Origin of the sequence: Alteromonas lipotrueae, from assembly GCF_019249255.1 — a bacterium.
In the GTDB taxonomy this organism is placed as follows: Bacteria; Pseudomonadota; Gammaproteobacteria; order Enterobacterales; family Alteromonadaceae; genus Alteromonas; species Alteromonas lipotrueae.
In genome coordinates this window covers 1-57,671 of record NZ_JAESDJ010000020.1, presented here as the reverse complement: position 1 = coordinate 57,671, position 57,671 = coordinate 1, and the positions used below count along the sequence as shown (strand labels likewise).

General features: G+C 42.1%; 52 protein-coding genes and 1 pseudogene (1 of these 53 running past the window's edge). 34 read left to right on the top strand and 19 right to left on the bottom strand.

Annotated elements, in window-relative coordinates; genetic code table 11:
* The 3 genes from KYS23_RS18925 to KYS23_RS18915 all read left to right on the top strand — a co-directional run.
* On the top strand, positions 1 to 606 hold the 3' end of the coding sequence (locus tag KYS23_RS18925) for a PKD domain-containing protein (protein WP_218419781.1). It extends 2,697 nt beyond the left edge of the window; only the last 606 of its 3,303 coding nucleotides appear in the window; the start codon falls outside the window, past its left edge; the stop codon is at positions 604 to 606.
* 176 nt (positions 607 to 782) lie between these two features.
* Positions 783 to 1,076 (top strand): hypothetical protein, encoded by a 294-nt coding sequence (locus tag KYS23_RS18920; RefSeq protein ID WP_159532323.1) that lies wholly within the window; start codon positions 783 to 785, stop codon positions 1,074 to 1,076.
* An 8-nt stretch (positions 1,077 to 1,084) separates the two neighbouring features.
* Positions 1,085 to 1,384: a hypothetical protein gene (locus KYS23_RS18915; RefSeq protein WP_159532320.1), complete on the top strand. Its 300-nt coding sequence runs from the start codon at positions 1,085 to 1,087 to the stop codon at positions 1,382 to 1,384.
* Positions 1,385 to 1,452: 68 nt separating this feature from the next.
* Here KYS23_RS18915 and KYS23_RS18910 read toward each other — a convergent pair whose 3' ends face one another.
* Positions 1,453 to 3,114, bottom strand: a complete 1,662-nt coding sequence (locus KYS23_RS18910) for an NAD(P)/FAD-dependent oxidoreductase (RefSeq protein WP_218395960.1) — start codon at positions 3,112 to 3,114, stop codon at positions 1,453 to 1,455.
* Positions 3,115 to 3,329: 215 nt separating this feature from the next.
* Between KYS23_RS18910 and fdxA the strand changes: the two genes are divergently transcribed.
* The 7 genes from fdxA (at position 3,330) to KYS23_RS18875 (ending at position 9,289) form a co-directional block, all read left to right on the top strand.
* Entirely contained in the window at positions 3,330 to 3,656 is a 327-nt protein-coding gene (gene fdxA / locus KYS23_RS18905; protein ID WP_013783175.1) for a ferredoxin FdxA, read from the top strand.
* 66 nt (positions 3,657 to 3,722) lie between these two features.
* On the top strand, positions 3,723 to 4,526 hold the full coding sequence (locus tag KYS23_RS18900; protein ID WP_218396066.1) for a TrmH family RNA methyltransferase: 804 nt from the start codon (positions 3,723 to 3,725) through the stop codon (positions 4,524 to 4,526).
* Positions 4,527 to 4,700: 174 nt separating this feature from the next.
* Positions 4,701 to 5,705 carry a ribosome biogenesis GTPase YlqF gene (gene ylqF, locus KYS23_RS18895; protein WP_159532316.1) on the top strand — a complete coding sequence of 335 codons (1,005 nt, stop codon included), beginning with the start codon at positions 4,701 to 4,703 and terminating at the stop codon, positions 5,703 to 5,705.
* 107 nt (positions 5,706 to 5,812) lie between these two features.
* Complete coding sequence (locus KYS23_RS18890) at positions 5,813 to 7,045, top strand: hypothetical protein (protein WP_159532314.1); 1,233 nt, start codon at positions 5,813 to 5,815, stop codon at positions 7,043 to 7,045.
* The gene (locus KYS23_RS18885; RefSeq protein WP_218395962.1) at positions 7,045 to 7,848 is read left to right on the top strand and encodes a transglutaminase-like domain-containing protein; all 804 of its coding nucleotides are present in this window, start codon (positions 7,045 to 7,047) and stop codon (positions 7,846 to 7,848) included. The genes KYS23_RS18890 and KYS23_RS18885 overlap by 1 nt, the downstream gene beginning before the upstream one ends.
* A gap of 183 nt (positions 7,849 to 8,031) precedes the next feature.
* A complete protein-coding gene (locus KYS23_RS18880; RefSeq protein ID WP_232370657.1) occupies positions 8,032 to 8,568 on the top strand; it encodes a DUF2780 domain-containing protein in 537 nt (178 codons plus the stop codon).
* A gap of 232 nt (positions 8,569 to 8,800) precedes the next feature.
* Positions 8,801 to 9,289, top strand: a complete 489-nt coding sequence (locus KYS23_RS18875; protein ID WP_159532310.1) for a WbuC family cupin fold metalloprotein — start codon at positions 8,801 to 8,803, stop codon at positions 9,287 to 9,289.
* 149 nt (positions 9,290 to 9,438) lie between these two features.
* On the opposite strand, the gene KYS23_RS18870 is transcribed toward KYS23_RS18875, so the two are convergent.
* Together KYS23_RS18870 and KYS23_RS18865 are read right to left on the bottom strand one after the other, a co-directional pair.
* A complete protein-coding gene (locus KYS23_RS18870; protein WP_232370656.1) occupies positions 9,439 to 9,894 on the bottom strand; it encodes a hypothetical protein in 456 nt (151 codons plus the stop codon).
* A gap of 138 nt (positions 9,895 to 10,032) precedes the next feature.
* A complete protein-coding gene (locus KYS23_RS18865; RefSeq protein ID WP_246604501.1) occupies positions 10,033 to 10,986 on the bottom strand; it encodes a LysR family transcriptional regulator in 954 nt (317 codons plus the stop codon).
* Positions 10,987 to 11,030: 44 nt separating this feature from the next.
* On the opposite strand from KYS23_RS18865, the gene KYS23_RS18860 reads away from it, so the two are divergent.
* The 4 genes from KYS23_RS18860 to KYS23_RS18845 all read left to right on the top strand — a co-directional run bounded on the left by KYS23_RS18860 (position 11,031) and on the right by KYS23_RS18845 (position 14,518).
* Positions 11,031 to 11,885, top strand: coding sequence for an SDR family oxidoreductase (locus KYS23_RS18860; protein ID WP_159532308.1), 855 nt, complete (start codon positions 11,031 to 11,033; stop codon positions 11,883 to 11,885).
* A gap of 417 nt (positions 11,886 to 12,302) precedes the next feature.
* The gene (locus KYS23_RS18855; RefSeq protein WP_159532306.1) at positions 12,303 to 12,539 is read left to right on the top strand and encodes a helix-turn-helix domain-containing protein; all 237 of its coding nucleotides are present in this window, start codon (positions 12,303 to 12,305) and stop codon (positions 12,537 to 12,539) included.
* Positions 12,540 to 12,597: 58 nt separating this feature from the next.
* Complete coding sequence (upp, locus tag KYS23_RS18850) at positions 12,598 to 13,227, top strand: uracil phosphoribosyltransferase (RefSeq protein ID WP_159532304.1); 630 nt, start codon at positions 12,598 to 12,600, stop codon at positions 13,225 to 13,227.
* 259 nt (positions 13,228 to 13,486) lie between these two features.
* A complete protein-coding gene (locus tag KYS23_RS18845; protein ID WP_159532302.1) occupies positions 13,487 to 14,518 on the top strand; it encodes a LacI family DNA-binding transcriptional regulator in 1,032 nt (343 codons plus the stop codon).
* A gap of 22 nt (positions 14,519 to 14,540) precedes the next feature.
* Here the strand turns inward: KYS23_RS18845 and KYS23_RS18840 are convergent, their stop codons facing one another.
* The 5 genes from KYS23_RS18840 to KYS23_RS18820 all read right to left on the bottom strand — a co-directional run bounded on the left by KYS23_RS18840 (position 14,541) and on the right by KYS23_RS18820 (position 21,107).
* Positions 14,541 to 15,035, bottom strand: coding sequence for a GAF domain-containing protein (locus tag KYS23_RS18840; RefSeq protein ID WP_218395964.1), 495 nt, complete (start codon positions 15,033 to 15,035; stop codon positions 14,541 to 14,543).
* A 77-nt stretch (positions 15,036 to 15,112) separates the two neighbouring features.
* The gene (locus tag KYS23_RS18835; RefSeq protein WP_159532293.1) at positions 15,113 to 15,703 is read right to left on the bottom strand and encodes a thymidine kinase; all 591 of its coding nucleotides are present in this window, start codon (positions 15,701 to 15,703) and stop codon (positions 15,113 to 15,115) included.
* 5 nt (positions 15,704 to 15,708) lie between these two features.
* Positions 15,709 to 17,748: a putative bifunctional diguanylate cyclase/phosphodiesterase gene (locus tag KYS23_RS18830; RefSeq protein WP_309475313.1), complete on the bottom strand. Its 2,040-nt coding sequence runs from the start codon at positions 17,746 to 17,748 to the stop codon at positions 15,709 to 15,711.
* Between the two features lie 208 nt (positions 17,749 to 17,956).
* Complete coding sequence (locus KYS23_RS18825) at positions 17,957 to 18,655, bottom strand: hypothetical protein (RefSeq protein ID WP_218419779.1); 699 nt, start codon at positions 18,653 to 18,655, stop codon at positions 17,957 to 17,959.
* A 202-nt stretch (positions 18,656 to 18,857) separates the two neighbouring features.
* Positions 18,858 to 21,107 (bottom strand): acyl-CoA dehydrogenase, encoded by a 2,250-nt coding sequence (locus KYS23_RS18820; RefSeq protein ID WP_159532289.1) that lies wholly within the window; start codon positions 21,105 to 21,107, stop codon positions 18,858 to 18,860.
* Positions 21,108 to 21,369: 262 nt separating this feature from the next.
* Between KYS23_RS18820 and KYS23_RS18815 the strand changes: the two genes are divergently transcribed.
* The 7 genes from KYS23_RS18815 (at position 21,370) to KYS23_RS18785 (ending at position 28,497) form a co-directional block, all read left to right on the top strand.
* Positions 21,370 to 23,679 carry an efflux RND transporter permease subunit gene (locus KYS23_RS18815; RefSeq protein WP_218419778.1) on the top strand — a complete coding sequence of 770 codons (2,310 nt, stop codon included), beginning with the start codon at positions 21,370 to 21,372 and terminating at the stop codon, positions 23,677 to 23,679.
* The gene (locus tag KYS23_RS18810; protein WP_201299273.1) at positions 23,666 to 24,454 is read left to right on the top strand and encodes an outer membrane lipoprotein-sorting protein; all 789 of its coding nucleotides are present in this window, start codon (positions 23,666 to 23,668) and stop codon (positions 24,452 to 24,454) included. The genes KYS23_RS18815 and KYS23_RS18810 overlap by 14 nt, the downstream gene beginning before the upstream one ends.
* Positions 24,455 to 24,457: 3 nt before the next feature.
* Entirely contained in the window at positions 24,458 to 25,645 is a 1,188-nt protein-coding gene (locus KYS23_RS18805) for a hypothetical protein (RefSeq protein ID WP_159532283.1), read from the top strand.
* A 99-nt stretch (positions 25,646 to 25,744) separates the two neighbouring features.
* Complete coding sequence (locus tag KYS23_RS18800; RefSeq protein ID WP_159532281.1) at positions 25,745 to 26,272, top strand: outer membrane protein; 528 nt, start codon at positions 25,745 to 25,747, stop codon at positions 26,270 to 26,272.
* 107 nt (positions 26,273 to 26,379) lie between these two features.
* A complete protein-coding gene (locus KYS23_RS18795) occupies positions 26,380 to 26,646 on the top strand; it encodes a DUF3081 family protein (protein WP_159532279.1) in 267 nt (88 codons plus the stop codon).
* Between the two features lie 186 nt (positions 26,647 to 26,832).
* A complete protein-coding gene (gene lpxL, locus KYS23_RS18790) occupies positions 26,833 to 27,759 on the top strand; it encodes an LpxL/LpxP family Kdo(2)-lipid IV(A) lauroyl/palmitoleoyl acyltransferase (RefSeq protein ID WP_159532277.1) in 927 nt (308 codons plus the stop codon).
* Between the two features lie 123 nt (positions 27,760 to 27,882).
* Entirely contained in the window at positions 27,883 to 28,497 is a 615-nt protein-coding gene (locus tag KYS23_RS18785; RefSeq protein ID WP_159532275.1) for a TcpQ domain-containing protein, read from the top strand.
* 23 nt (positions 28,498 to 28,520) lie between these two features.
* Here KYS23_RS18785 and glnE read toward each other — a convergent pair whose 3' ends face one another.
* Complete coding sequence (glnE, locus tag KYS23_RS18780) at positions 28,521 to 31,472, bottom strand: bifunctional [glutamate--ammonia ligase]-adenylyl-L-tyrosine phosphorylase/[glutamate--ammonia-ligase] adenylyltransferase (RefSeq protein WP_218419786.1); 2,952 nt, start codon at positions 31,470 to 31,472, stop codon at positions 28,521 to 28,523.
* Between the two features lie 116 nt (positions 31,473 to 31,588).
* Here glnE and KYS23_RS18775 point away from each other — a divergent pair, with 116 nt between their 5' ends.
* Positions 31,589 to 32,494, top strand: a complete 906-nt coding sequence (locus KYS23_RS18775; RefSeq protein ID WP_159532273.1) for a DUF350 domain-containing protein — start codon at positions 31,589 to 31,591, stop codon at positions 32,492 to 32,494.
* Between the two features lie 105 nt (positions 32,495 to 32,599).
* On the opposite strand, the gene KYS23_RS18770 is transcribed toward KYS23_RS18775, so the two are convergent.
* Complete coding sequence (locus tag KYS23_RS18770) at positions 32,600 to 32,950, bottom strand: GIY-YIG nuclease family protein (RefSeq protein WP_309475314.1); 351 nt, start codon at positions 32,948 to 32,950, stop codon at positions 32,600 to 32,602.
* Between the two features lie 37 nt (positions 32,951 to 32,987).
* Here KYS23_RS18770 and hldE point away from each other — a divergent pair, with 37 nt between their 5' ends.
* Together hldE and KYS23_RS18760 are read left to right on the top strand one after the other, a co-directional pair.
* A complete protein-coding gene (gene hldE / locus KYS23_RS18765) occupies positions 32,988 to 34,418 on the top strand; it encodes a bifunctional D-glycero-beta-D-manno-heptose-7-phosphate kinase/D-glycero-beta-D-manno-heptose 1-phosphate adenylyltransferase HldE (RefSeq protein WP_159532269.1) in 1,431 nt (476 codons plus the stop codon).
* Positions 34,419 to 34,535: 117 nt separating this feature from the next.
* On the top strand, positions 34,536 to 35,609 hold the full coding sequence (locus KYS23_RS18760) for an XrtA/PEP-CTERM system-associated ATPase (RefSeq protein ID WP_218419777.1): 1,074 nt from the start codon (positions 34,536 to 34,538) through the stop codon (positions 35,607 to 35,609).
* Positions 35,610 to 35,651: 42 nt separating this feature from the next.
* Here KYS23_RS18760 and KYS23_RS18755 read toward each other — a convergent pair whose 3' ends face one another.
* The 4 genes and pseudogenes from KYS23_RS18755 to KYS23_RS18740 all read right to left on the bottom strand — a co-directional run bounded on the left by KYS23_RS18755 (position 35,652) and on the right by KYS23_RS18740 (position 40,413).
* Entirely contained in the window at positions 35,652 to 37,256 is a 1,605-nt protein-coding gene (locus KYS23_RS18755) for a TIGR03016 family PEP-CTERM system-associated outer membrane protein (protein WP_246604499.1), read from the bottom strand.
* 43 nt (positions 37,257 to 37,299) lie between these two features.
* On the bottom strand, positions 37,300 to 38,187 hold the full coding sequence (locus KYS23_RS18750) for an XrtA-associated tyrosine autokinase (RefSeq protein ID WP_218419774.1): 888 nt from the start codon (positions 38,185 to 38,187) through the stop codon (positions 37,300 to 37,302).
* A pseudogene (locus tag KYS23_RS18745) lies at positions 38,187 to 39,754 on the bottom strand (XrtA system polysaccharide chain length determinant). Before KYS23_RS18745 ends, KYS23_RS18750 begins: the two are co-directional and overlap by 1 nt.
* 26 nt (positions 39,755 to 39,780) lie before the next feature.
* Positions 39,781 to 40,413 carry an XrtA/PEP-CTERM system exopolysaccharide export protein gene (locus KYS23_RS18740; RefSeq protein WP_185864123.1) on the bottom strand — a complete coding sequence of 211 codons (633 nt, stop codon included), beginning with the start codon at positions 40,411 to 40,413 and terminating at the stop codon, positions 39,781 to 39,783.
* Between the two features lie 149 nt (positions 40,414 to 40,562).
* Between KYS23_RS18740 and KYS23_RS18735 the strand changes: the two genes are divergently transcribed.
* From KYS23_RS18735 to KYS23_RS18690, 10 genes are all read left to right on the top strand, one after another.
* On the top strand, positions 40,563 to 41,975 hold the full coding sequence (locus tag KYS23_RS18735; protein ID WP_126871657.1) for a TIGR03013 family XrtA/PEP-CTERM system glycosyltransferase: 1,413 nt from the start codon (positions 40,563 to 40,565) through the stop codon (positions 41,973 to 41,975).
* 30 nt (positions 41,976 to 42,005) lie between these two features.
* Entirely contained in the window at positions 42,006 to 43,424 is a 1,419-nt protein-coding gene (gene xrt / locus KYS23_RS18730; protein ID WP_126871658.1) for an exosortase, read from the top strand.
* Between the two features lie 9 nt (positions 43,425 to 43,433).
* Positions 43,434 to 44,513, top strand: a complete 1,080-nt coding sequence (locus KYS23_RS20950) for a GNAT family N-acetyltransferase (protein ID WP_218419772.1) — start codon at positions 43,434 to 43,436, stop codon at positions 44,511 to 44,513.
* The gene (locus tag KYS23_RS18720) at positions 44,507 to 45,835 is read left to right on the top strand and encodes an O-antigen ligase family protein (RefSeq protein WP_218419770.1); all 1,329 of its coding nucleotides are present in this window, start codon (positions 44,507 to 44,509) and stop codon (positions 45,833 to 45,835) included. Before KYS23_RS20950 ends, KYS23_RS18720 begins: the two co-directional genes overlap by 7 nt.
* A gap of 20 nt (positions 45,836 to 45,855) precedes the next feature.
* Complete coding sequence (locus KYS23_RS18715) at positions 45,856 to 46,791, top strand: glycosyltransferase family 2 protein (RefSeq protein ID WP_218419769.1); 936 nt, start codon at positions 45,856 to 45,858, stop codon at positions 46,789 to 46,791.
* Positions 46,788 to 47,729 (top strand): sulfotransferase family protein, encoded by a 942-nt coding sequence (locus KYS23_RS18710; protein WP_218419767.1) that lies wholly within the window; start codon positions 46,788 to 46,790, stop codon positions 47,727 to 47,729. The genes KYS23_RS18715 and KYS23_RS18710 overlap by 4 nt, the downstream gene beginning before the upstream one ends.
* Complete coding sequence (locus KYS23_RS18705; protein WP_232370652.1) at positions 47,726 to 48,664, top strand: glycosyltransferase family 2 protein; 939 nt, start codon at positions 47,726 to 47,728, stop codon at positions 48,662 to 48,664. Before KYS23_RS18710 ends, KYS23_RS18705 begins: the two co-directional genes overlap by 4 nt.
* 86 nt (positions 48,665 to 48,750) lie before the next feature.
* Positions 48,751 to 49,737 (top strand): endonuclease/exonuclease/phosphatase family protein, encoded by a 987-nt coding sequence (locus tag KYS23_RS18700; RefSeq protein WP_218419765.1) that lies wholly within the window; start codon positions 48,751 to 48,753, stop codon positions 49,735 to 49,737.
* On the top strand, positions 49,730 to 50,788 hold the full coding sequence (locus KYS23_RS18695; RefSeq protein ID WP_218419763.1) for a hypothetical protein: 1,059 nt from the start codon (positions 49,730 to 49,732) through the stop codon (positions 50,786 to 50,788). The genes KYS23_RS18700 and KYS23_RS18695 overlap by 8 nt, the downstream gene beginning before the upstream one ends.
* Positions 50,789 to 50,880: 92 nt before the next feature.
* Positions 50,881 to 52,014, top strand: coding sequence for an acyltransferase family protein (locus KYS23_RS18690; protein ID WP_218419762.1), 1,134 nt, complete (start codon positions 50,881 to 50,883; stop codon positions 52,012 to 52,014).
* A 58-nt stretch (positions 52,015 to 52,072) separates the two neighbouring features.
* Here the strand turns inward: KYS23_RS18690 and KYS23_RS18685 are convergent, their stop codons facing one another.
* From KYS23_RS18685 to KYS23_RS18665, 5 genes are all read right to left on the bottom strand, one after another.
* Complete coding sequence (locus KYS23_RS18685) at positions 52,073 to 52,948, bottom strand: sulfotransferase (protein WP_218419759.1); 876 nt, start codon at positions 52,946 to 52,948, stop codon at positions 52,073 to 52,075.
* Between the two features lie 157 nt (positions 52,949 to 53,105).
* Positions 53,106 to 54,602 carry an oligosaccharide flippase family protein gene (locus KYS23_RS18680; protein WP_218419757.1) on the bottom strand — a complete coding sequence of 499 codons (1,497 nt, stop codon included), beginning with the start codon at positions 54,600 to 54,602 and terminating at the stop codon, positions 53,106 to 53,108.
* A gap of 41 nt (positions 54,603 to 54,643) precedes the next feature.
* Positions 54,644 to 55,693 (bottom strand): GT-D fold domain-containing protein, encoded by a 1,050-nt coding sequence (locus KYS23_RS18675; protein ID WP_218419755.1) that lies wholly within the window; start codon positions 55,691 to 55,693, stop codon positions 54,644 to 54,646.
* On the bottom strand, positions 55,600 to 56,733 hold the full coding sequence (locus KYS23_RS18670) for a glycosyltransferase (protein ID WP_218419754.1): 1,134 nt from the start codon (positions 56,731 to 56,733) through the stop codon (positions 55,600 to 55,602). Before KYS23_RS18670 ends, KYS23_RS18675 begins: the two co-directional genes overlap by 94 nt.
* The coding region (locus KYS23_RS18665) for a glycosyltransferase family 4 protein (protein ID WP_218419753.1) at positions 56,730 to 57,671 on the bottom strand (942 nt) is incomplete at its 5' end. The genes KYS23_RS18670 and KYS23_RS18665, both read right to left, overlap by 4 nt.

Here is a 57,671-nt window from a genome sequence, read left to right as displayed (position 1 = left end):
GATACTTATGTTCGTACCTTCGAAGGATTGCCGCAGGGCAGTGAAAGTGGGAGCTATCTAGTTGCCGCAGACAACAGTATTCTATTACAAGCAAGTGATGTTGCAGCGCCCAACGGGCTTCAAGCATTTCTGTTGTCTTCTGATGGCGTCACGATAGGCGCGCATTTAGGCGCGCCAGTACCGTTTTTCGGAACTCAGCAAGCGGCTGATGATTATGAAACGGTGTTAAGAGAAGGCACATCTGTTGCGTCGTTTGATTCGTTGAAAGATAAGAGCTTAGTATTGGTAGATAGTTCGCAAAGCGGTGAATGGAACACCACTTATCTACAGTTTGACGGCAGCAATGTGGTTATTTACACCGATAGCACTTACTCAGAAGTAAACGACAGCTTCGGCTATGTATTAAACGATGATGGGAGCATAGATATTGATGGTAGAGTGTATCTTGCTTTGAGTACTACTGAATTCTCGGTCTTCGTTTCTGACGAAGGAGAGGGCGATTATATCGACTTTAATTACCTCTTTGATGATACGACCGTAGCAGCTCAGTTCGTTGAAAATGCCAACAATTTGCGAGCGACCGCAGAACAGTTGGGTGACAATTGATTGCTTAATCAAAGCAGATAATTGAAAGGGCCTAATGGCCCTTTTTGGTATTAATGGTTAAAACTGCTCGATAACTAAGCCGAAGATCAGTATTTTACTTTCTCTCCTGTTAGTAAGCTTTCCTTGCTAGACAACACTAGCGAATTAATTGAATACTTAAAAAGGAAAGCAAAGATATGAAACAACTTACTGAATTAGAGTTAAATCAAGTGGCTGGTGGCTATGAATGGGAGCAAATCGGCGTTGGAATTGCTATGGTAGGGCTTGGAATTGCAATAGTATCTACCGCTGGATTAGCAACCGTTCCTATTGCCTTAGCGGGTGCAGCAACGATTGGTGAAATTGGATTAGGAGCAGCAGGTATAGGCTTAGCTGGTATGGGGGGGCTTGCCATTGGAGGAGGCGCCAGCGGTAGCTCGAGCAGCTCAAGCAGTACTAAAATGCTAGAATCTGAAACCGAAGACGAATAGAGCCAACTATGTATAAAGTCATTGTAAGTGGGAACAATATTGATACGGTATCTGCACTCAAAGTGCTGCGCACACTGGTTGATTTACCGCTATCGAAAGTGATTCAAATGGCTAAAGCCATTAGTTCATTAGAGCGTTTTACCTTGGTAAGTGGTGTAGATGAAGTATATGCCCAGCAGTTAGCGCTTGAACTTAACAATGTTCAGGTGGATGCCAAAATCGAGCCTTGCGATACTGGCGAGCGGGTAGTAAGAATTCCGCTGGCTCAGTATCGAAAGAAATGGCGTTTATTTGGCTTGCTTAAATGACTCCCTAACGGTCAGCAATAAAAACTGACCGTATTTGGCTCCCTATTAACAACGCTGGGGACTGGGTGCTAGTTAGTAGAATCGGAGGGCACCAATGCCAGTGCTACCGCTTCTGCCACGCGAATTCCATCAATACCTGCAGACCAAATACCACCAGCATAGCCGGCTCCTTCACCAGCAGGGTATAAGCCTTCAATATTGATGCTTTCGTATTGTTTATCACGTTTAATACATACAGGTGATGAAGTACGTGTTTCAACGCCTGTGAGCATACCGTCAGCTTTAGCAAAGCCTTTGATTTGACGATTGAATGCGGGAATGGCTTCGCGGATAGATTCGATAACAAAGTCGGGAACAACCTTACTTAAATCAGTCAGGGTAATACCTGGGGTATAAGAGGGCTTAACGTCGCCTAATTCTTTACTTGGCTTGCCTTCTAGAAAGTCGCCAATAAGCTGAGCCGGAGCATGATAATTCTCACCGCCCACTTTAAATGCCAACTCTTCCAATTTGCGCTGAAGATCTATGCCTGCCAAGGGGTGTTCTGGATAATCTTTTTCAGGCGTAATACCTACCACAATAGCGCTGTTGGCATTTCGTTCATGACGAGAGTATTGGCTCATACCATTGGTGACTACACGGCCAGGCTCTGATGCAGCTGCCACAACAGTACCTCCAGGGCACATACAAAAGCTGTATACGGTACGGCCATTTCTACAGTGGTGAACGAGCTTGTAATCGGCTGCGCCCAAAATAGGATTGCCAGCGTTCTCACCAAATCGACAGCTGTCGATCATGCTTTGCTCGTGTTCAATTCTAAAGCCAATGGAAAAAGGCTTGGCCTCTATGTATACACCTTGGTCATAAAGCGACTGAAAAGTGTCTCGAGCGCTATGGCCTATTGCCATAATGACTTTGGTGCAGGGTAGGTAGCTGCCATCGGATAAGAATAGCCCTTTAATTTTATGGCTTTTTGATTCTGTGCTTGCTGCATCGGCCGGTTTTGAATTCGCGCTGTCTAAATCTAAGCTTTCAACACGTGTGCTGAAACGAATTTCACCACCTAGTGAAATGATTTGCTCACGCATTTTCTCTACCATGCTCACCAGTTTGAATGTACCGATATGAGGCTTACTCACATACATTATTTCTTCAGGTGCGCCAGCAGCAACAAATTCGTTCAATACCTTACGGCCATAGTGCTTGCGATCTTTCACCTGACTATATAGCTTGCCGTCAGAAAATGTACCCGCACCGCCTTCACCAAATTGTACATTCGACTCTGGGTTCAATGGTTGTTTACGCCAAAAACCAAAGGTGTCTTTGGTGCGCTCACGAACGGCTTTGCCTCGCTCAAGCACAATAGGTTTGAAACCCATTTGGGCTAAAATAAGCGCAGCGAATAATCCACAAGGCCCAAGGCCAACTACCACTGGGCGGTCGGTTACTTCTTCAGGAGCGGTAGCCACAAACTTGTAGCACATATCAGGGGTTACCCGCACGCTCGAATCTTTGGCAAATTTTTCGAGCAGCGACGCTTCGTTTTCTACCTTTACATCAAGGGTGTAAATAAGTTGGATGTCTCTATTATTGCGCGCATCGTAACCGCGTTTAAATACCGTGGTTTCAAGAAGCATCGATTTTGTGATTTGAAGCTTATGCAAAATTGCGTTTTCTATCGCAACTTCATCGTGATCTAGCGGTAATTTAATATCGGTTAAACGCAACATAATAATAGGTACTCTTGGCTTTGCCGGACGGCCTCTCCGTCAGGGCGCGCGTATGGTAAATCAGCAACAAGACTAATACTAGCCGCAATAACGGGTAAGCAGTGGGTTAATTAGCTTATTTACCCTAGAATAATAGAGTAAAAAGAAATTTGAGTTTTACACAGGCTAATTTAAACTTGGCACCCTGAAATAATAACCCAAGCATGTAGGTGCAAATGACCTTTGTAGTGACAGACAATTGCATAAACTGTAAATACACCGACTGTGTAGCAGTATGCCCAGTGGATGCATTCTTTGAAGGACCTAATTTTTTAGCCATAGATCCTGCTATATGTATCGATTGTGCGCTTTGTGTGCCTGAATGTCCTGCCGACGCCATTGTTCAAGATACGCACCTCACTGATGCGCAAAAGCCTTATTTGGCCATTAACGAAGAGCTTGCAGCGAAGTGGCCTAATATTATTGAGCTAAAAGCACCGCCTGAAGACGCCGATGTATGGAATGGTGTACCAGATAAACTCGCCTTGCTTGAGCACGAATAGCGTCCACGATAAATAAACAATAATTCACCTGTGCGCTTCGCCTCCTAAAACGGAAAAAATAATATGATGAAACTTGATGATGTTAAAAAGCTACATCAGAAAAAATACCGTGGGCAATTTGGCTTTTATTTGGTGGAAGGCGAACACCTAGTTTTAGAATTAGTAAAAGCTGTGAGGGCCAATGCATACAGTAGTGCTCCATCAGCTGAATCTATCACGCTTTATATTACCGATGACTTTGAGCAAAAGGCGAGGGCGCTTGACTCAGGGTTTACCCTAGTAAACGTCACCCAAAAGCAAATGTCACAGCTAAGTGATACTAAAACACCGCAAGGTATTATTGCCTGTGTGCCATTACCTAGTTCTACCGCTGGCGCGACCAATACTCTAGAGCAAGTGTCGGATAAACATTCGAATCAAGCGCTTGGACATAAAGATAAGCAGCGCTATGTGTATCTGCACGAAGTGCAAGATCCGGGAAATTTGGGCACCATATTAAGAACACTAGCCTGGTTTGATAATTTCTCCTTGCTACTAAGCCCCAATAGTGTGGACCCCTTTAATTCTAAAGTGGTGCGTTCAAGTATGGGGGCAATCTTTCACGTACCTATTGAATTAGACGTGAGCCTAGATGCATTGCAAACTCGCTTTAGCCGGTTCGCCTATTTAGATATGGCAGGCGAAGCCGTTACCGCCCCGTCGTTTTCAGATTTCGACTGCTACTTATTTGGTAATGAAGCCCGCGGCGTTCCTAAAACGGCACTTTCTGCGTTTAATGCGAAGGCATACACCATAGCCGGTAGCGGTAAAATAGATTCGCTTAACTTGGCCAGTGCCGTGAATATGTGTGTTTATGAGTTGTCCCGTTAGCCTGTTGCTAATGCTATTCAGATGCACACATTAGCGCTGCTATTTGCAGTTTATATATTATTGAAATATTAATGCGGTTAAGCGCTATGCGCTTGCTTCTCATTAGCTTGATAACACACCAGGCATTGGCAAAGTGCTAATAGCGTGGTATCACACCCGAAAAGGATAATAACAGTGGCCTTACAATGGTTTCCTGGGCACATGCACAAAGCCCTTAAAGAGATTAAGGAATCGCTTAGTCAGGTAGATGTGCTGATTGAGGTGCTTGATGCACGCATACCGTTTTCAAGCGAAAACCCAGAGATTGCAAAATTACGAGGCGATAAGCCGTGCATCAAAATTTTGAACAAGTACGACTTGGCTGACCCTGAAATAACAGCGCAGTGGCAAGCGCATTTAGAGTCTGAGCGCGGGGTTAAAACCCTTACTACCTCTAGCGACAACCCCGCTAGCAGTAAACAAGTCATGGGGCTGATTAAAACTATTTGTGCACACAAAGACGTGCAGCACAAAGTGATAAAAGCCATGATCACGGGCATTCCAAATGTAGGGAAGTCTACCCTCATCAATATTTTGGCCGACCGTATTATTGCTAAAACCGGTAACGAGCCAGCGGTAACAAAAAGTCAGCAACGTATTAATTTAGGTGATGGTATTGTGCTTTTCGACACGCCTGGGGTGTTATGGCCAAAACTGGAAAATCCTAATTCCATATATCGTTTAGCCTCTTCAGGTGCAGTGAAGAACACGGCCATGGAATATGATGACGTAGGGTTTTACGCTGCCGATTATCTTATTAAAGCTTACCCAGATGTGTTAAAAGCGAATTATAAACTTGAAGACATTCCCGATACTGAAATTGAGTTTTTAGAAGCCGCGGCGAAAAAACGCGGCGCCATTATGACCGGCGGCCGTGTTAATCTTCATAAGATATGTGAAGTGTTATTGAACGAACTACAATCGGGTAAATTAGGCAGAATAACCCTAGAAACCCCAGAGATGATTGAAGTCGAAAAACGTGAAATAGCTGAAGCGGCAGCAAAGAAAGCCGCTGATAACGCCAAGCGAAAGCAACGGTTTAAAGATGGTTCGCTCACGCCCGATAAGCACGATAGAAAAGAAAAGCGAAATGAAAAACGTGAAGCGCAAAGTAAAAGAATGAAGAAAAACGCGAAGTAGAACGCACAAAAGAATATAGAAATATTCGCATAAAAAACGTATTGTCGATGGTATGAGCAGCCAGTGCGCTTTTTTAATCAGTGACAAATATCAAGGAACGACTATTTATGAAGTTAGGCAGTATTGTTACCTCTTTATCTTTCTCAAGTTTACTAGCGTTTAACGTAAGTGCTGTTGAATTAGTTAACATTAACGATTTCCCAGACTGGTTCAAAGAGGCAATGGCCAGAGATATCAAGGTGACTAACACTTCACCTATTGAAATAGCTGATTTTCAGGTAAATAGTTCGGTGTTGGGGCAAGCGACTGCACAAGACGCTTCTGACGGTACTTGGTACTACACCATCGATATAGGTACTGATTCACCAGTAGAGTGCTACGCATTTAATGAATTCGATGGCCCGGCTAACTCACTATATTCAATTGCAGAATATAGCTTGTCGGGTGTGGAAGCTTTAAATGAAAAAAAACTATCTGGTCAATTTAACTATGCCATAGATGTGGGTGCGGTAGACGCAACGCCTTACCTCTCACTCGATACGTTGTATACGGTGGGTGAGGGCGATGAAAAGGTTTCTGGCCTTTTAAAAGGCTTATCTGCTGAAACTGATAATAGTTTGCAAGTCTGCATCCATAATGAAATGGGTTATCAAAGCGCCTTTGTCGCCGTTTTTAAGTCGTTCGTACGCGCATTTACTGCCGCTCAACCTTCCCCAGAGTTTTACCGTTCTACCTATCAGGTTCTTATTAACGATATCCCTATGGGTTTCACTCGTGAAAAATATATAGAAGATAGCGATGGTGATATTGAAATTGTGGTAGGGACAGCATTTATGATCCCCGTAGATGAAACCTCTATTGCTCGTTCAGATTCTGTCGCTTTTTCGTGGAGTAACCCAGACGGTTCTTTGATTAACGCAAGCGAATACACCATTGAAAACAGCACGATGACATCAAGCTTTGATATTAGTTACGTTGAAGACGCTTGGCAGGTTAAAGGGGAGTTGCAAGGTAAAGCTTTAGAAATAGAACTGGCTCATAAAGACTGGTTACTATCCAGCTACGGCAGCTATTTAGAATCGGTCAATCTGCTTAACTCAGACAATAACTCAGGTAGTTTTTATATGTGGACGGCAGATGCCGACCCAACGGCAGCCATCGAGGTTGTGATAAGCGAAGTTGCAGACAATCCTAGTGGCAACCTTAAAATAGATATGGGGCCATTGATAATGACCATGCAGTCTGACAAAAAGGGCGTCATTAGCAAGGGGATTATGCAACAAGGCGGACTTAAGATGGACTTGGTATTAATGCATTCCCACGGAGCCCCCACACTGTAATGCGGTCTTCAACTCGGTTATCTATTGGGTTTAGCCTACTATTTGGTTTTGCGTTTACTTATACAGCAAGTGCGCAGTCTGTGCCGTCTATGGCTGAAATAGGTATCGAGCTTGCTGAAGGTCAGGTTTTACCACTTTCAAAACAGATTAATTTTGAGTTGGTATCATCAAACTCAAATAAGCTGGCTATCAACTTAGCAAATTGGGACGGTGTGACTGCTGAGCAGGTGAGTGATAATCGCTTATCGATTACCTTATCTTCAATGCCTCGTTTTATGAAACCAGTTCAAGATAAACACAGCGCAGATAGCTTTGTTGTGGATTTAAGTGAGCCCAGTACAAAAGCATTTGTTGCTAGCTATCAACAAGCTTACGCAGATGCCCCCTTTGAGCTAGAACATCTTACCGCCTTTGTTGATAGCTATATTGTTGATCCAAATTATATTCACGGTTTTAATATTGCGTCGGTTGTTGCCAGCCAGCGCAGTGGTGATTGTACCGAGTATGCGGTGCTTACGGCAGCGTTAGCCCGCGCGTTAGGCATGTCAGCCAAGGTTATAATTGGTACGGTGATAGTAGAGCAAAACGATAGCGTAAATGCGTTTGGGCATGCATGGACTGAAGTTTGGCATGACGGGCAATGGCACATTGTAGATTCAGCCTTATACCGCTTAGAAGCGACACAGCATTTTTACTTACCAGCCTCAGAACTTGATAATGAAGGGCCCGGCTACGGGATGGGTCTTGTTAGGGCTTTTGTACTTATGCCCGAGCAACTTCTTTCACTTCGTAGTAAGCCCTAAGTCCTAAGCACATAAGCACCTTCCTAAAATAACGACTCAGCCCTGTACGAATAAGTGCCAGGGCGTAGTTTTATCCTTTTGCCTAATTGTGATAATTACAAATACTTATAGAATTATGTTTCTTGAAATCACTAAGGATGGATTGTCGGCAGTGCTATGTGCACCTTGCTAACAATAAAAATAATGATGAAAAAAATTTACGCTCTTGTTTTAGTATCAGGTCTGACCGTTGCCCCACAAAGCCATGCTGAAGGATGGTTGGATTCCTTAAAAGGCTTGTTTGGTATGACCGAAGAAGTTGAAGCAGTGCCGAATATTTCTGATATGACGCGCTCAGTTAGTGACGCGGTAGGCATTACTGAATCTCAAGCGACAGGCGGATTAGCATCTATCTTTAACTACGCAAAAGACAATATTTCAACCAGCCAGTTCAGTGAACTAAGCAACGCGCTGCCAGGGCTTGAGTCTCTACTAGGTTCAGTACCCGATATCAGTAACGTAACGTCTGAAGGTGGGTTAAGCAGCATTCTCGATAAAGCTGCAAGTTATAGCGATAGCTTTAAGTCAGTGAATGAATTAAACAAGCAATTTGAAGCGCTAGGCCTAGAACCGGAGCAGATTATGCAAATTGTGAATAGTGCCAAAGCTTACCTTGATACCGAACAAGGGCAAGAGATTAAAGCTCTTTTGGTTGAAGGTTTAGGCAAGTTTAGTGGCTAAGCTAAAAGGCTAATTCAAAACGCTAAGCCGAGGGCTCAGACTGTTATTGAATGAAAAAGGCGAGCGACATGCTCGTCTTTTTGCTTTTTCAACACCGTCAATGCTAACGTACAGGTTACGCCAAAATACAAGTCCCCTCGCAACACAGGCTTGCGCGTTAAGTTAAATGTTCAGCACTTTAGGGTAGTCAAATACAGGCAAACCCTTAATAAAGCAAAACAAGGAGAGTGTCATGCTTACCGATATTCAGCTTTTTAATCACGCGCAGCGCAATGCACTTAAAGAAAGTGCCAAAGCAAGTCCAAGACGAAGAGCCAATCACAACGTCCATAAAAGCTATGAAGATTTAGTCCAGCGCCTATTTATTGCAATGGAGCCCGACTCTTATGTTCGTCCGCATCGCCATACCCAACAGCATAAATGGGAATTTTTTATGGCGGTAGAAGGGAGTATCGATTTACTGTTCTTTGACGACAATGCTGTGTTAACTAAGCGTATAACCTTAAGTGCCGGTGGTGATTGTGTAGGGGTAGAGATTCCACCTAACGTATGGCATGCCACGGTTTGTTTTGAACCTGTGGTATTTATGGAAGTAAAGCAAGGCCCGTATGAAGTCATGGACGACAAAGGTTTTGCAAGTTGGGCGCCTGAAGAAGGCGACGTAGCAGTTGCGCCTTTTTTAGAGAAATTAAAAGAGGCTGAATTAGGTACGCAGTTTTAATGTTTTTTTGTGCTTGGCACGAACACTTGCAACTTATAAGAAAAGCGTAAAATTCTATCCAAAATGCGTTAGCACTTTTCCTATCTATCAAGCATAAAAAGTGATCGCCCACACTGCTATACAAAACAATATGGGCGATGATTTACCAATTAATAAGGATTTGCGAACTTGAGTTTATCTTCCTCTGACGCCGATTCTTGGCATTCGCCGAGTAGGTGATAACGGCCTTCAGTTTCATGGGTATCAATTTCAATATAGCCATTTCGGCAATATTGCGTTTCAAATAACTTTTCACTCAAAGTATCGTAAAAAGCGTCCATACGTTCGGCCTCGCGATCGTTACCGCCCCTTGCTTCTCCACCGCCGTTTTGGCCGCTATTTCTGCCGCCTCTACCGCCACCATCACCACCTCGAGAAGGGCGTTGCCCCCTGCCTTCATCTCGATCTCCTCGGCTAGGCATACCAATACTAAAGGCAAATAATTTAGTGCCATCGGGATTAATTTTGGTTTCGAAGAACACTTCACCTTGATCTTGATGGTCTGGTTTTCCGGCGCAGCCTGCTAACACGGCAGTAGCAACTAAAAAGGGAACAAGTAATTTCATAATTATAATTTTTGAGGTAGCTAAAGGTAACCTTAAGAGTGATTTTAGACGCTAAAGTTGCCAAGTAAAGTGTAAGTTTCTAGTAAAGGGCGCTTGTGAAAATGAGATAAGCAGCCGTTGTTTTGCTTCTCCTTGGCCTTAGCCAAACCGGCATGTTTCCACTAAATAATCAATAAGTGCTCGCGTTCTTGATGGCACATGCATTCGAGACGGATAAACCAATGTGAATAAAAGCGGTGCGCTAGAAACGCGAGGGAAAATACGCACAAGACTGCCTTCTGCCACTTCATTTTTTACCGTTGAAGGAAGCAAAGTACTAATACCTAAACCCGCCTTTACCATCTCCTGAATAAAATGGGGGGAGTTGCTAATTTCGTATTGAGTAGGGGTTGCTTCAAATGGTATTTCATCTAACATTAAATGCTGAGATGCCCCAACATTCAATTGTTGAAGTAGAATCCAGCGGTGGTTCTGTAACTCATTGATGCTTGATGGCTCTGTGTGTTTTTCAATATATTCCTTACTCGCATAAAGTGAAAACCTCTCTTGGTACAAAACCCGCCCTATCAACGCGTCGTCCCGTGGAAGGCCAATGCGAATACCTAGGTCAATATTTTCCGCAATAAGGTCAAGACGTTGATCACTTGTGATGACATTCAAACTAATCTCAGGGTACTTTGCCTTGAAGTTGGGTAGCAGAGGCAAAAGAAACTTATGAGCAATGTCATTTGTAACCGTAATTGAAACTCGACCAGACGGTATAGGTTCCACTAAACTCTGATCGATACTCTGAATAATATCATGCAGTTTTTTCGCTTCTGCGTACACCATTTTTCCTTCATCAGTAATGGTAAGCTGTCTAGTAGAACGCTGGAGTAATCGTACGCCTAACTGAGATTCTAGTTGACTGATTTGCTCACTCACGCGAGAACGGCTGGATTGAACCCGTCTTGCCGCTTCTGCGAAACTTCCGCAATCTACAACCAACGCGTAGGTGGCAAGCAGCCGCAGATGAGAAATGTTTATTGTACTCATATTCGGAACTATCCATTCTAAATTAATGGCCTTATCGATACGTATAGTTTTACGCATAATGTACCTGTATTCAACCACTCCACACATTAAGGATTTACACGATGATTGCTATTACGGGTGCAAACGGTCAGCTAGGCCAGAAAGTTATTGGTTCACTTCTTCACACTATCGCGCCTCAAGACGTCGTTGCTTTGGTGCGAAGCCCTGAAAAGGCTAACGCTTTACGTGAACAGGGTGTTCAAATTCGTCAAGCTGACTACAACCAACCTGAAACACTGACTGCCGCATTGAAAGGTGTGGACAAAGTGTTGCTTATTTCTGGTACCGAGTTCGGCAAGCGCTTCGAACAGCACAAAGCGGTAATTGATGCAGCTGTTTCTGCGGGGGTCTCATTACTGGCATACACAAGCTTGCTGAAAGCCACTACGTCGCCACTTTTAATTGCAGCAGAGCACAAACAAACAGAAGTCTATATCCAAAAATCGGGTATACCCGCTGTGATATTGCGCAATGGTTGGTACAGTGAAAACTACACCGATGCGGTGCAAGGTGCGATTGATATGGGGGCGGTTGCTGGAGCAGCTAAAACAGGCAAGCTACACACCGCTTCACGTCAAGACTATGCCGACGCCGCTGCGTCGGTGCTTGTTGCCAAAAAATCTCAAGCCGGCAAGATTTATGAGCTTGCTGGCGATGAAGGTTTTACGCTGGCTGAGTATGCTGATGCTATCGGAAACCTATCTGGCAAGGCAATAGGCTATGTTGAAATGGAACAAAATGAATATCAATCTGCGCTGCTTGATGCTGGGCTGCCGGAAGGGTTGGCTGCGATGTTGGCGGACACGGAACATTATGCTGCTGAAGGATGGTTACAAGATAATAGTCATGCACTTTCAACCTTGATTGGTCGCGCAACAACACCTATTACTGATACTCTTAAAGCTAAGTTAGCCTAGTGTCTGTCATCAATTATTGAAAAGGAGCCAAGTGGCTCTTTTTCATTTTTGAGGTCGCGGAAAATAATCGGGGGAGATAGTGTTTACGTTGTATGGCACCAGTTGATGAGCGCTACGTTCATGTGCCTATATTTCAAAATATTCCAAAATGGAAAGTCGTTGTTATTGCCAATAATAATGGTATGGTTAAGGATAAGTGAGCAGCGCAAGTGCGCATTTCAACCACCGAAGAGAATTCATCATGCAAAACGTTACTTTTAATTACTTTTACAATTATATCCAATAATAGCGCCTGACGCTGAGTGTTCAGGGGCAAGTATTCGCTTCTGGGCATAAAAGTAAGAACGTTTTGCAAAAGCCCAGAAAGGTTAAACTATCTGGGTTTTTTTATGCCCAAAATATATCGGCGACAAAACAATGAGAGAAATAACGTTAGGTGATATTAGAAAGCAACACAGGGTTAAACAAGAAGTCGTAGCGATGGCGCTTTGCGTGACTGCTTCGGGGGTAAGTAAGCTAGAGTCGAAACGTATACAGGATGTTCCTCTTCATAGAGCGTCGGCTTACCTAGCCGCGGTAGGGGGAAGCATCAAAATTGAAATGACATTACCTGACGGTAGCACCGTGAAAGTAGGAGAAAATACGTTAGGTTAATTTTGCCTAAATGGAATGAGCGGTTAAACTGAGTAAAACAGATACTTAAGGAAGTAAAATGGCCGTTCATGAAATAACTCACCCTTTAATTGCACACAAATTAGGGTTAATGCGTTATGCCAAAATTAGCAGTAAAGACTTTCGAGAGTTGGCATCAGAAGTAGGCAACTTGCTGACATACGAAGCTACACGAACGCTACCCACAGAGCGTGCGGTTATAAAAAGCTGGTCAGGCGATGATGTTGAAGTTAAGCAAATAAAAGGCAAAAAAATTACGGTAGTACCTATCCTTCGTGCTGGATTAGGTATGTTGGAAGGAGTGTTAGAACTTATTCCTAATGCCAAAATCAGTGTAGTTGGTCTATACCGCGATGAAGAGACACTTCAACCAGTGGCATACTTCGACAAAGTCGTCAAAAATATAGATGAACGTACGGCGTTAATTGTCGACCCCATGCTAGCGACTGGGGGGACGTTAATTGCCACTATTGACCTGCTGAAGAAAAAGGGCTGTAAAAAAATTATGGGGCTTTTTTTAGTGGCTGCGCCAGAAGGGATTAAAGCTGTGGTTGATGCCCACCCTGATATAGAAATTTTCACTGCTGCTATTGACGAACGACTAGATGAAAAGGGCTACATACTGCCTGGTTTGGGTGATGCAGGCGATAAAATATTCGGAACACGATAAAAAACGATTAAGTTAACTTAGCCTAACCAGCCCTCTATCCACTTTAGCTTAAAAATCTTTCAGTCATAGGTATTCGATAAGAGGTGTGAATTAATCGTTTAAGTGGTGATATAGTTTAGGTTATCTTTACTGTTAATAGCGGGTAGCCTACAAGTATGTATGCATGAAGCGAGTTATAACGCGTTAATGCTTACTGAAAGTCGTCTTTGCGCACGCAGGGAACTGTACAAAACACACGCAAGGAATAGTACAAATAAAAATGACCAAAACAAAACTGACACTGAAAGATGTTGCTTTGCAGTTGGGTGTGTCGACCGCCACTATTTCAAATGCATTTAATAGGCCGGATCAGCTTTCTAAAGCGCGTCGAGAGCATATCCTTGCCGAGTGCGATCGCATTGGCTACGCCGGGCCTAACAAAGCCGCGCAAATATTAAGGAAAGGGCGTTCTAATATTGTTGCTCTAGTACTGGCTGATAGTATTCCCTATACCGTCAGTGACCCAGTGGCCAGCACCTTCATTAAAGGGGTTTCAAGTATATTGCAGCAGCAAGGTAAGCACCTCCTCCTTTATGCGGGCGACTCAGAGAGTATCCTCGATGTGGTGGATTTCGTTGATGGTTTCATTTGTTACGGTGCACCACGAAATTACAAGTTGGCAGAAGAACTAGCCAGACAAAGTAAACCTGCTATTACGGTAGATTTTGATATTGAGGGGCTGCCGTCAGTTAACATCGATAATTACAACGCCGCGTATCAAATCGCTAAAAAAGCGATTTCTCCTGGTGATCATGTCGCCATTTTAGGGCTGCGCTTAATCGAGTCTCCAAGTACCTGCCGCATTTATGACAGCCCGCTTATAGAAGTACAAACCTCCATTTCTCATCGCCGATTAGACGGTTATATGAAAGCAATTGATGAAAGTGGAGCAACAATCACAAACGATTGGATTTGGCATATTCCAGAAAGTGAGAGGAACTTCGCAAAGCAAGCTGCGAAAGAGGTGTTAAACAGTAACCCTCGACCTAATACCGTTTTATGTATGAGTGATATTATAGCCCTAGAACTGCTGCAATCAGCGCTTTCGATGGGCATTAAAGTGCCTGAAGAACTAAAAATTACAGGTTTTGACGGGATTGAAGAAGCAGACAGAACTCGCCCTAATTTAACAACAGTCTGTCAATCAAGTGCGCTTAAGGGCGAAATGGCCGCAAAAGCCTTACTCAGTGAATCACTGAAAAGCACTGTGCTACCTTTTGATTTAAAAATGGGGGAAACCGTTAGCGCTTAGTAGTAAGTACTATATTGAATGTCTAACTGTCGTAAAACATTGATGTTATCTGCGCCACACGCTTTAAGTTATCTATATCATCTTGTGACCATTGGACTGGACTGTGTGTCTTTTCGCAACAAATAACACCAATTGGGTTGAATTGGTGATGAAAGGTAAAGTCTAGCAATGAGTAAATATCATTGGGCTTGAAGTAACTGTCGTTAAAGCATTTGGTGGCAGGATGATGACGGGCATCAGAGGCTACTAACACGCTTTGTTTTAGTATGTCGTCAAAATAATCGGGAATCGCTTCCTTAGACAGCGATAAATCATTGGTTGGCAAATTTTGGCCATCTTGATTTAACGTTAGGCACCGAATTCGGGTTTTGTTTTCTTCAAATCGCCATAAGCTAATTCGGTTCGCGGAAGGGATCCCTAACCGAAGACATGACACTATCGCAGTGAGTTTATCTTGCTCATCCAATCCGCGCTTTGATAATGAAATGACGAGTGTTGTATAGCGGTCTATATCCAAAGCGACACTCTTTGAGGTAATTCAAACATAATAGTTGAAGTATATACTTACTTTCAAAGAGTGAAGTTTAAGAAACATTAAATTTTGTCTTTATCCCAGACCAACTCTTTGAAATGCTTTCTGCACATAGATTCGTAGCGATCGTTGCCACCAATTTGTACTTGGTCTCCGTCGGTGACCGCATTGCCATCTTCATCCAGCCTTACCACGAAATTTGCTTTGCGCCCGCAATGACAAACCGTTTTAAGTTCGAACAACTTATCAGCCCAAGCGAGAAGGTAGTGGCTACCTTCAAAAGTGCCTCCCAAAAAGTCAGTACGTAATCCGTAAGCCAAAACGGGGATATCTAATTCGTCTACCACTTCTATTAACTGACGAACTTGAACTTGCGTTAGAAACTGCGCTTCATCAATGAAAATGCAATCTAAACGCTTTTCTTTGTTGTCTTGTTTTATGGATTCATAGAGATCGTCATCATTTCGATAAAGTTTTGCGTCGGCTTGTAATCCAATCCTAGAGGTCACTTTTCCTACGCCATAGCGGTCATCAAAGGCAGCGGTATAAATTAGAGAGTGCATGCCTCTCTCGCGATAGTTATAAGCTGATTGTAAAAGAGAGGTCGATTTTCCTGCGTTCATTGCAGAGTAATAAAAATAAAGTTGAGCCATGAATATTATTTGTTTTCGTTATACCAGGTTTTAAGGTCGCTCAATGGCATTGGTTTAGCGTAAAGAAAGCCTTGGATAAAATCCACACCAAGGGTTTTGATGTGGTTCATTTGGTCTAAGGTTTCAATGCCCTCAGCAATGGTCTTGCAACCAAATTCGTTTGCTATAAGCATGGTTGCGCGCATAATAGTATCACTACCTTCATTGGTATTCTGTACAAATGAGCGATCAATTTTTATAAAATCACAAGGCATTGACTGTAATCTGCTCAATGAAGAGTACCCTGTGCCAAAGTCATCGATTGATATTTTTACACCACGTTGTTTAACATTGTGTATTTGGTTTGCCACCGCATTAACATTATTAGCAAACACACTCTCTGTTATTTCTAAGTAAAGGCGGGCTGGGTCGATGTTTGTAGACGCTAGCACCTTATCAAGTGCATTTACAAAAGTTTCATCGAGCAGCTGACTAATAGATACATTCACCGATAATGCAATATCTTCGTTGAATGGCCATTCTGTCGCATCTATACACGCACGATTTAATACCCAAGAGCCTATTTCTGGCATTAAGCCCGTTCGCTCGGCAAGGGGGATAAAGCGCGCTGGTGACACGATATTACCGTTACAGTTCCAGCGTAGTAGGGCTTCAACCGATTTTAGCTTTTGTGTGTCGGCGCAAATAATGGGCTGGTAGTGTACAGAAAACTCTTTTTTTTCTATGGCATACCGTAATTGTTCACAAAGACGCTGTTCATTTTTTATTTTTTCATGCAAGGTTTCACTAAAAACACCAATAGTGCCTCGTTGTTTGCGCTTTTGATCGTACATGGTCAAGTCAGCTTGTTGAATAAGCGTCATGGTGTCATTGCCATGCTCGGGATAAATCGCAATACCAATCGTGGCATCTAATGTGATTTGGTTTTCTAACGCTATAATAGGCTTTGTAACCCCACTGCGCATAGCATGAGCAACCGCCACTGCGGTATGAACGGTGGCATAGGGAGTTACTGCGACAAATTCATCGCCTCCCCACCTAGCGAGATGATCTTTTTCGCAGTATTGGGCGAGTCGGTTAGCAATTTCAGCAAGTACAATATCGCCGACCTTGTGTCCTAAACTATCGTTTACCTGCTTAAAGCCGTCTAAATCAATAAACAAAACGGCTAGGTTATTATCAAGCGCTTTGGTGCTTTCAATGAGGGTATTTAACTGTTTAAACAGTCCGTTTCTATTGAGTAAATTAGTCAGCGGATCTCTATTAGATAACCTAAAAATATCGGCGGTACGTTTCTCAACTTCATCTTCTAAATTGGCATTAGCATCATCTAACTGCTCGTTAGATTTACGCAGCATGGCGTTAATCTTCGCGGTTTCTTGTCTATCTGTGCGCATTTGCTCTATCAGACGAGCGTTCTTGTTTTTAAGTGATACAGTATCAAAAAAGAATCGGTGGTAACGAAAAGAGCTAGCAAGAATACCTACCCAAAAAATAAGCCCCAAGATCCCCAAAACAACAAAATTTCTGTCATCGTCAAGCAACGCTCTACTCGACATGGGCACAAGCAATGAGGTGGTGTAGACAAAGACGAAAATTTTACTTGGCGCTAATACTGAAGCCGCGCCGCCGGCCATTGCCCCAAGGATAACCATGGTTGTCGCTAACTCAACTGCATTCATTGTGGTGTAGAGCAAGATTGAATAAAGTGCCCACACTGTAGATGTTGAATATACCCCAATCGCAAACCTAAACTTTACAGGGCGCGCATCATACTGCGTGCCTTTTAATCTGGTTAACCAATAAAGGCCATCTGCAAAACGGAGAACTATAACCGTGTTCATTGCGATAAAGAGCAACACCTTCGAGCTTTGGTCTTTTTCGGTATCGAATCCGAAGCCGAATGTTAACCCTAAGAAGGCAACGAAAGTCATGGCTAAGCCAGTAAACATATTACGGTTTAGCATATCCGCCAAGTCACGCTGCATTTGCGGCGTGATGGGAAGAGAGGAGGTTAAATCTCTATTTTCATCAAAACTTTTCACTATAAATTTACTTTCCAACTCAATATGCTTACGGCTATATATGGTGTGAAGTTTTTTGTGTAGTTAACAATAACAGCGAATTAGCTTTTGTCGCTTTAAATTTACACACTCATTTTGATTAAATTACACGCATATTACAAAAATTGCTATGCGACGTAAGAAGTAGCCGGTGCTTGACAGTAAGTGTATTACCTCACAGCCATTAGCGTTAATTGCTGGCTTCAATCGAGTTTACTTCCTTTAGTACGCTGCTCAGAGCCTCTGATAAATCTTCTCGTAAGTGAAGGTATTTGTTGTTAACCACATGAACGATATTGTGCTCTACAATAACAAGGTGTCGTGCACCTAGCTTTTTGAAGGTAGCCTCATCGGAAAAGTCTGTCGGCAATAACGCGTAGTTGTATCGGCCTGAAACAAGCAAATTCACAACTTGGTCGAAGCGGTCGTATTCACGGAGATTTGCAGCAATGTCGATGTCACTTTCTTCAATATTGATGTGAAACCGCTTAGTGGCTGCAATGACGATGTTTGGGTTTGAAAGCACGCTGTTTTCACACAGACTATTGCGCATACACAATAGAATTGTTGCGCCTTTTACAATAACGGGTCGCACGACGAAAAAGTTGCTAAAATCGTTGGTAGCTAATTCATAGCGAACAGTATCAGCATCTGTAACGCCTGCATCTAACAACCGAAGGCCTCTCTCACCACCTACCTCGATAAATTCAACGGTTATTCCAAGCTTGCTATAAGTTCTGGCAATAATATTGTTGTAATGAGTCACCACTCTAGGGTGCCCCACATAACCGATGAGCATGGGGGCATTATCATCCCCGTTAGCCAGGCAATTAGCTGAGCAAATAAAAGAAACCGTTAAAGCAGTGCCAAGAAGCTTTATTATTTGCATAACTTTCTATGATTCAAAATTGATATATAAAGCGTAGATGTTTAAGGGGGAATTTTCATCCTTTAGTGCAAGGCGTGAAGGCATGTATACATAAAGCGAGCTTGGGGCGCCTTAATGTGCTGACCAATGTTATTTTTTACATACAAAAAAGCTCCAGCCAAGGGCCAGAGCTTTCTATTAATAGCGTGCTAATTAATTAATATTAAGCCGCGTTTTTTCCGCCATCAATTGCGCGCAACGTCTCAGTTGCTGGCAATAACTCCATATCGAAAGTATACTCATCAACACGAACCGCCAATTGACGCTTTTCGTTGTAGTCATGCAACTGTGCAGCTTCTTCGGCATTAATAACACCTTTTTCTTGAAGCTTGTTCAGCGCGTGCTCAAACGAGATAAACGGCACTACAGGCTCTTTACGCAGTGCTTTTTGCACTTTACCTAATAGGTGTGCAACCGCATGCTTCGCTTTAAATGCTTGTTCGTTAATATCGTTACCATCGCCCGGGCTTACACGAACTAAATGAGTAAGCTGCGCTTTCACACTGTTGTCCTGCATTGACGCCATAGACAATTCGCGTACTAGGTCATCGCTGATTCCCGCCACACTGTTTGAGTAAGTGTTGGTAAGTAAGCGCATTAGGCCACGAGTCGGTGTGTTCGGGAAATTGTTGATGAAGTTAACAATTGCCTGATCAGCTTGTTGTAATGACCACTGCATAGCGTATTCGAAATACGGTAGTGCAAGTTTACGGTCTTCAATGCGCTGCTCGTAAAAACGAATTGCTGCCATTGCACCGTAAAGGTAGCTCATCACATCACCAAGGCGTGCTGAAAGTAATTCTGCCTTCTTAAGGTCACCACCAAGTACTGCTAGTGATAAGTCAGCAAGTGGTGCTAATTTAGCTGAGATGCTGTTTACACGCTTTTCGTACTTACGTACTTCAGGCAATGCAGACTCTGAACCGCGTAGGAAAGGTAAGTAACCTTTACCAAAACTACGGAATGCATTCTTAACACTAAAGCCAACAGTTTTACGTAATACTTTGTTGAATTCTTTATCAGCAGAACTTTCGTTGCTGTGAATAAGGTCAACCATATCTTTCAGGTAAGGGTGACAACGCATTGCACCTTGACCGAAAATCATTAGGTTACGAGTAAGGATGTTTGCACCTTCAACCGTAATGGCAATTGGAAGTGCTGCATAACCACCTGCTAAGGTATTTTGCGGGCCACGTTGAATTGCTTTACCTGCTTGAATATCCATCGCTGAGTTCATTACATCACGGCCAAGCTCGGTCATGTGATATTTAGCAATCGCAGTAACAACCGATGGTTTAACACCTAAGCCTAAGCCTTCTGTTGTTAAAACACGCATGGCTTCAAGTAAGAAAGTCTTACCAGCAATGTCTGCCATCTTCTCTTGAATACCTTCGAAGCGACCAATCGGAACACCGAATTGTTCACGAACGAATGAATACTCAACCGTACCTTTAAATGCTGATTGTGCTGTCGCAACGCCCATCGCTGGAAGTGAAATACCACGACCTGCGCCAAGACACGCTACTAGCATCTGCCAACCGCGACCGATATTTTTCTGACCACCGATGATAAATTCCATAGGAATAAATACATCTTGGCCGCGAGTTGTACCGTTATAGAAGCGCACACCCATAGGGTCGTGACGGTTACCAAGCTCAACACCAGGGTGAGACTTAGGTAATAGCGCACAGGTAATACCTAGCTCTAATTTGTCACCAAGCAATTGCTCAGGGTCGAATACTTTAAATGCTAAACCGAGCACGGTAGCAATTGGCGCAAGCGTGATATAACGCTTGTCCCAACTGATACGAAGGCCAAGCACTTCTTCGCCGTTGTACTCGCCTTTAGTTACGATCGCTGCGTCAGGAATAGCACCCGCATCTGAACCGGCTTCTGGGCTAGTTAGGGCAAAACAAGGGATATCACGACCATCTGAAAGGCGTGGTAACCAGTAATCTTGTTGGGCAGTAGTACCATAATGCATAAGTAACTCACCTGGGCCTAACGAGTTAGGTACCATAACGGTTACAGCGATTGCACCAGATTTTGCTGCGATAGTGGCTACTATGGTTGAGTTAGCGTAAGGGCTAAACTCAAGACCACCAAACTTCTTAGGGATGATCATTGAGAAGAAACGGTTTTTACCCAAGAAGTCTAAAACGTCTTGAGGAATGTGCTCGCCGTTATTTAACTCGAAATCATCAATCATACCCAGTAATTCTGATACTGGGCCGTCCATAAATGCTTGCTCTTCCGCGCTCAATTTAGCTTGAGGAATATCACGAAGTGCCTGCATATCAGGTTTACCCTGATAAATAGAAGATTCAATCCAAACGTCACCAGCATCTAACGCTTCCTGTTCTGTTACAGAAATTGGTGGTAACACTTTTTTTAAGCTAGTTCTAATACTCATATTTGACTCATCCGCTCATCTGACCAGTTGTATGGTGTTAATACTACATCAGTTTCAGAAAAGATCAAAAAAATTGCTCATAAATAAATTGGAATATGTAAAATTCAATAAAAATAAGCTCTTACGATAACGCTATAAATGTTGATGGTGAGGATATGTTACAAAATGGGGCCGCATTCAAAAATATTCTGGTAACTGAGTTATGTTTATTAACCGTTTACGGGTAGACTTTCGATAACAGAGCGAGTTACAGGAAGTTGTAATGCAAGATACATCATCGGTCACATCAAGGTGGTTTGCTTCACCAAAGTTAACTATCTGTGTGGTTATTGTTGCGATGTTAGTGGCAGTAGTCGGCGCAAAAAATTTATACTTTCGAGGCGACTACAAAGTATTTTTTGAGCCTGATAATCCGCAGCGTCTTGCCTTTGAAGAAATGCAGAACATATTTAATAAAAGCGAAAATGTCGCTTTTATGGTAGTGCCAGACGACGACAATGTGTTTAAACCGTCTACCTTATCTTTAGTTGTTGAGCTTACAGAAACTGCATGGCAACTCCCTCTTTCCACCCGCGTTGAATCCATCGCTAACTTCCAATATACCTACGCCGAAGATGACGATCTTATTGTCGAGGACTTAATTACCACAGGTTCGCTCTCGAATCCTGAAATAACAGATATTAAGGATGTACTAGATAACACCCCTGAGCTAACCGGGCGGCTAGTATCGTACCCAGGTGACGTATTGGTTGTGAATACGACTATTCAGTTACCTGACGGCGACCAAACGAAAGAAGTCATTGAAATCACAACGGTTGCCACTGCGTTAAAACAGCAGTTAGAAGAAAAGTACCCCGGTCACACTATCTATCTCACCGGTATGGTTGTGATGAACGATGCCTTTGCGGTGGCTGCGCAGCAAGACGCCAGTACGCTTATTCCGCTCATGTTTTTCCTTATCATTGTGATGATAGGCGTGATTGTTCGTTCGGTGTTAGCGGCTCTCGCTACACTATTAGTGGTAATTGTATCCATCGCCACTTCCATTGGTGTATCTGGCTGGCTCGGCATGTTTTTAAGTACCGCTACTGTGAACGCTCCCACCATGATAACGACACTGGCAGTGGCTGACTGTATCCACATCATTGTGGGTGTACAGTACTTTCTTGGTCGCGGCCTCACCAACGAGAATGCGATTAGTGAAAGTTTAAGAATCAATACCAAGCCTATTATTATCACCAGTGTTACCACGGCGATTGGCTTTTTGATGCTGAACTTTTCTGCCGTTCCCGTTTTGTCCGATTTAGGTAACATGACCGCATTTGGCGTAATGCTCGCCTGTGTATTGTCGCTTTGGTTACTACCCGCTTTATTGCTGCTAAAGCCACTGAAAGTGAAGGCGACAAAAAGTAACAAGGTCTTCGACCGATTGGGAAATAAAGTCACGTCGAATTATCGAGCTCTGTTACCTATTTGTGCGTTAGTGATTGTGGGAGTCAGTGTTTTTGCAACGAATAACGAGTTAAATGATGTGGCGGTGAAGTACTTCGACGATAGAAGTACGTTTGGCCAAGCGGTGGAAATCAATGAAGAGAAGCTTGGTGGTATGTCTAATATCGACTTCGTTATTTATTCAGATACCCCTTATGGTGCCACGGAACCTGAATTTTTAGCGCGAGTAGAATTACTTACGACATGGCTGCGCGAAAAAGAAGAAGTTCATCATGTGTTGTCATTTGCCGATACATTAAAACGGTTAAATAAAAATATGCATGGTGATGAAGATGCTTATTATCGGTTACCTGAAGATGGGGAGCTGGCCTCTCAGTATGTATTGCTGTATGAAATGTCGCTACCATTTGGTCTAGACTTAAGCAATCAGTTAGATATTGATAAATCGGCAATGAGAATTATCGCTGTTATCGATAATTTAGGCAGCAGAGATTTAACCGCATTGGAGTCTGATGCAAAAGCATATTTCAAAAGTCTTGGTAGCGACAACCGGTTAGAAGCCGCCAGTCCGCCTTTAATGTTCGCGCATATTGGCGATCGAAATATGGAGAGTATGGTAGTGGGCTCTCTATATGCCCTAGTGCTTATTTCTGTTTTGATTTTATTTGCACTGCGTTCATGGCGACTCGGGTTAGTTAGCTTGTTTACTAATTTGCTACCCGCCGCTATCGGGTTTGGCGTTTGGGGGTTAATCTCTGGCCAAATTAACATGGCACTGTCGGTGGTGATCAGTATGACCATGGGTATTATTGTTGACGATACTGTGCACTTCTTGTCGAAGTATCAGTCGGCGAGGCTGACGCGTAAATCGGTTAAAGAGAGTGTGCTTTATGCATTTAATACGGTTGGAATGGCACTGACCACTACCACAATAGTGCTGACAGTCGGCTTTGGTGTGTTAGCGTCTTCAAGCTTTATGCTGAACGCGCACATGGGCATTTTGACCATTATTATTATCGTCGCGGCTTTGGCTGTTGACCTTATTTTCCTACCCGCGTTATTAATGTGGTTGGATAAAGATGAAACCCCGTTACCGGAGAAGAATAGTGAGATACATTAGCCTTGTTTTACTGGCGTCGTTCATATCTATCAGCGCATTCAATGGCGTTGCCGCTGAGCCTAGTGCAAAAGGACTAGAAATAGCGCAGGAGCGAAAAGCGAGAGATCGCGGGTGGAATAACTCAGAGGCGAAAATCTTAATGGTCCTGCGTAATGCACAAGGCCAAGAAGCAACACGCAAACTCAACGTGAAATCGATGGAGTTGACCGATGATGGTGATAAAGCACTAACGGTTTTCCAATCCCCTCGGGATGTAAAAGGAACAGCATTCCTGAGCTTCTCACATGTTTTCGATGCCGATGAACAGTGGATATTTCTTCCTGCTTTAAAACGGGTAAAGCGTATAGCGTCAAAAAATAAAAGTGGGCCTTTTGTCGGCAGTGAATTTGCTTTTGAAGACATGACATCGTTCGAAGTAGAGAAATTTTCCTACTCCTATGTGGGGGATGAGACGATTAATGGCGAAGCGTGCTTTGTATTGGAGCAAATTCCTCAATACGACTATTCGGGTTATACGTTGCAAAAAGTATGGATTGATAAGTCTCACTACCGCGTACACAAAGTTGAATTTTACGATAAGAAAGGGGCGCTACTTAAGGTGCTTGAACTAAAAGATTATGAGCTTTACAAAGAGAAATACTGGCGACCTATTCGCAGCGAGATGACGAACGTACAAACCCGTAAGTCTACGTCGCTAATTACAGAAAGCTTAATATTTGATACCGATTTGTCAGAATCGGATTTTGATAAGAATAGCTTAAAAAGAGCGCGGTAATTCGTGACTAAATCCATCGCTTTATTGGTAACAAGTATTACGGCTTCATTTTCTTTGTTGGCCAATACGGAAGTGACAGGCTCCGCAGGCGGAGAGTTGCGTTATTTCTTGCAAGACGCCCTTTACGAAGCACAAGAAAGAGCTTACGGCTCTGTTTTTTTTAGCCCTGAAACCTATACCGAGTGGAATGATGGGGAAGACAGCTTGCTGTTTAAGCCCTTTTTCAGGGCTGATCAACACGACGAGGATAGAACGCATTTCGATGTTCGGGAACTGCAGTGGATGCACGTGGCAGACACATGGGAAACCAAAATAGGGATTGGAAAAGTATTCTGGGGGCAAACAGAGTCCATTCACCTCGTCGATATTGTGAATCAAACCGATGCAATTGAAGCGGTAGACGGCGAAGATAAGCTTGGTCAGCCCATGGTCAATGTTTCTTACTTTAGTGATTTTGGTACGTTTTCAGCATTTGTGTTGCCCTATTTTAGAGAGCGTACCTTCGAAAGTGTTGATGGACGTCTGCGACCGCCCATTGCTGTGGGAGATGCCTTGTATGAGTCGGATGGTGAGCAAAGTCATGTTGATTATGCGCTGAGGTGGCAAGCCAGTATCAGTGACTGGGAAGTGGGGCTGTCTTACTTTTCAGGTACAAGCAGAGAGCCTGAACTTGTTACCACCGTGAATGATGAAGGTCAGCCAGAAATTCTTCCCTATTACGCGCAAATCAATCAGGTAGGCGTAGATTTACTGAATGTATACGGGGCATGGTTACTTAAATTTGAGTCGATATATCGTGAAGGGCAATCGGAAGATTTTGCTGCGGTTGTCACAGGTTTCGAGTACACCACACAAGGCATATTCGACACCCAATATGGCCTAGGTGTACTGAGTGAGTACCAGTTCGATGAACGCGAAGATAACTTTTTTGCTTTAGGTCAAAACGACCTGATGGTGGGCTTACGGTTTATCTTCAATGACATTGACGGAACAGAAGTGCTAATGGGATACGTGCAAGATTTAGATAAATCGAGTACTTCTAGTGCATTTATTGAAGCGTCTAGTCGTATTTCATCTCATTGGCGCTGGAAATTGGATGGCTATTTCTTTTCAAGTGATGATACTGACGATACCTTTTATTTCCTAAGAAGAGATGATCATCTCCAATTTACCCTTGAGTACTTTTTTTAGTACGAGGCTTTATTTCTGATATAAATTTAACGTTTACACTCGTCACCCTAGATAGTTAATAATAGGGTTGTTCTTTGGTGGTTTTAACCTGAGGTTTTAATGAAGCAGTTTGTAGTTGGTTTTATTGCGCTTTTTTTAACGTTCAACGCACATAGTGCTTCTACCAATTATGGTATTGCGTCAGTTGGGTTTAGTGATTTTGAGTTCACAAATGTCGAGAATAGCGGGCTAGCTTACAGTGTTGCTTTTGGGCGCCAAATCCATAGGCAGTGGTATGCAGAAGTGGGTTACCTTAATCTCACTAACGATAGCGAGGATGATACCGATCTTTCGGGGGATGCGCTTTACCTTGCTGTACTTGGAAAGGCGAAAAGCGAGTACGGTGAACTGTATTACAAATTAGGTATTGCTAACGCTGATATTGCAAGTACGCGCGACTGTGGCAACTCAGAGTTATCGGGTGATGCATGCTCGTTTGATGAAGGTGTGGTTGCAGGTATTGCTGGTCTTGGATTTGATTATTATGTTGGTCTAAAATCTATGGTGCGACTTGAATATACATACCTAGGAGGGGAAGATGACCTCTCAACGCATTTAGTATCTTTGGGCTTTCGCTACAATTTTTAATGGCTAATAGTGGCAAGTGACTAAATTCATATCAGTATGAGCGGTGTAATCCAAACGCTATCATTCAGCGTAAAAAGAGTGGCTAGTCAAAAACTAAGGAGCCATTTATGAAAAATGAATTAGACAGTAAATTTCTATTGCAGGTGTTTGAAAAAATCCGAACTAATGGTGATAAGAAAGAAGATCAATACCACCTAAATGGTATTGTTGCGTACACCGACCTAGATGGCTACACGTTATTTATCGAAGACATGAACTGTAAATTGCAGTTTGGTTTCCATAACCAGTATCACTTCGATTATGAAACAAACGATCACTTTCAAACTTTTGAGAAAAAGCTGAAGCAGATTGATAAAGAGTATGGCGCTCACTAAATTTATAGAGTGAGAGGGCTAACGTCCTGTGAACATTTTTGCTAACCGAGCTAGGTAAAACAATGCTTGGCGTATTGAGTTCAAAATACCACGACAGTAGTGTCGAATTATTCCACCAACGCACTTTCGACTTTAATTTGGTCTGCTACAATAGCGCTCCTCTTAATTTGTTAGGAATAGAGTGCGTTGGCTGCGGCAATTAAGGCTCCTAAATTCAAACTGTCTTTTCTTACTCCAAAATTTTGGCCTGTATGGCTAGGAGTATTCCTTCTTTACATCATCACTTGGCTCCCTCTGCCTGTTATACGATTTATTGGCGGTGGCGCAGGTAAACTGATTGCGAAAATTGTTCCTAAACGCGTGCGCGTAGCAAAGCGAAACCTTGAACTTTGGAACCCGTCGTTGTCGGAGTCAGAAGTGCAAACGCTATTAAATGAGAATGTGCGCAGAACCGGAATGGCCTTATTTGAAACGGCGATGGGGTGGTGGTGGCCTGATTGGCGAGTGAAAAAGGCCATAGAAATTGAAGGTGCGGAGCATGTTGAGGCAGCCATAGCCAGCGGCAAAGGTGTGTTTGGCATGGCACTGCACAACATGAACCTTGAATTTGCATGCAGGGGTATTGGTTACTTCCACCCTAGCATCGCCTTCTATAGAAAACATAATAATCCGCTGGTCGACTATTTACAGTACCATGGTCGTAATCGCTCCAATAAGTATATGATTGACAAGCGAAATGCCAAAGCGTTGTTAATGGCATTGGAAGAAAACGAGCTGTGCTTATACCTTCCCGATCAAGATTACGGGCCAAAGCAAAGCGTATTCGTACCTTTTGGTGGGGTTGCTGAAACCGCGACCACCACAGCTACGTTGATGTTTATTCGTCGTTCTACCAGTGTGCCTATGATGATTACGTCTCAGTACACTGCGAAGGGTTATAAAATAAAGATATACCCCCCATTGACGCATTTAGGGGATATGGACGATGTTGCGGCATTAACAGAATTGAACACGCATATTGATAAGGCAATTAAAGAACAGCCTGAAAGTTACTTGTGGATGCATAAACGGTTCAAAACCAGACCCAGTAAAGACACCCCGTCATTGTACTAACGAAGCAGTTACCTATTGTGCCGTTAGGTGTACAATTATTACTGTAGCGCGCTTTTTGTGCGTAAGGTAAAAGCGAGTTAAGCTGTACCTTGAGTTTAAGTTATTGGAAGCATTGAAAAAGTCATGGCTAAAAAAGGTTATTCAAATACATTTTTTTGGGCGCGTCACATAGCGCTGGCATTCGTATTGATAGTGATTGCGGGTGTGATGATTTATTTGCAACAAAATAGCAGTGATGAAGAACCTTCCGGTAAACCAGCTGAAGAAAAATCGGTGGCAAAGGGATTGAGCGAGTTTTACCGCGAATTTAGAATGTCCTCTACCGATCCAGTTAAGGAAGAGCAGGGTACTTTTGTGATAGAAACTGGCGGCGTTGATCCACAGCTCGATAGCAGACTAGAAAGCATGTCGAGTATAAATACAACGGTAGATACCAGTTGGACCGGAGAGCAAAAATTCCGCACTTTCAAAGAGGGCAGTACACTCCGAGAGGCTATCTCTACTTTTGCGCAAGCGGAAGGCATGCAGCTGATATGGAATTTAGAGCAAGACTTCATTATCAAACATCAGTTTCAGTTAGATAATACGGTAGCCGGTTCATTGGCTAAAATTGCCAGCGCTATCGACAGTAGCTTTGAAGGGCGGGTAAACGCCTATCTATGCCCCGAGCAACGCTCTCTGGTAGTGACTGCTGAAGAGACCGAGTTTTTATCTACCCGATGTACCCTCGTTCGTTGATCATCAGTTAAAGCAAAGGTGAGCTACTGCTCACCTTCGTTATCATTAATACTACTGCCATCAATGTCGGTACTACTATCGGCAGCATGACCAGCAGTACTATCAAATAACGCCTGCCAATATTCACTTACCGTTTCTCTCATTTGGCTCAAATGCTCGGTTTGTTCTGCATATTTCGTGTCTGCAAGGGTCAGGTGATGATATTGTTCTCTTAGCGCAAGATAAGCTTGTTGTAGCGCGTGAGATTGTTTTTCATCAATAATGCCTGCGTTACGGGTTGCATCTAGTAAACGCAAATTATCTGAAAATTCAGTCAAGCTCTCAATCTTATTCGCATGTGCTAATACCCAATATTGAGTCATAAATTCAATATCTGCTATGCCTCCCACACATTGTTTCAAATCGACTTTTTGATTACTCGTAGAGAGCAAATGTTTGCGCATTTTTACGCGCATTTCGCTCACTTCAGTAGATAGTGTAGCCTGGTCTCTCTGAATAGATAGAATGTTGTGACGCACAGTATTAAACGCACTTAGCAGCGATATATCACCACAGATACCGCGGGCTCTCACTAGCGCTTGATGTTCCCATGTCCACGCCTCTTCTTGTTGATAGCGCTCAAATCCGTCTATATGGCAACAAAGCAAGCCCGCGTTACCAGATGGCCGCAAGCGTAAGTCGGTTTCATACAACTGACCAAACAAGGTTTTGGTATTCAGTAAGTGCATAATACGCTGAGCAAGTTTGATGTAAAACTGCTGGGCTTCAATAGACTTAGCCCCATTGGTAGCTGACTGGCGAGGCGCGTTGTGCAAAAACACAAGGTCAAGATCAGAGCCATAACCAAGCTCGTAGCCACCAAGCTTGCCATAGCCAATAACTGCAAACCCGAGCTCGCCATCGTTCAAATGACTCGGCACGCCAAAGCGAGCTGAAACTTGGTGCCACGCTGCTTCAATAACGTGCTCGAGCAAGACTTCCGCTAATACGGTAAGTTTATCGCTTACATTCGCTATGGGTAGCGAGCCACTAATATCGCTGGCTGCAATGCGCAGCTGCTGACAAAGCTTAAACTGTCGCCATGTGTCCATAGCAAGCTCAACATCGTCGTGTTCAACGCGCAGCATGGTTTGTCGCAACTCTTGCGCGTATTCATATTTACTAGTGGTGATATCTGAATTTTGCTGCTGCAAATAGAGCGGGGTAAGCAGTTCATCTAACAGCAGCGGGAAGCGCTTAATTTCATTCGCTATCCACTCACTCCTGTCACACAGCTTTACCAACTGTTGCAGAACATTGGGGTTTTCCAGCAATAAATCTAAATAGGTTGTTCTGCCGGTAATCGCATCTATCACGCCGAAGATTCGTTTTAGTACATTGTTTGCTTTACTGGGGTCGAATTTAATCAGTACATACAGTATTTCCGGGATCAGTTTATTAAGCGTATCCTCGCCTTTTTGACCCATTCGATACCCGCGCTGATTCGTTTTAAATTCTTGTAGCTGGGTACAAATCCCTTGCGCTTCCTCTAAACTAATAAAAGGGGTTAGCGTGGTGCTAAACTCTTCTTTATCAAGGGAAAGTTGCCAGGCATCACGGCATGCTTCAAATAAGGTATCTTCGCTGTTGTGAGTATCTTGTGCTTCTTCAACTAATTCATTGAAATGCCCATGTATTCTAGACATGGTTTCATGCAGTGCTAGCGTAAATGCGTGGTATGACGAGAACCCTAAAACCGAAATAAGTGCATTTTTCTCCCACTCACTATCTGGCAGTGTTTGGGTTTGTCGGTCTTGGCATTGCTGAAGCGTATGCTCAATTTTACGAAGGAATAAATAGTCTGTCCGTAATTGTTCAGTCACATCGGTTTCAACCATTTCAAATTCAGCAAGATTATCCAGGGTAGTAAGTAGTGACTTACTTTGTAACTCAGGCTCTCTACCACCATGAATAAGCTGAAAGCTTTGTGCGAAAAATTCAACCTCACGAATGCCACCAGCACCAAGCTTAATATTATTGCTCAAACGCCTACGTCTAATTTCCGTAGCAATAAGGTGCTTCATGCCTCTAAGGGCATCAATAGTGGTGAAGTCTAGGTAGCGCCTGAAGGTAAAAGGCGTGAGGATGGCGTTTAGTGAAGCTACGTCTTCTGAATTATCATTATTGATCACGCGCGCTTTCACCATAGCAAAACGTTCCCAATGACGGCCTTGCTCTTGGTAATAATCTTCCATGGCGTCGAAGTGCATCACCAAAGGCCCTGACTCACCGAATGGCCGTAAGCGCATGTCTACTCGGTATACCTGGCCGTCGGTGGTTACCTTGTTAAGTGCTTGAATCAATTTTTGCGCTAGGCGGGTAAAAAATTGCTGATTTTCTATCGGTTTCTTTTCACCGTTTGTCATGCCTTTTTCGGGATAGGCAAAAATCAAATCGATATCTGAAGAAAAGTTAAGTTCGCGACCGCCTAATTTCCCCATACCCAAAATGTACATATGGATAGGCCCATTTTCACCACAAGGAACACCGTGTTTGTCACTTAGCATGGTGTAAAGCCATTGGTAAGCTGACGTAATTAATACATCAGCTAACGCAGAAACCTGCCCTAATGATTGCGTAATAGTTTGCTTATTAAGCCCGTCACGTAGCGTAATAGCAGCCATATGAAAGTGGCGACAGTGGCGAAGTGCGCTAAGCAGCCCATCTTCTGACTTAACATTTTCCAATTTTTGCGTAACTGCATGGTTGTAAAAGGTATGCGGCTCGTCAGGAACCGATTCAACCAGCATAGCGCCAACCCAGTCAGGGTGCTGCAGGCAGGTCTCTGCAAAAAACAGCGAGCGACCAAATACGGTAGTGAGATCATTTCGATGATGCGCTAAATCACTATTAACGCGATCACTATCTGAAAGTTTTTCCCAGGTTTCGTTGGCTTGTGGTGCATTGCTCATGGTAATTGTGTTGTCTGTTGGCATAATACTGGCTTCGACAATAATAAATATTTCAAAACGTTGAGATAAAAAAGAGTCTGTCACAGTTTTTGGGGCGTAACCACCCTAAGGTTGTGTTTAGGTAAAAGGAGTAACAATACGTGGATGCTTTAATAAAACTCGTGCCGCTAGGTTCCGACTTATGGATTTACCTTGCTATCGATGTAAGTATCGCCCTAGCACTGTTGGTGGTTATGAAGTGGTTGACTGGGCTGATGAGAAAGAACTCAGTGACCGAAGAGCTTGGTATTAAAGACAATTTTGCTTTTGGTATTAGTATAGCCGGTGGCATGTTGTCGCTTTGTATCGTGCTGAGTTCGGTGGTAGGTCGTCATATCGGGCAGGGCTACAGTGAAGCGGCTACTGGCATGGTGACGTTCGGTATTGTCGGTATTCTGTTGGTGAAGTTTGGTCGATTCGCCCATGACAAGCTGGTACTCAATCGCGTAGATACTCACGCCATGATTTCAGAGCGCAGTGTAAGTATTGCACTGGTAGATGCTGCAAGCTTAGTGGCAAGTGCCATCGTGTTGAGAAATATTATGGTGTGGGTGAATGGCAGTGATATGAATGCCATTATTGCTATCGTGACAGGATTCTCTGTCGTGCTCACCATGTTATTGGTGATGACCCGTATTTTAGAAGTGCGCTATGCAAAAGATAACCAAAACGACTCATTTCAGGGGGCGCTTCGAAAAGGTCAGTTAGCGTTAGCCATAGAACATTCGGGTAATTTACTGGGCACCGCTATGATTGTTTCGGCGGCGAAAAACCTACTTATCTATAACCCGTCAGGTTATGTAAGTAACGTAACCGGGTGGTTGGTGGTAAGTGTAGCGTTAGCTATCGCACTGCATATATTAGTGCTTATCAATAAAAAAGTGATTCTGTTTGGTATGAACTTTAGGCAAGAAGTCGATCAACAACACAACGTTGGTGTAGCTTCACTAGGCTTTACGTTAAGCATAGGTACTGCCATGGTGATTAATGGCGTACTCGGTGGTTAAGGTAGCTTGTCAGCAGACAAGTATATTGTTTAAAACCTTGAGGCGTTTGCTCTGTAGCCGCAAGTACGCATGGCGTAACGTAGAAAGCTGCGATCACAATTAATATTACTGATAATCGGAAGGAGAAATATACTGGCTGTTTTTGCATAGGTTTTCAGGCAAAACCTTCTGTTTAACGATAGCCCGTTTTTTCTCTTTAGAAAGTTGCTTTACCTTGTATTCAATTTGCGAGGCTGTCGACCTATCTCCAATTAAGAAAATGGCCCTAAATTGAAGTGGGCCTTTTCCCTTTAATGCCCGCGCTCCACCTGCAATATCTCCTCTGTGCTGGGAAATTCTGCGTTCAGGGGAGGTAGTGATACCCGTGTACAATTGACCCAGTTTATTTTCGATAAGATAAAGGTACCAAGTTGAAGGCTGCTGGTGGGTATTCACGTTGTTGGCTGTTATACTCATTGGCAATTTGAAATACATCGATAAAGTTGTCTCATCAATGATTTTACCAGATTTTAGTAAAGCAAAAGTGCTTATTGTAGGTGACCTAATGCTAGACCGCTATTGGAGCGGTGGAACAGGTCGTATTTCCCCTGAAGCCCCTGTACCTGTAGTGAATGTTCAGTCATCTGAAGATCGCCCAGGCGGCGCTGCAAATGTGGCCGTGAACGTGGCTACTCTTGGGGCTAAAGTCAGCTTACTAGGCATGTGCGGTAACGATGAAAATGCCAAACTACTGCGTGAGCGCTTAGAGTCGTTTGATATTGATTGCCAGTTTTTCGCCGTCGAAGGTCAAGACACAATAACCAAGCTTCGGGTGATGAGCCGTAATCAGCAATTGCTTCGGTTAGATTTTGAAAAGAGCTTTGCTGATTCAGATAAATTTGAACTAGAAAGCGCGTTCGATAGCGCCCTTGATGATGTTGATATTGTTATATTATCTGACTACGCCAAAGGATGCTTAAGCCACCCCCAAGCACTAATTCAAGCAGCTAAAGCAAAAGGTAAGCGCGTTATTGTCGACCCTAAAGGCAGTGACTTTAAAAAGTACGCTAACGCTATGCTTATTACACCTAACATGGAAGAGCTAAACCATGTGGTAGGTGAGTCTACTTCTGAGAAATCATTAGTAGCAAATGCGCAGCAGGTTAAAACTGACCTTAATTTGGATGCGTTACTGCTAACGCGTTCTGAACAGGGGATGACCTTGTTCGAAGGAAACAATGCAGAGTTTCATTTACCTGCAAAAGCCAAAGAAGTTTATGACGTTACTGGTGCCGGCGATACTGTGGTATCAACGCTAGCCGTGGCGCTAGCAAGCAAACTACCTCTGCAAGCTGCTTGTGTATTGGCCAACTTAGCGGCCAGTGTGGTGGTTGGGAAATTAGGTACGTCTACCGTTACCAATACCGAATTAGCGCTAGCTTTAGGTGAACAATCTGTGCATCTCGACGGCGGCGTGATGACCGAAGAGCAACTAGAAATGGCAATGGCTGCTGCGAAAGCGCGAGGCGAACGTATTGTAATGACGAACGGCTGTTTCGATATTCTACATTCTGGGCATGTGGCTTATTTAGAAGAAGCCGCGCAGTTAGGTGACCGGCTTATTGTAGCAGTAAACACCGATGCATCGGTGACGAAGCTTAAAGGCCCAGGGCGGCCAGTGAACAACACTAATCGCCGTATGGCAGTACTAGCTGGCTTAAGTGCGGTTGATTGGGTTGTGCCCTTCACTGAAGATACACCACAGCGATTAATTGCCTCGTTATTACCAGATATATTGGTGAAAGGTGGTGATTATCAAATTGAAGAAATTGCTGGTGGAAAAGAAGTGATTGCCAACGGCGGTGAGGTGCAAGTGTTAACGTTTGAGGATGGCGTTTCTACCACCGGAATCATTGAGCGTATAACACGAAACAAGTTAACCTAGCATTTTTGTGGTTACCTCAATTTTTATTTCAGTAAATGTAAAATGTAGTCGTTTGCTAGCCCCATGAGTTAATCGGTAGGCTAGCAAAGCGAGCAGTTTTTTCAAACGGATACCAGCATGTACGAAAGTTACTACGGACTTAACGCTAAACCTTTTCAGTTAACACCAGACCCCGGCTTCTTTTTTGCCAGTAAGTGGCACAAACGCGCCATGTCGTACCTTCAATATGGGCTGTCGCAGGCTGAAGGGTTTATTGTTATCACAGGTGATATTGGTACAGGGAAAACCACCGTCGCGAATAGTTTGCTGGCTGAAATTCAAGACGATATTTTCGCGGCCCAAATAGTCACCCCCAAACTGTCGCCTGATGAGCTGGTAAAAATGGTGGCCTCAAAGTTTGATATCAACACGGACGGAAGAAGCAAAGCTGAAATCTTAAAGATGCTTGAGGTGTTCTTATACGACCTAAGCACCCAAGGCCGCCGCGCATTACTGCTTGTTGATGAAGCGCAGAACTTACCGTTAGAGTCTATTGAAGAGCTGCGCATGCTGTCTAACTTTCAGCTTAATGGTAAGCCGTTAATACAAAGCTTTTTATTAGGGCAAGAAGAGCTGCAGCCTATTCTACGAGCGCCCAATATGGAGCAGTTCAGACAGCGTATTGTGGCTTCATGTCATTTAGCGCCCCTCACATTAGATGAGTGCAAAGAGTATATTGAATATCGCTTGCATCATGCAGGCTGGAATGGGGAAGATTTGTTTTCAGAAGGGGCGTACGAGCGCATTTATCAGTTTACCCGTGGTGTGCCCCGTAAAATAAATACGCTTATGGATCGCATCATGCTGTTTGGCTTTTTAGAGGAGCTTAAAAGCTTTGATGAAGAGGCGGTAAGTGAGGTAATAGATGAAGTTAAAGCTGAAATGTTTGAGCCTGAGAGTGGGTTGGGCCATTCAACGTCCCAAACTCATGACTTTGCAGAGCACCCTGAAAACAAAACGATTATGACTCCCGGTGGGAATATCATACGAGATAGTAAGTACTATCTTGATATGTTGGCGGAGTTAGTAGATGCGTTAGACGATGCAATATCGCATAAGGTTAAAATGACGCAGTATGTAGATAAACTAATGAAGAAAAAGTTTAAAACGTACGTAAGACTGAAGAGTACTGATAAGAGTGATACCCAGTAAAAAAAGTTAATTTACTGGACCCATTTTTACAGAGGCCCAATATTACTGATAGGTGTAGGTGACTGAAAGGGTAATCCGCCTATCGGTGTAATCGCTGCCGTAAAGGCCACCACCAAACGACAAATCTCCGCTCTTATCCAAATAGCTAACGTCCAAGCTTGTTACCAAGTGTTTCCCAAAATTTCTATCTAGCCCCAAAGTGGCATTTAAGTTGTCACTGCTGCCGTCATAAGTGTTGTCTTCAGACTGTCCATCAATTCTGGCAAAGCTTAATGATGTGTTTAAATTGGTATATGAACCTAATTTATAAGACAGTGTGGTCGTCATTGACAGTGTACGCTGGAGTCTGTCTTCATCTAAATAATCGTTTTCAGAATATAACCAAGAAACACCTAGGTTAACTCTTGAAAAATCATACCCCATTTGAAAGTTGGTACGTTTTTGAAGGATAATTCGGTCGTCGAAATCCAAATTTTGGGAATTTAACTCAACGAATTGCTCATCAGCAGAAGGTGAATAACTCAGGCTCGCTGGTTGAAAACAACTTGCAATGGATGTTGCGCCTACAGGGCAGACAAACACACCTAAATTCTCAGGGTTTGATAGCAAGCGAGATGTATTTGTAACATCCTCACTATACGAAAGCGACGATCTAAAATGTTTTGAGTTATAGCTCATATTAGCAGAGGCTGAGTCACCGTAAAATCGACGCCCATAACTTCCCCCAATTTCAGTACGTGAACTTAACGCCCATAGCAAATCTACTCCAATAAAGGTTTCGTTATCATCTTCAGTGGTATCTGAATCACTTTTGTTCAGTGTGAGCGCAATATACCTATTTTCAGCTTGACGATACGTCAGTCCAGCACCGTAGGAGTTAAATTCACGCGTAATACTATTAGTATCTGTTCTATCTGAAATCTGATTAGCTTCATGAGAAGCAGTTAACCGGATTGCCCAATTCTTTAGAACACGGAAGTCGGTAAAAGCATCAGCGGAGCGCGTTATGAAGTCACCACGTGAAGATTGATTGCTAGCCGTATTTTGGTAAGAGCCTGTTACTTCCCATATTAAGTACCTAGCATATTCCCCATTGGTTAGTGAGCCGTATAATTGGTATGAGTCATTGTCAAGAGGAGTATCGTTCGCAGACGTGGATTCAGAGGCAACATCTGAATATGATGCACTTCCTTGAGCATTTATCCAATTGTTGTTTTCGATAAGAAGCGACGATGAAAGTGTGTTATTACGAGTTTTCGCTAAGCTATTTGAATTGGTGAGAAAATCAGAAACCAAAAAGCTACTTGAGTCTCCATTTCGATAATTCAGTGCGCCAGCCGCTTGGAAAACTAACGTTCTTCCGATAGGCGCCCATTGTGCTGAGTAACTATATTCAGCGTAGTCTTGCGTTTGGGCGATATCGTCATTGTCTCGTTCTAAATGCGTCAATGTACCTGACCATAAGCCATTAAAAGTACGAGATTGATAGGTTGCATTGATTTGAGGAATGACCGAAAAGGTGGTCAGAGAAAGCGAATCTTCATCTTGCCTTTCCACCTCTTGAAAAATACTCTTACCTTGCGCAGAGCCAGTAATATCGAAATCAGCGTAAACATAAGGCGATAGAGCACCGAGACTAATCGCCAAATATGTTTTTCTTGATATATTTCTGAGCACGACGTTACGAGATTTAGTCTTTGCGCTCAGAGTAGTAATATCCATAATATCCGCTTCCATCGGTGTCATAGTGCACTGACTTGTTAACCACAAATCCAATTGCCATATCTGGGTTCAATCGTTCTACAGACATTTTAACGTCGTTAAGTTTCGCTTTACCTTCCTCTACTACAACCACTGCTTGACCTGCGAAATTAGCTAAAATAGCGCTTTCATTAATACCGATAAGAGGAGGCGTGTCGAAAATAACGATTCGATCAGGGTATCGGTTAGCAAATTCATCAACTGTTTCATGCATTTTATGACTAGCAAGCATCTCCGTAGAAAGGTGATGCGAGCGACCAGCAGGAATAATTTTCAATTTGTCGATATTGGTAGAGTAAAGTACCTCAGAAATATCGTCGACCTCACCGACAAGATACTCCATTAACCCTTTGCGCCTTTCCAAACCTAATGTGTTTAGCACATTAGGTTTAAGAACGTCTGCGTCAACTAACAGGACGGTTTTATCTTGTTCTGCTGCAATACTCAATGCGAGGTTTGTCGCAGTGAATGTTTTACCTTCAGAAGGGCGACTGCTTGTAACCATTATTATATTAGGGTTATGAAGGGTTTTAGCGAGTGGGCCAAAAGCGTTAGCGAGTAACTTTCGCTTAATTTCTCGGTACTCTTCGTTAATTTGCCTACGCTCACCAGATAGAGAGATATGACCATTATCGCTTAACCTCTGAAGGTTAATTTTAAAACCACTTTTTGGGGATGTTGTCTCTGGCTTAGCAACTTCAGTAGCTTCACGTTGAGGTTCGGTTATGTTATTGCTTGCGCTTTTCTCATTCGAGTTGTTTGCCAAAGCGTTTTTCTGTTTTTGTTTTAACAATGCTTTTTCAATTGTATTAGACATTAGAAAAACCTCTCGATTAAATTAATATTCATCATCTCTGCGGCCACTAATATACCATATTGCAGCAGAATCATCCCGCAGGACAAGGCGAAGATTAATAATCTAAATTTGTTTTTTTCTGAATGTTCACAATATTCAAATGGCTGACCGTTCCCCAAATTGGATAATCAGATAGGCTGTTTAATTGTTTAGGTCTAATTAATATAGGGGAAAGTTGACTCACTAGAAACGCTACGCCTACACCAGAGCCAAAACCAGCAAGTAATACTGCGGTGTATAGGATGAGTCTATTTGGGCCTGACGGCGAACTGGCGGCAAGAGGCGGCTCTATAATACGAAACTGGAGTTCTTCAGCAGAAACCTCTGCCCGTCTTGAAAGCCCAGCGGCTTCTCGGCGTGACAATAATTCTTCGTATTTCTTCTTCGTTATTCCATAGTCTCTATTTAGCGCTGAAGACTCGGCTTCAATCTGTGGGATTAAGTCGACTTTAGATTCAAGCTCAGCAATTTTATTTTGTAAATCTGTCTCTTTTACCTCTAATGAAGCAACCTCGCTTTGAAGTTTACTCATTTCAAGCCGGATTTCCTGAGTTAGATCATTAAGGGGTAATTGGTCTTCTTCGTCAACACTTGAAAGGAATGCATCAATTTCTCGTTGGCGGGATTTTTCCAGACTAGATAAAAGCAAGTTAGCTTCAACCACATCGGGATGTTTTTCAGTAAATCTTAATTGAAGGCGGTCTAATTCTTCCTCCAGTTTTCGGATACGGTCATCATACCGTGTTTTTAAGCCTGAATTTTCTTGGTTAGATACAGCAAAGCTATCCGTTGCAGATGTTTTCTTGATTTGTGATCTAAGAGAATCTACCTGTTGCTTAGTCTGTTTTATATTCAAGCGAGTAAGCTCAAGTTCTGCATTGAGGCTTTGAAGACTGCTATAATATGTACCAGAAAGGGGAAGTATATTGTTGTACTGCCGTTTGAATTGGGCGAGTCGCTGTTCAGCTTCACTTAGTCGGCTTTCATATTCAGCTATTTGTTCTTCTAAGAAACGCCCCGCAGTATCAGTGTCTCGGCGGTTGTTTCCTAACGAGCCTTCTACAAAAAGGTCTAACGTTTCTTGCACAACCCGCTGAGCTGTAATCGCGTTAGCATTAGCAAATGAGATGTTATAGATATTGTCCCTGCCAGCTGAACGCAAAACAATTGATGAAGATAGTTGGGTTACTAAGTCTTCAAACTCTCGTTCTGAATTAGTGGTGATATCTAAATCACTCTCTCTGGCAATCGTTTCAACATTGGTTCTGCTTAAAAGCGTCCTAGCCATCATTTTGACTTCTTGATCGGGGTTGGACTGAATAGCAAGACCTTTCAAAAGTGGCTGGAGCACCGAACGGGTATCAACGTAAACCTTTGCTGTAGAGGTGTATTGATCGGGCAAGTTGGCAACCATGAAGAAGCCAATCGGGCAAATCATCCATGACATAATAATGACATGACGTTTCTTAATCCAAATCCCTTTTAGTAAATCTAAAAATTGGAGTAAGGTTTGTTGTAAATCCTGCATTTAAATGTTCCGTTTACTACTTAGAACTAAAACCAAGCTTCTGGAATAATAATTATATCGCCAGGGAGAATGTCTACATTTTGTTGAATGTCGCCGCTTCGAATTAAGTCGTCAATACTTAAGGAAAATGTGGATTGCTGACCATTGATCACGCGTACTAATTTTGCGTTATTACCGTCGGCAAACTCAGTTAATCCGCCAACAGCTATCATTAAATCGAGTAATGTCATGTGTTCAGTATAACTGACCGCGCTTGGGTTAGTGGCTTCCCCAATAACTCTTACTTGCTCACTTAACGGGCCAGAAAAGTTATTAACACTCACGGTAACGCGAGGGTTATTAATATAAATTGATAACTGTTCTTCAATTTCGCGAGCCAGCATAGAGGGCGTGCGTCCTGCCACATCGATATCTTCGACCAATGACGTGGTTACTTTCCCATCAGGTCTAACAATAAACTGACCGGATACTTCAGGGTTTCGCCAAACGAAAATGGTTAGCGAGTCGCCAGGGCCGATTAGGTATTGATATTCATTTACATCGGTTGTTAATGATGCTCTGGTGGTAGCTTGGGGGAGAGTTGAAGTATTCGAGCACCCAACAAGTATTGAAACTAGTAAAAATGCAAAGCTTAAATGCATGTTTTTTAAACGAAACATAAGAGATCATCCTACACTCATTATGGTTAAATTGTAGCTTTCGGTGTTTACCCTACGGCAAATCTCACTATAATGCCAATAACAATTCTAGTCTATTAGAATAAATCCCTCTATGATGGGGATTAGTTCGTAGTATTAAGGGGCCAGGGGTGGCAGTAAATAAGCGAAATCAAAATAAGCGCTCTAATATTCTTGTAGTAACAGAAGCGCTACTTATAGCTTATATGGGATACATTACGTACTTTATCCTCACACAGGTTGGGCTTGTTTCGAAAGTTCCACCGGAAAAGCTGATCATTAACGTAGGTTTACTTACTGTATCGATTCTTCTTTGCTCACTGTCTGTGGGTCTGTATGAAGCAAAACTTAGGGAAACTTTTCGCGGCATTATAAGACGGATTTTTGTCAGTGTGGGGCTAAGTTACTTCCTTGTTGAAATCGTCAGTAGGGCGTTGTTCGATAATCTGGTGATGGATGCCTATTTCCTGCCGGCTGCCGTATTTTCGATTATCATCACACTGGTCATTTTTCGCTACTTTACGAACCGCTTAGGGCTTTTAGGTTTAGGTAAAGTTCGTATAGTGGTGCTAGGGGCGGGTGAAAGAGCATCAATTATTGAAAAGCGGATGCGTCGCGATGTGGATAGAATCGGATTCGAAATGGTTGGGTTTGTGCCTATCCCTGGTGATAACCGAGAAGACGGTATTCGCAGAGAAAAAATCGTTCACATAAAGGTGGATGAGAACTTTCAGCAGTTTATAAACGACAATGATATTGAAGAAATTGTCATTGCGTGTGATCAACGTCGTGGCACCTTGCCCGTTGAAGTCCTTTTTGAATGTCGCCTGCGTGGTATTGAGGTTACCGAATTACTCGACTTCATGGAAAGGGAGACGGGGCAAATTGTAGTAAACTTGATGTATCCAAGTTGGGTTATCTACTCAAATGGTTTCCAGAGCCAAAATTACCTCAGAGATGCGCTTGACTACAGCCTTAACGCTTTACTGGCACTTTTTGTGTTTATATTTGTATGGCCAATCATGCTCACTACTGCACTCATCATCTATCTTGATGACGGTCGACGCACCGGGGTATCGGTGTTTTATGCTCAAGAGCGAGTTGGTTTAAATGGGCAGCTGTTCAAAATACTGAAGTTTCGAAGCATGCGACCTGATGCCGAAAAAGACGGTGCTAAATGGGCAAGTAAAAATGACGATCGAGTAACGCGAATTGGGCATTTCATTAGAAAGTATCGTATCGACGAACTACCTCAATTACTTAATGTGTTTAAAGGTGAAATGTCTTTCATTGGTCCTCGCCCTGAAAGGCCTCAGTTTGTTGAGCAGTTAGTAAAAGAAGTACCTTATTATAACCAGCGCCATAATGTTAAACCCGGGTTGGCTGGTTGGGCGCAACTCAATTACCCCTATGGGGCAAGTGTGGAAGACTCCATGGAAAAGCTTAAGTTCGACCTTTATTACGTTAAGCATCAAAGTCTTCTACTAGATATTCTTATACTTATCAGAACTGTTGAAGTGGTGTTATTTGGAAAAGGCAGATAGCCTTCAAATATTCAAATAGGGATTAAGAGTATGCTAGCAAGGAATGGCCTAATTGCGTTTGTTACAATGGCTACGGTCATATTGGGTTGGGCGTTATTAAACTTTCCCGTTATGAAGACATTGTGGGATAACGGCTTTGACGACGGCACGTACTCTCACGCTTACTTAATACCCGTTATTATTTTATATCTGATATACACTGCAGCTGAACAGCAAAAACTGATTTTTAGAACAAAAATTAGTTATGGATGGTTAGCTGCAGGCATTGTTATTGGTGGTTTATTTTGGATAAGTGTCTGGTCTCAAATTAGCCTTCTGTATTGGTCATTGTCCCTTTCGCTGCTTATTCTTTTGAGTTTACAAATTTTTAGATTGAGTTGGTCGCTCATATTTCCCCTCTCGTACTTAATTTTCATCTATCCCTTTTGGGGGGCATTCGCCGGCTTTTTTCAAGAACTTTCTGTATTTATGGTGACATTTATCATGTCATTTACGGATATTCCCGTTTTTGTAGAAAATGAATTTGTCACTATTCCAGCAGGTGTATTTGAAATCGCAAGGGGGTGTAGTGGTTTGCGGTATATCATCGTATCGCTTGCGATAAGTTCACTTTACGTATTTCTTTACCTTAGAACATTTAAAAGCGCTTTTATCTTCATATTGTTTGCAATCGTAGGCGCATTAGTAACTAACTGGCTAAGAATAGTTTTCCTTATTCTTATTGGAGATTATACCAATATGGAAAGCTCTCTAATGACTGACCACAACAACTTTGGTTGGTATATCTATGTTCCCGTGGCACTAATTCAGTTTTATCTGGGGGGAAAATTAGAACAGGCAGACGAAAGAATGCGTGTAATCAATCCCGTCACCGAGGTATCACCTGAAGCAGCAGAAAAAAATTCGCCACTAACGGCAACAGTAGTAATAGCAACAGTAATGATTCTCTGTTTTTCATCATATGCAGCGCAAATGTCTATTCAAAATAGTACCGTCCTACCTGAAAATTGTGAGGCTGAGTTTGATACCCGAAATCATATCAATTTAGACGTACTCAATTACTCTTTTGTCTGCAGCGTTGCCAGTGATGTTAATAACGAGCAAAAGCGTGTCTTTTATTTCAATGCCGAAGAATTAGATAACAAAGCATCATTCTACTTAAATACCATTATACCTAGCGACCACACGTCAATATCGAAAGTGATTTCTGACGGGGAAAATCAGGTAGTAAGTCGTGACAAGGTGGGGGATTTTTGGCTTATTAAGTATGTTTATATCATTGACGGCCAAACGTTTTCTTCTGTACGGAATTTTAAACTTGCTCGAATTAAAAGCGCATTGAAAGGGGTTAATACTCATCGTTTGGTGGTGACCGTGACTAAATGCCCCGATGATTGCTCTTCATCGAGCGCTACATCCTCAAAGAACTCCCCACATGCCGGGTTTTAAGTGATGGAAGTGCGCATTTTAGACTCAGAACAAGAAATAGTAGAGAGCAAGGAGTCTTGGCAGAAGCTTTATGCTAGTGCAAGCAACAGTAATGTTTTTCTTAGTTATGAATGGATAACGACATGGATAAGTGTATTTAAAAACTGTGTGTCGGTATTGGCGGTAGTGACAGTCTGGGATCTTGATGAGCTAGTATGCTTATTGCCTCTTTATAAACGAGCAGGGGACCGCGCTGGCGTATTCTGGTTTGTAGGTAGCGGAGAACCAGAAGCTGCAGAAGTATGTAGTGAAGGCCTGGATATGCTGTCAGCTCGGTTAATTAGTACCGAGATTAACCAACTACTCAAAAAGGCGATTGACACTATTGGCCTTAAGAAATTAGTTGTTTCAAACTCAACAGAAAAAAATCAAGTTAGCATGATGTTTGAATATTTAGGGTATAAAAACCTTAAGGAGTTCAAAGGGAATCGGTATTTTATTAATACCGGAGATAGTAAAACCAAGCTCGAAAAAAGAACTTTCCGCTATCTTAAGGCTGCTGAAAAGCGTGGTATTACCTATCATGTTGTAGAAAATGTTTCGGATTTAGAGCTTGCCTTTGATGAATTGAAGCGTCTTCACAATACAAAATGGCGTCGACCTGGACACCCTTCTATTTTTGACCACCCGTTATTTGACGCCTTTCACAATAGTGTTTTGCAAAAGCTTTTAGCAGTTGAAAAGTTGTCTTTAATCGCTATAAAAAAAAATGAACAAACGATAGCGGTTAATTATTCAATGATATCCGGTGATGATCTAGTGTTTTACCAAAGTGGAGTAGACACCTCTTTTAAACCCAATATTTCTCCAGGTATGCTTCTGCATTGCGCTCAACTTCGACAGGCCCGCATATTAAACCTAAATAATTATGACTTTTTACTATCAATGCCTCCTAGCTACAAAGAAGACATTACGGAATATAAACAACCCATTTACAGCTTCACTTTTCATAAGTACAGCACTACATTTTTCTTCGAGTGTTGGCGAACCGCTATTATGAAAGCATTAAGTTACCTAAGAGTTCGAATCTTAGGGAGAGTGTCATGGTAAATAACAAAAGTATGCAAATGAATAGTAATTCTGCCAATCATGCCTCTTTCGGGTTCTTCCTACTTGCGATTTATACTTTTTTACTGCTCGCTCGTCCTCACGAATGGCCGTTATTTGATATTGAATTTCCATTATTGAGAACGTTTCTGATACTGACGTTTTTCTCCTATTTAGTGAGCTTCAGGCCGAAGATTTGGAATGTCCAATGTACGTTATTAATTCTACTGCTTTTCTCTATGTTGCTATCAGAAATTCGTGCTTTTCGCTATTTTAGCGACCTGAGTAAGTTAATAGAATGGGTTAACGCCAACATTATTCCGTTTATTCTCTACTTCAGTTTACTGAGCACGGTCAAACGCCAGAATGTGATTTTTTTCATATTTTTAAGCTCGTCATTAATTATGGTTCAGCACGCCTACAGCCAAATGCAAAGCCCGACAGGCCAAGGATGGGCTGAGTCAGTGGTTTACCGTTATGATGGTGGTGGGGAGTCGGTTCAGGCTCGGTTTGTCGGGAGTTTTAACGACCCCAATGATATGGGAATGTTTCTTGTCATGAATATTCCTGTTGCAGTGTATTTCCTCTTAACCGGTAAAGGCCTATTGACGAAAGCAGGGGCGCTGGCCTCCGTCTTGATGCTATGTATGGGAGTATATTGGAGTGGCAGTAGAGGCTCACTTTTAGGGCTTTTGAGCGTTTTCTTTTGTCTGTTCTACATAAAATTCGGTAAAGTTAAAGCCATAATTTTAGCGTCAATTAGTATTCCAGGTGTACTCGTTGCGATGGGGACTTTCCGGAAAATCAGTAAGGATGACGAGAGCGCAAGTCAACGTTTAACCGCATGGTACGAAGGTATACAAATGCTTAAACATCGACCCTTATTTGGCTTCGGCAAAGAACGTTTTTTAGAATATCATTCGAAGGTTGCACATAATACCTATGTCACGGTAATGGCGGAGCTTGGAATATTTGGATATGTCATGTGGGCAATGTTTATGATTACAGCCGTTTATATGCTTTTGAGTGTTATGAAATGCAATGATGTTAGCCCTGGTCATGAAGAGGCGCTTAAAAAAGAGCAAGTCTTAAGCCAGTACTTGTTGGTTGCTTTAATTGGGTACGCTGTTACTGCATTTTTCATCAGCCGCAGTTATATAATGGTCGTTTATATATTCGTCGCAATGACAGCCGCTATGTATTATCGCGTCGGAAAAATTACGCCACTTTCACTTAACGGCGGCATAATAAGAAAAATTGGTGGGTTAGCAGTCATTAGTTTAGGGGCACTTTACCTAGTCATTAGAATATTGCTATCACTGTAACTGTAGATGAGAATAATCAATTGAATCAACTAAAAGCTAGTGTCATTGTTGCTATGTACAACGGTGAAGCAACAGTAGAAAAGACGCTTAACAGTCTCTTAGCTCAAACCTATGAAAACTATGAAATTATTATAGTAGACGATGGCTCCACAGACTCATCCAAACAAGTTGTAGAAAAATACCTTGATAGCCATAAAGTTCGATATGTCTTCAAAGAGAATGGCGGAGTAGCAGCCGCGAGAAATGTAGGCATTGAGTACGCGGAAGGGGATATCGTTGGCTTTTGTGATCAGGACGATCTATGGAAGCCAAACAAGCTTGAAAAGCAAATGGAAGCGTTTGAGCAGCACCCTGATGTTGGCGTTGTTTACAGTTGGATTGAAGTTGATAGAAACGGTGATTTTAGTATTAGTAAGCCGCGCTTTGAGGGTGAATGTTTTAAAGCCTTATTAATGCAAAATTTTATTTCATGTTGTACTGGAATGGCGAGGCGAAATTTACTTCTAGAAATAGGAGGCTTCGACGAAAGTCGAGAATTGCATGGTGTTGACGATCGGCATGTGTGGCTTCGGTTAGCAAGAATTACGCGCTTCGGCGTAGTGAGTGAACCATTGGCAACTTACGTAATCCATGGTGCCAACTACTCACTCAATGAGGCAAAAATGCTTACAGCAGATTTAATTTGCATAAGTAAAATATCCTCAATTAGCGGTTTAACTGAACAAGAAAGAGCATGGTGTAAAGAAGCTAAGTACCGGGTTTATCGTCACTATGCGAGCAACTTTTTCTATATCAATGAGCTTAAAGAATGTTCCTCTTGCTATTCAAATGCATGGATGCTCAAAAGATACCGAATAGATTTATTAATCACATCCTTGATTCTAAAAGTGACGCCTCGCTCATTATTGGTGTCTATTAAGAAAATGAGAAAAAGAATCAAAGGGGAGGTGGCATGAAGCCAAATGCGATTGTAGTGGTCGGTATGCACAGAAGCGGGACTTCTGCCGTTTCGGGTCTTCTTTCCGAACTGGGTGTTTTTATGGGAAGTTCTTTGTTTGCACCCCAAAAAGGGGTCAACGAAAAAGGCTTCTTCGAAAACTCCTTACTTGTGGATCTTAATGACAGGCTTTTGGATGAGCAATTATTATCTTGGGATCACCCATTAGCGCTTTGCATCAACCCTGAAGTCGCGGATTCTTTGGCAGGTTATAAAGCTCAGGCGCAACATCTTTTAGATAAAGATTACGCAAAAAAGACGTTGTGGGGTATGAAAGACCCAAGAACTACCTTGCTATTGCCTTTCTGGAGAGAGGTACTCGGCAGTAAAGGAATCAAAATTAATTTTGTTTTGATGTTACGTTCACCAATGGAAGTTCATGGTTCGCTTAAAAAGCGAGATGGATTTTCTATTAATAAATCAATGCACCTTTGGCTAAATTATACGCTTTCTGGTTACATTGGAGCTAAAGGGCTGAACCCTTTCATCCTGAAGTATCAAGATTTGTTGAATACTCCAGATGATTCAGCAAGAAAAATATTTGAACATTTCGAAATATCTACCGGGCAAAATACCCCAAAGCAAAGTTTTATAGATAAAAAGTTAAAGAATCAAAAGGCAGTAGAGGTACCTAATGAGCCTCTTGTTAACCTTGCAATGGAAGTCTTTGAAATACTCAGTAGTGACGTGGTGGATGAAGCCCGCCTAGCCAAGTCAGTTAATGAATATAAAGTTTATTTAGCGTCTTTGTCGGGTGTGCTTTCCGAGCATTTGAATGCGGTCAAAACAGAAGAGGTTTATTTCAAACGTCACTTTTTAGATGCCTATGAATCTATTTGGTGGAAGCTAAGTTGGCCGCTCAAAAGAATTGAATCGTTTTTAAGAACCAAATATTGAGAAAGCCAGCCATGGAAAAAGTCACTATTGCTATTATCACTTGTAAAAGGCCTATTTGGTTAGCACGGTTACTCGACGCTCTACAGGAGCAGGTATTTTCAGAAGATCTAACGCTTTCTATTTTAGTTGTCGATAACGCATGTGATAAAGAAACAAAGGACATTGTAGATAAGCGTCGTTCTGGCCGTATACCAATCCATTATGACGTTGAAGGACAGGCGGGCATTGTATACGCCCGTAATAAATGCGTTTCTATTACAACATCCATGAATAGCGATTATTTAATATTCATTGACGACGACGAATGGCCTAAAGAGAAAACTTGGGCTTCGGATTTGGTTTTAAGTGCCAAAAAGTACGCTGCAGATATCGTCACAAGCCATGTTATCTCGGTTGACGAAGCTGGAAAACAGAACTGGGCTACTGAAATTCTTTACCCAGCACCCGTTCAAAGCGAAGGACAGGAGTTAAGTGTTTTCTACACCAATAACTTACTGTTGAGTAAACACGTACTGGCTAAGATGTCACCCTGTTTTGATGAACGTTTCGCGATGACAGGGGCAAGTGATTATCATTTTGCGCTTAAATGTACCCATGCTGGGTTTAGGTGTATCTACACCGATGCCCCAGTTGTTGAAGAAATGCCTTCAAGCAGAAAAAATATAAAGTGGTTTTGTCGTCGCGGATTTCGTTCGGGGATCGGCTTTACACGTTCGCATATTTTTGAGGAATCGCTTTTAAAAGCTGTGTTAAAGAGCAGTATTTTGTCTATTGTCCGCGTGATACGCGGTGTTTTGCTAATAGTTAAAGCGTTATTTTTGCGCAGTAAAGGTACGCTTGTTGATGGGTTGTTCAGGGTGTGTTCTGGCGTTGGTACCTTTATGGGGCTATTTGGCGTTAAGCACGAAGAATATAAAAAGATTCATGGAAAATGACCCGTGTACTGCGTCGTTACGCGACTAGCTATTAAGCCCAAACACCATTAAAAATAGCCACTAAAAATATATCGGGACCGAAAATAATGATTCTTGCTTTATGTCGCGTAGTTAGCATACTCCTACTTTGTATAGTATTCGTGGTCAGTGGAGCTTTTATCCTTAATATAGAGCTATTTGATATTTTTTATTTTCTCGACTTTCTACCAGACTATGTTTTGCTTCTACTGTGTGTTCCTGCGTTAATATTTCTCGGAAAGTCAAAACGATACCTGGTCCCCTTAGCATTACTTGCCATATTCTTTGCTTCACCTTTTAACTTCTCTTTTTTCAGTAAAAAAGCTACTGCAGCGATAGATTATGAAAGCCAACTCTCAATCGCATCATACAATGTCGCTCAACGTGTCGAAAAAGCAGAATTGTACAATTGGTTCATAGAACAAGATTTAGATATTCTTTTTATTCAAGAGGCATCGCGTCTAGGTCAGTTCAATGTAGGTGAATATGCCGGTGTTTATACTAATTGCGTTCAGCGCCTATGTATCTTATCGCGCTTTGAACTTGAGGAATTGGATAGTCTGGATAGAAAACCCTTGGGCGGATGGGGTCGGTTTGTTTCATTGCACAGTGCAAAAATCAGGGGGGATTCAGTCCTGTTAGCCAATGTTCATTTTGCCTCGATATCTAATTTTGGGTATAGGTTCAACACGTTGAAAGGATTTGAATCAAAATTATCCTTATTTAAGGATGCAAAGGCTGTTGAGTTTGGTCTAGCTCGCGCTTTATTAGATAAATGGTCTGATAACGACGCAGTGATCATCGCTGGGGATTTTAATATCACCGATAGAAACTACCAATATGAACAGTACTGGGGTGATCTATACAACCTTTTCGCCGTTGGCGGAAATGGATATGGCTCAACGCGTAAAAATAGGTTGGTGAGCCCACGTATAGACCATCTACTCGTAAGCAAAGCGTTTACGCCTATTCATTCCGAGGTGGGGGAAGATATGGGTAGTGATCACTTACCAATCCAAGGGATTGTAGTCTTGAAGGGAGTCGAGAGTGAATAAGCTGAAATGTACTGTCTATGCTGATAATAACTCAAATCATTTGCAGCAAATCTATACGGGCTTAACCATGCTGCATCGCCAGGGTAGGCTCAAGGTATCCATGCGAGTTGGGAAAGAAGCACGTAAAAGCACTGTGCCGTTCAGCGTTCAGCCCAACATCCTGCATATCGAGCTGGCGGGTAAGAAGTTGTGCTTTGATACGTCTGATAGTGCCGCAATAGACCTTGAAGCGTACGCACTGACTAACCATTATTTTAAACGTAGCTTTAACCCATCTTTAGAGCCTGAAAATTATCAAAAGAACGTATATCCGTATGGATTAAATTACTTAGTGTATCCAGATGGGTTTGACCCATTTGGATTTAAACGTTGTGCGCTTTTTTACAGCACCAAAGAGTGGAAAAAAGAGTTAATAAAACAAGCAGATTTTCTAGGGAAACTACATTTTAAAGCATCAGTTTCTAATATTAGTTCTACCCCTGTTTTAAGAGAACAGGCTAAAGTACTTTTTTTAGCTCGCCTTTGGGACACTGAGATCGACAGTTATTTCCAAATTAGCGACCAGCAAAAAACGCAAAGAGAAGAAATCAATGTCCAGCGTGCTAAGTGTATTGAGCTTTTAAGAGATGAATTTGGGAGTCGATTTACCGGAGGGTTAATTGCAACGGATTTCGCAGTCAAGCAACACCCTCAATTAGTGGTTGATAACGCTGGTCTAACGACAAAAAGTAATTACCTGCATACCGTAAAGTCTCATGATATATGTATTGCGTCCACGGGTCTTCACGGATCTATAGGATGGAAATTTGGTGAGTATATCGCTATGTCTAAATCAATTGTTGCAGAAAAAAACTTAAATTATGTTCCTAATTTAGATGAAGGAAGTCACTACCTGGCGTTTACAACAGCACAAGAGTGCGTAGACCAAGCTATTAGGTTAGATGAAAGTACAGACACTAGGTTTTCTATGATGAAAGAGAATCACCGCTACTATGAGTCTAATTTGAGACCAGACGCCCTTTTAATGAAATGCTTTGAACAAGTGCTTTAGTTAGGTTTAGCGTAAATCTAAGGCTTTATAAACTTGACAAACGCCAGTAGACTCCTGCGTTTGTAAATAATGAATCTCCAAGGAATTGGTGCGTGAACAATATTATTCCAAGAACTAACCATTTTATTTGGATACGATACCTTGCTGCTTTCTCAATTGTATTCTCACATTCTAAGCAGTTTGATACTGCGCCGCAGTCTTATATCGACGTAGTAGCTACCCTGACGTGGTTTGTGCCAGGTGTCCCAATTCTGTTCTTTATCAGTGGTTTTTTAATATCACTCAGTTCATCAAACAGTCAATCATTAACCGCTTTTTTCGTAAAAAGAATACTCCGTGTTTATCCACCTTTGTGGGCCTCTTTTAGTGTAAGTATTGTTTTATTGTTTTCGCTGGGTATGGTCGATTTGCAAGGCGATGAGTGGCTCAAGTTCCTAATGTGGAGTTTAGGGCAGGTTACTGTAGTGTTCTTTTATCACCCTGACTTTCTTAGCCATGTTGGCACTGGAGTATTGAATGGCAGTTTGTGGGTTATACCCGTGATACTGCAATTTTATTTGGGTCTGCCGTTACTTAGAAAACTAGATAACTATTGGATAGGAAAAGGCAAATCTTATTATATTTATGTACTGCTAATAGTATGTGCACTGTTCAATATGGTGTTTCATTACTTTAATAACTTCACGCCGAATGTTTACACGAAAATCATACACTTTCTTACGCTTTTACCATGGCTGTTCTTTTTCTTGTTAGGTTACATATTTAGCCGTGACTACGGAAAGTTGAAGCGCCTAACTACTCATGCAACCCCATGGCTTGTATTACATATAGCGCTCTTTTGTTCTTTAGGGGCTCTGGGGTTTAAATGGGGTAGAAACGACATTAACCCCATTTTGTTTACGGTATTGGCCTTTTTGATTGTAAGTATTGCTTTTAAAGTGCCGTCAAACCTATCTTGGTTCAATCGAGTAGAGAAGTTTATTGCGAAGAACGATATTTCATTCGGTTTATTCGTTTACCAAATGGTGATGTTGAACACAATTATGTACTTGGGGATATTTGACGATAATTGGTTGGCAAGGTTGCTCACTTTCCTCTGCGCAACAATCACTGTATCTAGCCTGAGCTTAATCTTGCTCGAAAAGCCTCTTCGTAATAAAAGGGATTGGTTTATTGAGGTTCTTTCTCGGAATAAAGAGCCCCAGTCCAAAGATAATGCAGTGTAACTAGGACTACTCTTTTCTTTAGGGGGCTCAGTAAACTAGTTATTTCAAAATCAGAGGGTTATTTCTGAAATATCTTATCAATAGCATCAACAATTGTAGCTTCTGGAAAAACATCATTGTTGATGCGTTCACAATACTGGGTAGCCGTGTCAATAACAAAATCTTTATCCAGCAATTGTAAAATATTTAATTTTTCTTTCGCTTTAAAACTATGTGATTTTTCAGTAACTAGCTCTTTGGGCTCTATATCCAAGAAGTCTGCAAGCTTAGCGCTAGCGCTGCCTAGCTCTTTAGTTTTAATTATTAGCAGTTGTTCTTTTGGGATACTGGTGAGTACATTGTTGTTATGTTCAGCCCAGAATTGGAAATAAGAAGCCAGTGGAAACAATCCATGTTGGCGAAGTGGTTCATCGTGCTTGGTGTACTCAAAGCCTCTATTGTAATAGTTTGTCCTGCCTAAATCATAGAGTGAATTTTTTTCTTGAACATCTCTTGCTAACTGATGATTAAACCATGAGTCAATCCACGATATGCAGTCTCGAATGGTCAACACAAATTTGGCATCTGCAAAGGTTTCAATGAGTTGTTGTGGGAATTGGCCGTAATAGTGTGATGAATCCATTTCGAGCCAGTTGTAGCGGTCTCGCACAGAAAGCTCTCTTTTTATATCTGCATCTGATAGCAAGCCTGCTTTCGATAAATAAATCATGGCAATGATGAATGTATCGTTGATTTCATGATAAGAGCGAAAATTGGAGAGGATATTCGCCACCGAGTGAGTTCCAGACTTAGGTGTGCCTAAGCAAAATGCATGAAATTTTCTTTTTTGTACTATACGACGAAGTGGGTATTTGTATTTGTTGGTACGAATAAGTTCTGAGTATTTACTCAGCTCTTTTTGGCTCACTTCTATCGGATTAAGTTCGGTCGGCATTTGATTTCCTCTATATACCTTCTTAAAAGTATCTCATTTACAATTTGTTCAAGTTACACGCTAGCATATCAGCATATTGAAAAGGCTAGTGCCAGATAGAACCAAACAGTAAGCTTGATTATTCTCTTGTTATTCGCAAAAACCTTATTGCTCTTTATTAAGTTCGAAGGGCCTTTTTCTTAAGTAACGTAATAATTTGAACTATAAACACTTTTGGCAATGTTAAATAAGCTAAGCAAGGCAAAAACACAATGTTGAATAGGATGCCGGACATTACGAGAGAGCTCCAGCTATTAATCCAGAATAGGGGGTAAAAGTGTGATGCGAAAAATGCTACAAGGCAAAGGACAAGCGAAATTAAAAAGCAAATATCTACTCTATACAGTGGCACTGAATTGAACTGGTTGAATACTATACGAAATAGAAAGAACTGAACTAAATACGAGACTAAAGTGAACGTCAAAGCAACGCCGACGATCCCATATTTACTCCCTAGAACGAAAATCAATAATAGAGTTGCCACAGAGCCAATCAACGACACGTACATAAGGTTTTTATGATTTGCCTGAGCTATGAGTATCTTCCTAAATACCATGGCATATGGGCGTGTTAAGAGCGCAAAAGACATTATTGAAACGACTGTTGCAGCTTGTGCAAAATCCTCCCCCAGCCATACAGTAATAAAAGATTGACTGAATAGCAGAATGTTCACAGCTAGCAGGGTACTGACCAAAAAACACATTTTCGCTGTCCGAACAATATATTCAGTCATTTCACTTCCTCTCGCAACTAACTGCGTAAAAAAAGCTGAAAAGGCATTAAAAATAGAGTGGGTTAACGTATCCGCATGATTAATTAGGTTTTGTGCGACACCAAATATGGCAACCGATTTCACTGACATTAAGTTGCTAATAATAATGGGGGCAGAACGTTGATTTATCACCTTTGCAATTGACATAATGATGATGTATTTGGAAAAGTTAAACAGTTCTTTAAAGGTATTTACGTCAATATCTGAAAGATGAATTTTCCAGTGTGGATATATCTTTCTTGATATAAAAATTTTCACAGCATTTACAGCAACGTCGGTTGAAACAGCACAAATAGCCATTGCTGCAATTCCTTCGTGCCTACCGATATAATAAATCAGCAACGATTTTATGAAAACGTTAATAATAGCGAGAATAGCATCAATATCGACCCGTAAATAGGCAGCATATATAGCATTAATCGGGTTCATCGCAAAATCCATAACGATTTTGAAAATAAACACTAGCGCTACATTAATAAGTAATGATTCCATACTTTCGTCAAGGCCAAGAAGCGCAGGAGTATTAAACATTAAATACGCTAGACTAGACGAAATTAGTCCTAAAGCTACGAACAGTAACAACGAGACGGTTAAGAATCTATTAGCCGATGTTTTATCGTCATTTTCAAGGTGTAGGGTAACAAATCGTTGAACCGCTGCGGGGAAACCGAGTTCAATAATGTTAAAAAAGGCCATTACAGAAAGTATTAAAAGCCATAAACCATAGCCGTCGCTGCCAATACTGGTAATAATGCTGGGGGTCAGTATTAGCATGGCGGCAACAGTGACTATTTTTTCAATAAGAGAAAAGAAGCCAGAGGAAAGAAGACGTTTTTTACTCAATGTAGTCAGTACCTATCGATTCAAATTCAGTTCGGTGTGAATTATTTTCTGGTATTGCGGAATAGTTCACGCAGCCGTTTAGCATTTTCAGTTGTCATTTTGAGCTCTTCCGGCAGCTTTTTCTTGCCCATTAAGGTCTTTTTAACATTGAATTTTGATTCTATGACTTTGGGTCTGCTATATCGGCCATCCCAACAGTCAATCAATGCGCCGATATCCAAAGCAATACCACCTTGCCTTTGTATTTCGGCACAATAACCTTTTCCAATCAAACCTGCTGCAACTAAATAGGGCATTCCAGGATATTTCACGTTTATCTCATTTTTTATTCTATTGAAATGATCTGGGTAATGTGGAATGAGAGTTCCTACTTGCCTAGCTGATTTATCGGGAGTGATGTGTTCAATAACATTGATGCTTAATGCTTTTCTGAGTTTTTCAGGAATATTGACACGAGCAGTAACCACACCAATTTCACCTGCTCGTTCAAGCAAGTTGGTCAACGCGCCTGAAAGAAAGTAGTCGAAAGGGATCCACTGCGTACATAGCTTCTGGTGAGAGTAAGCATTGTATTTGATTGCTTTATACAGTTTGGCAATACGCCTAGCGTCTGAATAGCAAATATTTAACTCGGTGGCGCGTAGCGTAAAGGCTTGTTTAAATGCCTCTAAGAAAACTTGCTCATCGTTTTGTTTAAGTAAACCTTCTTCAAATGAGACGCCCAGTACATCATCTCTAATACCAACTATATTCGTATTATCGATGGCTTTTTCCAAGTTATTTTTCAATGTGGAAAGCTGTTCGATGGTCGCTTTTTTGCCCACATGTTCTGACAAATATTCAATATCTTCGAGTGAGCACTGCTCATCAAAATCTAATAAAGCACCTTCTCCATCACCGAGACGAATAAAGCTGAAAGGTTGCTTGCTTTCGAAAGCTTCGTTAACCGCAAATTCAAAGTCAGAGTAAGGTACTTGAACCAAAGAGTTGTATGCTGTCATTGTTTTATTTCTAATAAAGATTGGATATGTTGCGCTGTGTTCGCCCAAGTAAGGTGAGAAATGGAAGCGCGTATTGCATTGCACTGCCATTCGGTATTCTTTGTCTTCAAGATGGCTTCCTTAACCCCTTCACCACTCAGGGCGTTGATGAAGACTCCGTTCGTGTTTTCTTGCACAACCTCTGGTATTCCTCCCACCTTTGTAACAATCACAGGTGTGCCAGTTGATAGAGACTCCATAACGACATTCGGGACACCTTCTCGATAGCTTGGCAGAATTAAAGCGTCTGAATCATGTATGAAACTCATTAAGCTATCGTGGGGGATAGGGCCGACTAGGTTTACGCTGTCGGCAACACCTAACTGGCTTATTCTTTCTTCAAGATCCTTCATCTGTGCGCCGGCGCCCAATAAGTTCAAATTTATGGTGCAGTTCTGTTTTTTCAATAATGCGATGGCGTCAATCAATTCAAAAATGCCTTTTGTCTTTATGACTGAACCTATAAATACGAGTTTAATTTCAGCTGATGTGAAGACGGGGGAGGATCTTAAGGTAAATGACTCGAAATCGACGCCATTGTAGACGACTTCTGCATTTACTCGCGATGTATGGCTGTGAATGGCGGTGACCAAAGCCTGGCTTTTACCCGTTACAAAGGTGGCTTTTTTAAACGCCCATTTCATCTGACGTTTATGAAGCGGTTTCGTCATTAACGCATTAATGTCGCTCCCTAAACTCTCAATGATAAGTTTATTACCTACCAAGCCTTTAAAGAAAGCCGCACAAACACCTTCGGCATAAGCCCAACTTGCTATCACTCGATTAGCACTTAATATCCAAAGTAATGGCTTAACAGAGATAACTATGGAGATTCCAAGAAAGAGGGGGTGTAGCGAGGTCATCACCTTTGGAACGTAAAAAAAGGGGAATAAGCATGTGTTTTTATCAGTGCGATATCCATTAACCAATACTTGCTTTAACCATGTAAACCAAGGTACAGGAATGAGTTTTTTTATGTCGTAATGCTCGCTTAGATGTTTAGTTTCTTCCAGGTTGTAAGTTGCTCTTGTCTCTTGCCACGGGAGAGGGTGCAAATTGGTGAAGAAAAGTAGAGGTTTCTTTTTGCTCATGAGTAGTAGCTCTCATATAGCATAGATACACTGTCAATCGAGTAGTTATTTGCGATAAAACGGTAAGCTTTTTCGCCCATTTCTTTCAATTCTTTTCGTTCACCATTTAAGTTGTTCAAATGTTTAAGCCAGGTGTTCATATCATTCCTGTCATAAATATATCCATTCTCTCCACTATTAATAACAGCACTAATATCACCTACATCGGTAGATAACGCGGGTATCCCTCTAGCCATTGCCTCGAGTAAGGACATGGGGAGACCTTCTGTAGTGGAGTTAATTAACAATAAGTCCTTATCATCGTAAATTGATTTTTCGTCCAAGACTGCGCCATGGAATGTCACAAATTGCGACATTGCCAACCTCTCTGTAAGTGTGGTTAGCTTTTCAAGCTCTGGACCATTTCCGTAGACATGTAAATGGCTAAATTCGTGTACCTTTTTGGCAGCAAAGTTCACGATAAGTTGTTCAATGTTTTTTAATGGCACTAGGCGAGAAACAGTACAAAGATTAAGTTTGTCACTGTGTCCTACCCTAAGAGGGGCCTCTGCCACTTCTACACCATTTTTAACAACCTCGACAATGCTTGAGTGCCAGCCGTAGCGTTGAAAAATCCCAGCCTTTATAGGCTCAGAAACCGCAAATATTTTATCTAGATATATAGATGCAATTTTGTGAGAACCACGTAAAAAGCTTATAGGGGGTTCGACCTCCCCATGAATAGTGTAAATAGTATTTTTAAAAAGTAGTAAGGGAAAAATGGGGGCGAATGCTTTAATAACAGCAGGTGAATGTATATGTATTGATGAGTATTTTAATAAAACGATTATCAGTTTGAATAGACGTAGGATGATATTCCCATTCACATTGACCACATCAACGTTTTCCGATTCGATACTTTGCTGGAATGCATCATCTTTGTTTCCAAATGATAATAC

What these genes read in the sequence shown, in the direction of transcription:
- KYS23_RS18800 (WP_159532281.1), top strand. Translation starts at nt 25,745, where the DNA reads ATGAAGCAGTTTGTAGTTGGTTTTATTGCGCTTTTTTTAACGTTCAAC.
- KYS23_RS18855 (WP_159532306.1), top strand. Translation starts at nt 12,303, where the DNA reads ATGAGAGAAATAACGTTAGGTGATATTAGAAAGCAACACAGGGTTAAA.
- KYS23_RS18880 (WP_232370657.1), top strand. Translation starts at nt 8,032, where the DNA reads ATGATGAAAAAAATTTACGCTCTTGTTTTAGTATCAGGTCTGACCGTT.
- KYS23_RS18670 (WP_218419754.1), bottom strand. Translation starts at nt 56,733, where the DNA reads ATGAGCAAAAAGAAACCTCTACTTTTCTTCACCAATTTGCACCCTCTC.
- KYS23_RS18770 (WP_309475314.1), bottom strand. Translation starts at nt 32,950, where the DNA reads ATGAGTATAACAGCCAACAACGTGAATACCCACCAGCAGCCTTCAACT.
- KYS23_RS18740 (WP_185864123.1), bottom strand. Translation starts at nt 40,413, where the DNA reads ATGTTTCGTTTAAAAAACATGCATTTAAGCTTTGCATTTTTACTAGTT.
- KYS23_RS18915 (WP_159532320.1), top strand. Translation starts at nt 1,085, where the DNA reads ATGTATAAAGTCATTGTAAGTGGGAACAATATTGATACGGTATCTGCA.
- KYS23_RS18820 (WP_159532289.1), bottom strand. Translation starts at nt 21,107, where the DNA reads ATGAGTATTAGAACTAGCTTAAAAAAAGTGTTACCACCAATTTCTGTA.
- KYS23_RS18860 (WP_159532308.1), top strand. Translation starts at nt 11,031, where the DNA reads ATGATTGCTATTACGGGTGCAAACGGTCAGCTAGGCCAGAAAGTTATT.
- KYS23_RS18875 (WP_159532310.1), top strand. Translation starts at nt 8,801, where the DNA reads ATGCTTACCGATATTCAGCTTTTTAATCACGCGCAGCGCAATGCACTT.
- KYS23_RS18760 (WP_218419777.1), top strand. Translation starts at nt 34,536, where the DNA reads ATGTACGAAAGTTACTACGGACTTAACGCTAAACCTTTTCAGTTAACA.
- KYS23_RS18795 (WP_159532279.1), top strand. Translation starts at nt 26,380, where the DNA reads ATGAAAAATGAATTAGACAGTAAATTTCTATTGCAGGTGTTTGAAAAA.
- KYS23_RS18835 (WP_159532293.1), bottom strand. Translation starts at nt 15,703, where the DNA reads ATGGCTCAACTTTATTTTTATTACTCTGCAATGAACGCAGGAAAATCG.
- KYS23_RS18785 (WP_159532275.1), top strand. Translation starts at nt 27,883, where the DNA reads ATGGCTAAAAAAGGTTATTCAAATACATTTTTTTGGGCGCGTCACATA.
- fdxA (WP_013783175.1), top strand. Translation starts at nt 3,330, where the DNA reads ATGACCTTTGTAGTGACAGACAATTGCATAAACTGTAAATACACCGAC.
- KYS23_RS18675 (WP_218419755.1), bottom strand. Translation starts at nt 55,693, where the DNA reads ATGGCAGTGCAATGCAATACGCGCTTCCATTTCTCACCTTACTTGGGC.
- KYS23_RS18910 (WP_218395960.1), bottom strand. Translation starts at nt 3,114, where the DNA reads ATGTTGCGTTTAACCGATATTAAATTACCGCTAGATCACGATGAAGTT.
- KYS23_RS18885 (WP_218395962.1), top strand. Translation starts at nt 7,045, where the DNA reads ATGCGGTCTTCAACTCGGTTATCTATTGGGTTTAGCCTACTATTTGGT.
- KYS23_RS18845 (WP_159532302.1), top strand. Translation starts at nt 13,487, where the DNA reads ATGACCAAAACAAAACTGACACTGAAAGATGTTGCTTTGCAGTTGGGT.
- KYS23_RS18920 (WP_159532323.1), top strand. Translation starts at nt 783, where the DNA reads ATGAAACAACTTACTGAATTAGAGTTAAATCAAGTGGCTGGTGGCTAT.
- xrt (WP_126871658.1), top strand. Translation starts at nt 42,006, where the DNA reads ATGCTAGCAAGGAATGGCCTAATTGCGTTTGTTACAATGGCTACGGTC.
- hldE (WP_159532269.1), top strand. Translation starts at nt 32,988, where the DNA reads ATGATTTTACCAGATTTTAGTAAAGCAAAAGTGCTTATTGTAGGTGAC.
- KYS23_RS18825 (WP_218419779.1), bottom strand. Translation starts at nt 18,655, where the DNA reads ATGCAAATAATAAAGCTTCTTGGCACTGCTTTAACGGTTTCTTTTATT.
- KYS23_RS18900 (WP_218396066.1), top strand. Translation starts at nt 3,723, where the DNA reads ATGAAACTTGATGATGTTAAAAAGCTACATCAGAAAAAATACCGTGGG.
- KYS23_RS18750 (WP_218419774.1), bottom strand. Translation starts at nt 38,187, where the DNA reads ATGTCTAATACAATTGAAAAAGCATTGTTAAAACAAAAACAGAAAAAC.
- upp (WP_159532304.1), top strand. Translation starts at nt 12,598, where the DNA reads ATGGCCGTTCATGAAATAACTCACCCTTTAATTGCACACAAATTAGGG.
- KYS23_RS18685 (WP_218419759.1), bottom strand. Translation starts at nt 52,948, where the DNA reads ATGCCGACCGAACTTAATCCGATAGAAGTGAGCCAAAAAGAGCTGAGT.
- KYS23_RS18870 (WP_232370656.1), bottom strand. Translation starts at nt 9,894, where the DNA reads ATGAAATTACTTGTTCCCTTTTTAGTTGCTACTGCCGTGTTAGCAGGC.
- KYS23_RS18710 (WP_218419767.1), top strand. Translation starts at nt 46,788, where the DNA reads ATGAAGCCAAATGCGATTGTAGTGGTCGGTATGCACAGAAGCGGGACT.
- KYS23_RS18890 (WP_159532314.1), top strand. Translation starts at nt 5,813, where the DNA reads ATGAAGTTAGGCAGTATTGTTACCTCTTTATCTTTCTCAAGTTTACTA.
- KYS23_RS18815 (WP_218419778.1), top strand. Translation starts at nt 21,370, where the DNA reads ATGCAAGATACATCATCGGTCACATCAAGGTGGTTTGCTTCACCAAAG.
- KYS23_RS18865 (WP_246604501.1), bottom strand. Translation starts at nt 10,986, where the DNA reads ATGCGTAAAACTATACGTATCGATAAGGCCATTAATTTAGAATGGATA.
- KYS23_RS18700 (WP_218419765.1), top strand. Translation starts at nt 48,751, where the DNA reads ATGATTCTTGCTTTATGTCGCGTAGTTAGCATACTCCTACTTTGTATA.
- glnE (WP_218419786.1), bottom strand. Translation starts at nt 31,472, where the DNA reads ATGCCAACAGACAACACAATTACCATGAGCAATGCACCACAAGCCAAC.
- KYS23_RS18720 (WP_218419770.1), top strand. Translation starts at nt 44,507, where the DNA reads ATGGTAAATAACAAAAGTATGCAAATGAATAGTAATTCTGCCAATCAT.